The 42,447-nt window shown below is 69.3% G+C and carries 38 protein-coding genes and 1 pseudogene; 14 read left to right on the top strand and 25 right to left on the bottom strand.

What is annotated here, in order from left to right; genetic code table 11:
* On the bottom strand, positions 1-671 hold a 671-nt coding region (locus Q7P21_RS02960), incomplete at its 3' end, for a flagellin (RefSeq protein WP_304175661.1).
* A 382-nt stretch (positions 672-1,053) separates the two neighbouring features.
* On the opposite strand from Q7P21_RS02960, the gene Q7P21_RS02955 reads away from it, so the two are divergent.
* A complete protein-coding gene (locus Q7P21_RS02955; RefSeq protein ID WP_304165999.1) occupies positions 1,054-1,611 on the top strand; it encodes a hypothetical protein in 558 nt (185 codons plus the stop codon).
* Here the strand turns inward: Q7P21_RS02955 and Q7P21_RS02950 are convergent.
* The 11 genes from Q7P21_RS02950 to Q7P21_RS02900 all read right to left on the bottom strand — a co-directional run bounded on the left by Q7P21_RS02950 (position 1,608) and on the right by Q7P21_RS02900 (position 14,733).
* On the bottom strand, positions 1,608-2,189 hold the full coding sequence (locus Q7P21_RS02950; protein WP_304165996.1) for a methylated-DNA--[protein]-cysteine S-methyltransferase: 582 nt from the start codon (positions 2,187-2,189) through the stop codon (positions 1,608-1,610). The two genes, Q7P21_RS02955 and Q7P21_RS02950, sit on opposite strands and share 4 nt — an antisense overlap.
* A gap of 11 nt (positions 2,190-2,200) precedes the next feature.
* Entirely contained in the window at positions 2,201-2,719 is a 519-nt protein-coding gene (locus Q7P21_RS02945) for an FKBP-type peptidyl-prolyl cis-trans isomerase (RefSeq protein ID WP_304165993.1), read from the bottom strand.
* 9 nt (positions 2,720-2,728) lie between these two features.
* The gene (locus Q7P21_RS02940) at positions 2,729-3,937 is read right to left on the bottom strand and encodes a threonine ammonia-lyase (protein ID WP_304165990.1); all 1,209 of its coding nucleotides are present in this window, start codon (positions 3,935-3,937) and stop codon (positions 2,729-2,731) included.
* 87 nt (positions 3,938-4,024) lie between these two features.
* Positions 4,025-4,282 carry a hypothetical protein gene (locus Q7P21_RS02935; protein ID WP_304165987.1) on the bottom strand — a complete coding sequence of 86 codons (258 nt, stop codon included), beginning with the start codon at positions 4,280-4,282 and terminating at the stop codon, positions 4,025-4,027.
* Between the two features lie 12 nt (positions 4,283-4,294).
* Positions 4,295-4,588, bottom strand: a complete 294-nt coding sequence (locus Q7P21_RS02930) for a helix-turn-helix domain-containing protein (protein WP_304175659.1) — start codon at positions 4,586-4,588, stop codon at positions 4,295-4,297.
* A gap of 106 nt (positions 4,589-4,694) precedes the next feature.
* Positions 4,695-5,681 (bottom strand): c-type cytochrome, encoded by a 987-nt coding sequence (locus tag Q7P21_RS02925; RefSeq protein ID WP_304165983.1) that lies wholly within the window; start codon positions 5,679-5,681, stop codon positions 4,695-4,697.
* Between the two features lie 66 nt (positions 5,682-5,747).
* Positions 5,748-8,873 (bottom strand): efflux RND transporter permease subunit, encoded by a 3,126-nt coding sequence (locus Q7P21_RS02920; protein ID WP_304175657.1) that lies wholly within the window; start codon positions 8,871-8,873, stop codon positions 5,748-5,750.
* Entirely contained in the window at positions 8,870-10,021 is a 1,152-nt protein-coding gene (locus tag Q7P21_RS02915; protein ID WP_304165978.1) for an efflux RND transporter periplasmic adaptor subunit, read from the bottom strand. The genes Q7P21_RS02920 and Q7P21_RS02915 overlap by 4 nt, the downstream gene beginning before the upstream one ends.
* A complete protein-coding gene (locus tag Q7P21_RS02910) occupies positions 10,011-11,510 on the bottom strand; it encodes an efflux transporter outer membrane subunit (RefSeq protein WP_304175655.1) in 1,500 nt (499 codons plus the stop codon). Before Q7P21_RS02910 ends, Q7P21_RS02915 begins: the two co-directional genes overlap by 11 nt.
* Before the next feature lie 186 nt (positions 11,511-11,696).
* On the bottom strand, positions 11,697-12,779 hold the full coding sequence (locus Q7P21_RS02905; RefSeq protein WP_304165972.1) for a GNAT family N-acetyltransferase: 1,083 nt from the start codon (positions 12,777-12,779) through the stop codon (positions 11,697-11,699).
* A 133-nt stretch (positions 12,780-12,912) separates the two neighbouring features.
* Positions 12,913-14,733 (bottom strand): dipeptide ABC transporter ATP-binding protein, encoded by a 1,821-nt coding sequence (locus Q7P21_RS02900; RefSeq protein ID WP_304165970.1) that lies wholly within the window; start codon positions 14,731-14,733, stop codon positions 12,913-12,915.
* A gap of 133 nt (positions 14,734-14,866) precedes the next feature.
* Between Q7P21_RS02900 and Q7P21_RS02895 the strand changes: the two genes are divergently transcribed.
* Genes Q7P21_RS02895 through Q7P21_RS02885 form a run of 3 tightly spaced genes read left to right on the top strand, consistent with a single transcriptional unit; the run spans position 14,867 to position 17,639 of the window.
* Positions 14,867-15,385 (top strand): HAD family hydrolase, encoded by a 519-nt coding sequence (locus Q7P21_RS02895; RefSeq protein ID WP_304165967.1) that lies wholly within the window; start codon positions 14,867-14,869, stop codon positions 15,383-15,385.
* Positions 15,382-16,305, top strand: a complete 924-nt coding sequence (locus Q7P21_RS02890) for an ABC transporter ATP-binding protein (protein WP_304175653.1) — start codon at positions 15,382-15,384, stop codon at positions 16,303-16,305. The genes Q7P21_RS02895 and Q7P21_RS02890 overlap by 4 nt, the downstream gene beginning before the upstream one ends.
* Positions 16,302-17,639, top strand: coding sequence for a hypothetical protein (locus Q7P21_RS02885; RefSeq protein WP_304175651.1), 1,338 nt, complete (start codon positions 16,302-16,304; stop codon positions 17,637-17,639). The genes Q7P21_RS02890 and Q7P21_RS02885 overlap by 4 nt, the downstream gene beginning before the upstream one ends.
* Here Q7P21_RS02885 and Q7P21_RS02880 read toward each other — a convergent pair whose 3' ends face one another.
* The 3 genes from Q7P21_RS02880 to Q7P21_RS02870 are packed head-to-tail and all read right to left on the bottom strand — an operon-like array spanning position 17,640 to position 20,985.
* A complete protein-coding gene (locus tag Q7P21_RS02880) occupies positions 17,640-19,250 on the bottom strand; it encodes a cisplatin damage response ATP-dependent DNA ligase (RefSeq protein ID WP_304175663.1) in 1,611 nt (536 codons plus the stop codon).
* Positions 19,247-19,972 carry a hypothetical protein gene (locus tag Q7P21_RS02875; RefSeq protein ID WP_304175649.1) on the bottom strand — a complete coding sequence of 242 codons (726 nt, stop codon included), beginning with the start codon at positions 19,970-19,972 and terminating at the stop codon, positions 19,247-19,249. Before Q7P21_RS02875 ends, Q7P21_RS02880 begins: the two co-directional genes overlap by 4 nt.
* A complete protein-coding gene (locus tag Q7P21_RS02870; protein ID WP_304175647.1) occupies positions 19,972-20,985 on the bottom strand; it encodes a ligase-associated DNA damage response exonuclease in 1,014 nt (337 codons plus the stop codon). Before Q7P21_RS02870 ends, Q7P21_RS02875 begins: the two co-directional genes overlap by 1 nt.
* 143 nt (positions 20,986-21,128) lie before the next feature.
* Here Q7P21_RS02870 and Q7P21_RS02865 point away from each other — a divergent pair, with 143 nt between their 5' ends.
* The 3 genes from Q7P21_RS02865 to Q7P21_RS02855 all read left to right on the top strand — a co-directional run bounded on the left by Q7P21_RS02865 (position 21,129) and on the right by Q7P21_RS02855 (position 22,187).
* On the top strand, positions 21,129-21,257 hold the full coding sequence (locus Q7P21_RS02865) for a hypothetical protein (protein ID WP_304165955.1): 129 nt from the start codon (positions 21,129-21,131) through the stop codon (positions 21,255-21,257).
* 67 nt (positions 21,258-21,324) lie between these two features.
* Positions 21,325-21,777 carry a PaaI family thioesterase gene (locus Q7P21_RS02860; protein WP_304165952.1) on the top strand — a complete coding sequence of 151 codons (453 nt, stop codon included), beginning with the start codon at positions 21,325-21,327 and terminating at the stop codon, positions 21,775-21,777.
* Positions 21,774-22,187: a PaaI family thioesterase gene (locus Q7P21_RS02855; protein ID WP_304165950.1), complete on the top strand. Its 414-nt coding sequence runs from the start codon at positions 21,774-21,776 to the stop codon at positions 22,185-22,187. Before Q7P21_RS02860 ends, Q7P21_RS02855 begins: the two co-directional genes overlap by 4 nt.
* Here Q7P21_RS02855 and phnD read toward each other — a convergent pair.
* Complete coding sequence (phnD, locus tag Q7P21_RS02850) at positions 22,184-23,188, bottom strand: phosphate/phosphite/phosphonate ABC transporter substrate-binding protein (RefSeq protein WP_304165949.1); 1,005 nt, start codon at positions 23,186-23,188, stop codon at positions 22,184-22,186. The two genes, Q7P21_RS02855 and phnD, sit on opposite strands and share 4 nt — an antisense overlap.
* A 114-nt stretch (positions 23,189-23,302) precedes the next feature.
* On the opposite strand from phnD, the gene Q7P21_RS02845 reads away from it, so the two are divergent.
* The 5 genes from Q7P21_RS02845 (at position 23,303) to Q7P21_RS02825 (ending at position 29,903) form a co-directional block, all read left to right on the top strand.
* The gene (locus Q7P21_RS02845) at positions 23,303-24,985 is read left to right on the top strand and encodes a lysine--tRNA ligase (protein WP_304175645.1); all 1,683 of its coding nucleotides are present in this window, start codon (positions 23,303-23,305) and stop codon (positions 24,983-24,985) included.
* Between the two features lie 163 nt (positions 24,986-25,148).
* The gene (locus tag Q7P21_RS02840) at positions 25,149-25,622 is read left to right on the top strand and encodes a MerR family DNA-binding transcriptional regulator (protein WP_304165943.1); all 474 of its coding nucleotides are present in this window, start codon (positions 25,149-25,151) and stop codon (positions 25,620-25,622) included.
* Between the two features lie 142 nt (positions 25,623-25,764).
* Positions 25,765-27,552: an acyl-CoA dehydrogenase C-terminal domain-containing protein gene (locus tag Q7P21_RS02835; RefSeq protein WP_304175644.1), complete on the top strand. Its 1,788-nt coding sequence runs from the start codon at positions 25,765-25,767 to the stop codon at positions 27,550-27,552.
* A 2-nt stretch (positions 27,553-27,554) separates the two neighbouring features.
* Positions 27,555-28,019, top strand: coding sequence for an OsmC family protein (locus Q7P21_RS02830; protein ID WP_304169485.1), 465 nt, complete (start codon positions 27,555-27,557; stop codon positions 28,017-28,019).
* A gap of 156 nt (positions 28,020-28,175) precedes the next feature.
* On the top strand, positions 28,176-29,903 hold the full coding sequence (locus Q7P21_RS02825) for an ATP-binding protein (protein ID WP_304175641.1): 1,728 nt from the start codon (positions 28,176-28,178) through the stop codon (positions 29,901-29,903).
* On the opposite strand, the gene Q7P21_RS02820 is transcribed toward Q7P21_RS02825, so the two are convergent.
* The 5 genes from Q7P21_RS02820 to Q7P21_RS02800 all read right to left on the bottom strand — a co-directional run bounded on the left by Q7P21_RS02820 (position 29,900) and on the right by Q7P21_RS02800 (position 33,959).
* Positions 29,900-30,304: a very short patch repair endonuclease gene (locus Q7P21_RS02820; protein WP_304175639.1), complete on the bottom strand. Its 405-nt coding sequence runs from the start codon at positions 30,302-30,304 to the stop codon at positions 29,900-29,902. The two genes, Q7P21_RS02825 and Q7P21_RS02820, sit on opposite strands and share 4 nt — an antisense overlap.
* Entirely contained in the window at positions 30,301-31,494 is a 1,194-nt protein-coding gene (locus tag Q7P21_RS02815) for an NAD(P)/FAD-dependent oxidoreductase (RefSeq protein WP_304175637.1), read from the bottom strand. Before Q7P21_RS02815 ends, Q7P21_RS02820 begins: the two co-directional genes overlap by 4 nt.
* Before the next feature lie 12 nt (positions 31,495-31,506).
* Positions 31,507-32,496 (bottom strand): cysteine synthase A, encoded by a 990-nt coding sequence (gene cysK / locus Q7P21_RS02810; RefSeq protein WP_304169473.1) that lies wholly within the window; start codon positions 32,494-32,496, stop codon positions 31,507-31,509.
* Between the two features lie 106 nt (positions 32,497-32,602).
* Positions 32,603-33,745, bottom strand: coding sequence for a DNA cytosine methyltransferase (locus tag Q7P21_RS02805; RefSeq protein WP_304175635.1), 1,143 nt, complete (start codon positions 33,743-33,745; stop codon positions 32,603-32,605).
* A gap of 82 nt (positions 33,746-33,827) precedes the next feature.
* Positions 33,828-33,959 (bottom strand): hypothetical protein, encoded by a 132-nt coding sequence (locus Q7P21_RS02800; protein WP_304169467.1) that lies wholly within the window; start codon positions 33,957-33,959, stop codon positions 33,828-33,830.
* Between the two features lie 182 nt (positions 33,960-34,141).
* Between Q7P21_RS02800 and recQ the strand changes: the two genes are divergently transcribed.
* On the top strand, positions 34,142-35,956 hold the full coding sequence (gene recQ / locus Q7P21_RS02795; protein ID WP_304169463.1) for a DNA helicase RecQ: 1,815 nt from the start codon (positions 34,142-34,144) through the stop codon (positions 35,954-35,956).
* Positions 35,957-35,958: 2 nt separating this feature from the next.
* On the opposite strand, the gene Q7P21_RS02790 is transcribed toward recQ, so the two are convergent.
* The 3 genes from Q7P21_RS02790 to recF form a co-directional block, all read right to left on the bottom strand.
* Positions 35,959-37,038 (bottom strand): methyl-accepting chemotaxis protein, encoded by a 1,080-nt coding sequence (locus tag Q7P21_RS02790; RefSeq protein ID WP_304169460.1) that lies wholly within the window; start codon positions 37,036-37,038, stop codon positions 35,959-35,961.
* Positions 37,039-37,258: 220 nt separating this feature from the next.
* Entirely contained in the window at positions 37,259-39,676 is a 2,418-nt protein-coding gene (gene gyrB, locus Q7P21_RS02785) for a DNA topoisomerase (ATP-hydrolyzing) subunit B (protein WP_304175634.1), read from the bottom strand.
* Positions 39,673-40,815 carry a DNA replication/repair protein RecF gene (gene recF, locus Q7P21_RS02780; RefSeq protein ID WP_304175632.1) on the bottom strand — a complete coding sequence of 381 codons (1,143 nt, stop codon included), beginning with the start codon at positions 40,813-40,815 and terminating at the stop codon, positions 39,673-39,675. The genes gyrB and recF overlap by 4 nt, the downstream gene beginning before the upstream one ends.
* A gap of 205 nt (positions 40,816-41,020) precedes the next feature.
* On the opposite strand from recF, the gene Q7P21_RS02775 reads away from it, so the two are divergent.
* Positions 41,021-42,211 carry a TonB family protein gene (locus tag Q7P21_RS02775; protein ID WP_304175630.1) on the top strand — a complete coding sequence of 397 codons (1,191 nt, stop codon included), beginning with the start codon at positions 41,021-41,023 and terminating at the stop codon, positions 42,209-42,211.
* On the opposite strand, the pseudogene Q7P21_RS02770 reads toward Q7P21_RS02775, so the two are convergent.
* Positions 42,208-42,447 (bottom strand): annotated as a pseudogene (locus tag Q7P21_RS02770) (DNA polymerase III subunit beta); the annotation flags it as partial. The gene Q7P21_RS02775 and the pseudogene Q7P21_RS02770 overlap by 4 nt on opposite strands.

Genomic DNA, 42,447 nt, shown 5'->3' with positions numbered 1-42,447 from the left:
TGCAGCTTGCCGACGAAGGTCAGGTGCGAGGACAGCGACTTGGAGCCCGTACCGAGCTTGGAGAGCGCGGTCGAGACGTTGCCGATCGAGGTGGCGACGGTGGCGATCATGTTCGCCGCCGTGGTCTGGGTGCCGATCGAGTCGGTCGCCGCCACGGTGACGTTGCCGCCGCCGAGGGACAGGTCCTGGGCGTTGACAGTCAGCTTGGAGGTGCCGTCCGCGTCGGCCAGGGCGGCGATGGTCGTGCCGCCCGACTTGATCATGTTGACGCCGTTGAAGGTGGCGTTGGTCACGGCCTTGCCGATCTGATCGCGCAGGGCCTTGAAGTCTTCGTTCAGCGCGGTGCGCGAGGAGGCGTCGAGGCTGGAGTCGGAAGCGGCGAGGGCCTTTTCCTTCATCTGCAGCAGCAGGTCCGACACGGCTTCACCGCCGGCGATGGCGACGTCCACGGTCGATTGGCTGCGTTGCACCGAGTCCTTGACGGCGTTCAGCGAGCCGGAGGTCGAACGTTGGTTCTGGGCGATGGCCCAGATGGCGCCGTTGTCCTTGGCCGAGGCCACCTTCTTGCCGGTGTTGATGCGGTTTTGAACCTGCATCAGGTCGGACTGGGTGGAGTTGAGGTTTTGCAGGGCAACCATGGCCCCGACGTTGGTATTGACGCTATTCGGCATCAAGTCGTCCTTTTCTCAGGTGTCCGGCCGTCATTTTGGCAGCCGCAGGCGTTTTGCCCGCTACAGCGAATAGCACCGGCTTAATTAGCGCCCGGTGAATCGCAGGAGGAAAGTTCGGCGATGAAGTGAATTTCCGATCGTATACAGTAAATAGAATATTCTATCGGTGTTTAAGTTTGATTCACTCTCGCCTGTGGCCGGGGATGCCGGGGCCACAGCGCGATGGGCCGTTAATCTTCGTAAACAGCACTTCCTAAGTCTTAACGCGAGCCGCGCAGCGTCGCACCAAGCCTCATTGTGGGTTCCCCACCCCGATGCGGGGAGTTGGGGTGTTGCCAGTCCTGGCCAGGGGCGGGCCCCATGCCGGCCCGGAGGAACACCCATGAAAACGTCGCTCGCCGCGCTCACCGCCACCGCGCTTTGCGCCCTGGCAGGCGCCGCCCATGCCCAGACCGCCGGCGCCGCGCCGGTCGCCCAGGCCACCCTCACCGCGCTCAAGGCCTGCGCCGCCAACGCCCAGGGCGCCCTGGCCTTCAACCCGCCCTCACCCGGCCTCGACGCCGCCGGGGTGATCCTGGCCGATTCCGGCTATGCGCCCGACCTCGCCGCCTTCAAGGACATCAGCCCCAGCGAACGCTTCGCGGCCGCGGTCAATTCCGCCCAGGGCCAGATCATCCTGATGAGCGACACCACCCGCCAGATCTGCCGCCTGGCGGTCGAGGATATCACCCCGGCCCAGGTGGCCCTGGTGCAGGCCGCCGTGCGCGGCATGGCCGGCGACTGGGTCCCGCAGTCCAACACCGGCGGCGCCACCACCTATTCCGGCACGGTCGCCGGCTCGTCCCAGCTGATGTTCGAGGTCCGGGTCCCGGCGCCTAAGACCGGCTATGGCACGGCCAACTTCATTCTGACGGTGATGAACCCGGCAGGTCCGGGCTAAGTCCCGGGCCGCACGCCGATCGGCAGGCCGCCGAGATCGTCGAACAGGCCAGGTGCATCGCTCAGCCGGGCCTGTTCGATCGAGAGCAACTTGAGCTTGGTGTCGGTTCCGCCCGGCGCCGAGAAGCCGACCAGCTTGCCGCCGGCCCCCATCACCCGATGGCAAGGCACGACGATGGGCCAGGGATTGCGGCCCATGGCCTGGCCGACGGCGCGGGCCTCGCGGGGGGCGCCGGCCGCCGCAGCGATCTCACCATAGGTCCGGGTCTGGCCCGGCGGCACGGCGCGGGCGGCGGCATAGACCCGGACCAGGAACTCGGACATCCCGGCCATGTCCAGCACGACCCCGGTAAGGTCGGTGCGGCCGTCGGCCATCAGGGATGTGATCGCCGCGATCGCAAAGGCGGCTTCAGGCGAGGGCGCGGACTCCACCGCCGCGGGCCAGCGCCGCGCGATCCGGGCGTGGGCGGCGGACGCCTCGCCCTCCGGCAACAGGGTTCCGATCAGGCCGACCTCGTTCCAGATCACCCCGCACAGGCCGATCGCCGTCTCGAAGAGCGCGAAGCCTGGCCGGGTCATGGAAGCTGGCCTCAGCCGGCGCCGATCCGCCCGACGCCCGGCAGGACGCCCAGCAGTTCGATGCGGAAGATCAGCACGCTATTGGCCGGAATGTCGCCGCCGCCGGCCCCTTGCTCGCCATAGCCCAGCTCCGGCGGCACATAGAGGATCCATTCGTCCCCCGGGCGCATCAGGGCCAGGGCCTCGATCCAGGCCGGGATCAGGCCGTTGAGCGGGAAGGAGGCCGGAACGCCGCGATCATAGGAGGAATCGAACACCTTGCCGGCCAGGGGTTGGCCGGGAGGGCCGAGCAGCTTGCCCTCATAGTGGACCTTGACCTCGTCCTGCTTCTGCGGCCGCAGGCCGTCGGCCGGACCGGTCCGGACCACCTTGAACTGCAGGCCGTCGGGCAGGACATGGACCGCCGGGTCCTTGGCGTTGGTCGCCAGGAAGGCCTTGGCCGCGGTCAGGTTCTCGGCCGCCGCCTTCTTGTCCGGACCGCAGCCGGCCAGGGCCATCGCGCAGGCCAGGACGACGAAAAGACGCTTCATCTGCAACTCCTAGATCGTGCGCGGAGGATAGCCGGCCACCCGCAGCGCATCCATGATCTCCTGGGTGTGCTGGGCGTCGCGGGTTTCCATGGTGACGTCGAACTCGGCGCCCTTGGCCGGCACGTCCAAGGACAGGCGGTTGTGGGCGACCTCGATGATATTGGCCCCCATATTGCCGATGATCGCCGAGACATTGGCCAGCAAGCCCGGCCGGTCGTCGCCGATGATGCGGATCGAGACCAGCCGCTGGTCGCGGATCAGCTCGCGGGTCAGGACCGAGGCCAGGAGGCGGGTGTCGATATTGCCGCCCGTGATGATCAGCCCGACCTTCTTGCCGGCGAAATGGCTGGGATAGGCCAGCAGGGCGGCGAGCGACGCGGCGCCCGCGCCTTCGACCACGGTCTTCTCCACATTGCAGTAGAGGGCGACGGCGCGCTCGAAATGCGGCTCCTCGATCAGCAGCACCTCGTCGATCAGCGGCCGGGCGATGGAATAGGAGAGCTCCCCCACCGACTTGACGGCGATGCCCTCGGCGATGGTCGCCCCGCCGGCGCCCGGCGTGCCGTTCACCCCGCGCATCTTGGCGGTGAAGGAGGGGTACATGGCCGGCTCCACCCCCACCACCTGGATATTGGCGTTGAGCGACTTGGCCACGGTGGCGCAGCCGGCGATCAGACCGCCGCCGCCGATCGGGATCGGCAGCACCTCGAGATCCGGCTGGTCCTCAAGCATCTCCAGCGCCACGGTGCCCTGGCCGGCCATGACCTGCAGGTCGTTGAACGGGTGGATGAAATTGAGGTCGCGCTCCGCACAGAGCCGGTAGGCGACGGCAGAGGCCTCGTCATAGTTCTCGCCCTCCAGCACCACATTGGCCCCATGGGCCCGGGTCTGCTGCACCTTCACGAAGGGGGTGTTGCGCGGCATGACGATGGTGACCGGTATGCCCAGCCGGGCGGCGTGATAGGCCAGGCCCTGGCTGTGATTGCCGGCCGAGGCGGCGATCACCCCGCGCTTGGCGACATTGTCTCCCAGCTGCAGCAGGGTGTTGAGCGCGCCGCGCTCCTTATAGGCGGCGGTGAATTGCAGGTTCTCGAACTTCACCCACACCTCGGCCCCGGTGATCTCCGACAGGGTGCGGCTATGGCGCAGCGGCGTGCGCTCAATATGCCCCTTCAGCCGGTCAGCGGCCGCGCGGACGTCGTCGAGGGAAAGGGTCATGGAGACAAAAGCCGGGGTGGAAGCGGGGGGCCACCTCTAATGGCGCAAGGCGTGGGGGGCAATGGGCCGGGATCGGATGAACGCCCCCTACTCCACCTGCTTCAGGATCTTCTCCACGGCGGCCAGGCGGGCGGGGACGTCGGCCAGGACGGACTGGAGACCGGCCAGGGCGGCGGCGGTCTCGGACTGGCCGGCCACGGCCTTCTCGGCGATCTGGCGATAGGCCTCCTCCGCGCCCAGGCGGGCCTTGGCCTGCTGGATGGCGGCATAGGCCCGCAGGCCGAACACCACGATCACGGTGCCGAGGATGAGGCTGAGGGTGGTGAAGAAGACGGGGGCGGACATGGGGGTTCCTTCTCAGGTCTCGGATTTCGTGGTGAGGGTGGCGACCAGGGCGGTGATGGCGGCGGGGGTCAGGTCGAGGACGAAGGGCGCGACCTCGAAATAGTTGAGCGCCTTGCCGTCGGCGCCGAGCTCCAGCTGGCTGGTGACCAGGCCGGCCTCCTCCAGCTTCTGAAGATGCAGGTGCAACAGGGGGCGGCTGATGCCGATCTCGCGGGCCAGCTGGCTGACATAGTTGCGGCCGCCGGCGGTGAGGGCGGCGATGATCCGCAGGCGATGCGGACTGGCGAGCGCCGACAGCCTGGCCAATAGCTGGTCTCCCGCGCTAGGCAATTGGACGCTCCCTTTCATATGTAAGAAATAACTGACGCATATGGAAAGTCAAGCCTGCCGATCGGGGGCGCCCCTCCACGGATCAGGGCGCCTTGGAGGCCAGATAGGCGGTGATGTCGGTGATCTGGGCGTCGGACAGGCCCGAGGCGGGGACCAGCATCTGAGCCACCGCAGGCCCGGACCGGGCGCCGGAGCGGATATCCCAGAGCATGCGGGCCAGATAGGCCGGCGCCCGGCCGGCCAGGGGCGGAGCGCCGTCCCGGCCCTTGAGATCGCCGCCATGGCAGCTGGCGCAGGGCTGGCCGCCCGGGCCGCCGGAGCGGACCAGGGCCTCGCCCCGGGCGATCGAACCCCGGGGGACATAGTCGACGATGCCGGCATGGGGATCGTGCAGCGCCATGCGCGGCCAGGACTCCGCCACCTCCACGATCGCGCCGTTCAGCGGTTGGGCCGGGGCGCCCTCCACCAGGTCCATCCAGCCCCAGGGACTGGGCTTCACGGCCGGCGCCGTATCGGCCTCGACCACCCGCACGAAGGGCCGGCGCGGCAGGGACGCATAATAGGCTGCGGCCTGGGCCAGTTCGGCGTCGGTCACGGCCTTGGCGACGGCGATCATCTCCTCGGTGTCGGCCCGCCGGGGCTGCTGGGCGGAAACCCGACGGCCGGCGCGGAACTCACCGACCTGCTGGACGATATAGGCGGCGGGCAGGCCATTGAGGTCGGCGGCGCCGACAAACCCCGTCCCGCTATAGAGATGACACTCCGCGCAGGGGAGCGGGCCACCCGGCCTTCGGCTGGTGACGGACTGCGGCGCCGGCGGATGGTCCTGCGGCGACCAGTCGACCACATGGCTGTCGTCGCTGAGCTCGGCCTGGGTGAAGGTCCGCGACGACCCGGGAAGCGTCTGTGGGCCCGGCGGCGCAGGCGGGATCGGCGCCTCAGGGCCATCGGGATAGGCCCAGGCCAGGCCGGGACCCGGCGCGGCCGGCGGCTTGGCGAGGGGGGCGGGCGCCGGCCCGCAGGCGGTGAGCGCGCCCAGGACGCAGAGCAGCGGAAAGAGGGCGCGCATAGGGCTCCTTGGACACCAGGACCCAACCCTATCCAGGCGGTCCGGAGCCGGCAACCGCCGGCGGCGTCAGACCTCCAGGCGATCGTCCGGCCGGGCCACCAGCATGTAGAGGGCGGGCATCAGGAAGACGCTGATCAGCAGGCGCGAGAACAGGCCGCTGACGATCACCAGGGCGAAGGGCCGCTGGGAATCGGTGCCGACCCCGGTGGCGAGCGCCGCTGGCAAGAGGCCGAGCGCCGCCACCAGGGCGGTCATCATGATCGGCCGCAGGCGCAGGATCGCCCCTTCCCGCACCGCCTGCTCTAGCGGCACGCCGTCGCGACGCAGCTCGTTGACATAGGAGATGAACACCACGGCGGTCTGCACCGAGACCCCGAACAGGGCCAGGAACCCGACCCCGGACGAGACAGAGAACGGAGTGCCCGTCACCCACAAAGCGATCAGGCCACCGACCGGCGCCGACAGCAGCACCCCCAGCACGGTGATGAAGGGGAACTTGAAATTGGCGTAGAGCATGAACAGCAGGAAGAAGATGATCGCCACGGTCAGAGGCAGGATCACGCTGAGCTGGGCTCGCGAGGCGGTGTATTCAGAATATTCCCCGCCCCAGTCGGCGCGATAGCCGCGCGGCAGGTCGACCTTGGCCTTGACCTGGGAGATCGCCTCGCCGACCGCGCCCGCCAGGTCGCGGCCCTCGACCGAGAACTGCACGCCGATATAGCGGGAATTGTCCTGGCGATAGACGAAGGCCGCGCCATTGGTGACGGCGATGTCGGCGAAGGTCTTCAGCGGGATCTGCTGGCCGCCGGGGGTCGCGACCAGGATGTCGCCGATGGCTTGCGGATTGTCGCGGTACTTCTCGTCCAGCCGCACGACCAGGTCGAACTGCTTTTCCTGCTGCACCACCTGGGTGGCGACATCGCCGCCGATGGCGGTCTGGATGACCGCATTGATGTCGGAGACGTTGAGGCCGTAGCGGGAGATGGCGTCGCGGTTGACCTTGAGGGTCAGGCTGGGCTGGCCAAGCTCCTGCACCAGGGTGACGTTGTGGATGCCGCGCACATGCTCCAGCACCCGTTTGATCGCCTTGCCCTTCTGTTGAAGGGTGACGAGGTCGGTTCCGAACACCTTGACCGCCAGGGCGCTCTTCAGGCCGGTCTCGGCCTCGTCGACCGCGTCCTCGGCCGGCTGGGTGTAGTTGAAGGTGATGCCCGGAAAGGCCTGGAGCTTCTGGTTGATCGCCTTGATCAGCCCGGCCTTGTTCCGATAGGGCCCGGTCCACTGGGAATAGGGCTTCAGGCCCACGAAGAACTCGGCGTTGAAGAAGCCGGTGGGGTCGGTGCCGTCATCCGGCCGCCCCAGCTCGGAGGAGACCATGGTCACGTCCGGGAAGGATCGCAGGATGTCGCGGATCTGGGGCGCGATCCTGGCCGATTCATCGAAGGAGATCGTGTAGGGCATGGTCGCCCGCACCCAGAGCGTGCCTTCGTCCAGCTGCGGCATGAACTCGCCGCCGATGAAGGGCAGCAGGAGCAGGGAGGCCGCCAGCACCACGCCGGTCGCCGCCGTGGTGCGCCAGGGATGGGCCAGACAGGCGTCCAGCCCCTTGATATAGGCGGCCTTGACCGCCTCGAAGGCGCGGTTGCGCCGCTCCTTCACGCCGGCCCGCATGAACCAGGCGCAGAGCACCGGCAGCAGGGCCAAGGTGACGGCCAGCGAGCCGATCAGGGCGAAGACCATGGTGTCGGCCATGGGCTTGAACAGGATGCCCGAGGGACCCGACAGCACATAGATCGGCAGGAAGCTGACCACGATCACCGCCACGGCGAAGAACAGCGGCCGGTCCACCTCGGCGGCGGCGTCACGGACCACTTCGCGGACGTTCATCGGCGCGCCTTCGCGCAGCGCGATCTGGCGGAAGATGTTCTCGACCATCACCACCGCGCCATCGACCAATATGCCGAAGTCGATCGCCCCGATGGACAAGAGGTTGGCCGACGCCCCCTGGATGTCCAGGCAGACGAAGGCGAACAAAAGCGCCAGCGGAATGGTGGTGGCGACGATCAGGCCGGCGCGGACGTCGTAGAGGAAGAAGATCAGCACTACGACCACCAGGACCATGCCGCGCAGCAGGTTCTCCATGACGATGTCGGTGGTCAGGTGGATCAGCTGGGTGCGGTCATAGAAGGGGACGATCTTGACGTCCTTGGGCAGGACCTGGTCGTTCAGCTCCCGGGTCTTGGCCTGGACGCCCTTGAGCACGTCCTGGGTCTTTTCCCCGGTGCGCAGCATGACCACGCCCTCGACCGCGTCATCCTGGGTCTGGTAGCCGAACTGGCCCAGCCGGGGCGCTATGCCGATGCCGACCTTGCCGACGTCCTTGAGCAGGACCGGGACCCCGTCATGCACGGCCAGGACGATCTTGCCGATGTCCTCGACGGTCTCCAGCCGGCCCTCGCCGCGCACATAGTAGAACTGGCCGCCCTGGGAATAGAAGCCGCCGCCGGCATTGGCGTTGTTGGCGGCGATGGCCGATTCCACCTGGGCGGCGGACAGGCCGAAGCCGGCGATCTTCGCCTGGTCCAGCATCACCTGGTACTGCATCGAGCCGCCGCCGAAGCCGGAATCATCGGCGACGCCCGGCACGGCGCGATAGGCCGGCTCGACGGTCCACTCCTCCAGGGTCTTCAGCTCCATGGGCGAGCGGTCGGGGCTTTGCAGCACGTAGCGATAGATCAGGCCGGACGGCGAGGTGAGCGGCGAGACCGAGGGCGCGACCCCGTCCGGCAGGCTGAGGTCGCCCAGCCGGTTGAACACCTCCTGGCGGGCGAAATTGTTGTCTGTCCCATCCTTGAAGTTCAGCACCACGTCGCTGAGGCCATAGAGCGAGACCGAGCGGGAGGTGGTGGTCTGGGGCACGCCGTTCAGGCCGCGCTCGATCGGCACGGTGATCAGCCGCTCGACCTCCTCGGCGGCGTGGCCGGGCCATTGGGTGATCAGCTCGACGCTGGGCGGCGACAGGTCGGGATAGGCGTCGACCGGCAGGCGGGTCAGGGAGCGCACGCCCATGCCGACCAGCAGCAGGGCGATGATGAGGATCAGCAGCGGCTGCGCCAGGGCGAAGGCGACCAGGCGGTTCATCACCGAGGGGGAGCGCGGCGCGGCCTCGATCTCGGGCGGCGCGTCGCTCATTGGCTTTCCATGAACTGCAGGAACAGGGCGCCATCGACCACGATCCGGTCGCCGGATTTCAGGCCGTCGGCGATCTCGTACTGATCGCCAGTGCGATCGCCCAGGGTCACGTGGCGCCGCGCGAAAGCGCCGTCGGCCAGGGCCACATAGACGAAGGCCAGGTTCTCATCATCACGCAGCACGGCGGAGGTCGGGGCCAGCAAGCCGGCGCTGGGCGCCCGCGCATGGATCCGCACCCGCACATACATCTGCTTTTTCAAGAGGTCGCCGGGATTGGCCACCACCACCCGGGCCAGCACGGCGCGGGTGTCGGGGTTCACCACGGCGGAGAGGTTGTCGACCGTGCCCGAGACGCCGCGCGCGGCGGCCCCGTTCTGGACCTCGGCCGTGTCGCCCACATGGACGGAGGCCAGGTCGGCGTCGGGGATCTGGGCCATCACCCAGACCCGCGACAGGTCAGCGACGGTGAAGGCCGGGGTCGCCCCGGCCTGCAGCAGCTGGCCCGGGGTGATCAGCTTCTCGGCCACGGTTCCGGCGATCGGCGCGCGGATCACCCCCTCCACATGGGCGACCGGCCGGCCGGCCTGCAGATCGCGCAGGGTCGCCGGATCGACGTCCAGCGAGGCCAGGGCCTGCAGCGCCGCGTCGCGGTCGGCGGCGGCGTTGGCGGCGTCGGTGTCGGCCTGCAGGGCCTCGCGCTGGGAGATGCCGTTGTGGGCCAGGAGATCGCGGTCGGCCTCGGCCAGTTTCTGGGTGGTCTGGGCGGTGGCCACGGCCTTGCGATAGCCGGCGACGGCGGCGGCGAAGTCGGGCGACTCGACCATGGCCAGGGGCTGGCCCTTGCGCACGAGGTCGCCGGGCTGGACCAGCAGCCGGGTCACCGGGCCGGAGAAGGGCGCCAGGACGCTGGTCGCCTGGTCATTGTCGAAGTCGACGACGCCGGTGGCCTCCACCGTCCGGCTGAACGCCCCGGAACTGACGGCATAGAGCCGGATGTGCTCGCGCTGGGCGGCGGTCAGGGTCAGGTTGCGGGCGACCGGCGCCGGCGGCTCGGCCTTGGGCGTGCAGCCGCCCAGCCCCATGGCGGCGAACGCCGCCAGCATCAGGGCGCGGGCGCGCCACGGCCCCCGGAGCGGTTCAGTGTCCATCTTGATTCCCGGAAAACTCCGCGCGGCGCCACCAGCCCCCGCCCAGCGCCTGGTACAGAGCCGTGGTGTCGGCATAGCGGGCGGCCTGCGCCTGGATCAGGCCGATCCGCGCCTGCTGATAGCCCTGCTCGGCGCTCAGCAGCGCCAGATAGCTGGCGTAGCCGGCGCGCCATTGGCGCTCCGACAGGTCCAAGGTGAGCCTGGCGGCGTCGGCCGAGGCGGCCGCAGCCTTCAGGCCCTCGGCGTCATGCTCCAGGGCCGCCAGGGTGTCGGCGACATTCTGCAAAGCGGTCAGCACGGTCGAGCGATACTGTTCGGAGGCCTGGACATAGCTGGCCCGGGCGGCGCGTTCCTGGTGCAGCAGCGAGCCACCCTGGAAGACCGGCGCGGTCACGGCGGCGCTGAGATCCCAGAAGCCGCCGCCAGGTCCGAAGGCGTGGCTGAAGGCCAGCGCCGTCGCGCCGGCGTCACCGGTGATCTGCAGGCTGGGCAGGCGGTTGGCGACCGCGATCCCGATCTGGGCGCTGGCGGCGTGCAGATTGGCCTCAGCCTGCAGCACGTCCGGCCGCTGGGCCACCAGGTCCGAGGGCAGGCTGAGCGGCAGGTCCTGGGGCAGGGTCAGGCTGGCGAGGTCCAGGTCCTCCGGCGGCGCCTGGCTGGGGAAGCGTCCGGTCAGGGCGGCCAGCAGGTCATGTTGCTGGGCCAGCTGGGTCAGCAGCGGCGGCAGGGTGGCGGCGGTCTGGGCCAGCTGGGCGCGCTGGGCGGCGACATCCAGCGGGCTCGCATAGCCCTTGTTCGCCTGGTAGCTGACCGCCTCCAGGGCCTTGGTGTTGAGCGCGATCAGCTCATGGGTCGCGTCGATCTGGGCGCGCAGCGAGGCGTCCTGGATCGCGGCGTTGGCGACATTGGCGGTCAGGGTCAGATAGGCGGCCAGCATCTGGTCGCGGGCCGCCTGTTCCTGGGCTTGCAGCGATTCATGGGTGCGGCGGTTGAGACCGAACACATCCGGCGCATAGGCGATGCTGACCTGGGGCGTGAACAGCCTGGACCGGACGACATTGGGCGTCGAGGTCGGCGCCGGGTCCGAGGTCCGGCTTCGCGCGCCGGTCAGGCCCGCCGAGACGCCGGGCAGGAAGGCGCCCCTCTGGGCCAGGGTGTTCTCCCGCGCCACGGCCAGGGCCGCCTGGGCCGCCTTCAGATCGGGATTGGCCTTGAGCGAGCGGTCGACCAGGGCGGTGAGCGCCGGGGAATGGAACAGGGTCCACCAGTCGCCGGAGATGTCGGTCGTGGACCTCAGGCTCTGGGCCGCGCCGCCGGCCACGTCCGGCGTGGCGACCGTGGTCGCGGGGGTTTCGGCGGCGTAGCTGTTCACCACCGGCGGGGCGGGGCGCTTGAAGTCCGGACCGACCGCGCAGCCGGCGACCGCCAGGCAGGCCAGGATCGCGAGACAGGACGGAACGCGCCTAGGCGACGGACTCGTGGGCGACAACTCGGCAGCTCGCTTTGCACTTGACCGGCAAAGCCTCGGCGCGACGCGCCATCAGCTCCCGACCCCCTCAGCCATAACTGTATAACATAGCAGGGCGGGACCCATGGCTAGTCCCGGCCGCGCGAAATCTCCGCGCGGGATCAAAACGAGCCGTATGAGGCGCGAATATGGCGGCAAGGCCGCCGGTCAGCGCAGACCGCGAATGACGTCCAGCCGGCGCATCGCCTTGCCCGGCAATTCGGACACCTTGCCCAAAGGCAGGGCTTCGGCGGCGGCGCGCACCCCATAGGCGGCGCTGCGGATCAGGCTGGAGGGCGAGGGCCGGCCGACGAAGCCGAAGCCGACGCCCTGGCCGCGATTGGCCAGCTCGCGCTTGAACCGGTAGTCGCCCGGGCCGAGGTCGAGCCGCGAATAGGGTGTGTGGTCCATCCAGCGCAGGATGTCCTGGAACAGCAGGAGGCCGGGGGAATAGCGCTCGAACTGGGGATCGTGGGCGATCAGCCAGCCATGGATGGTGCGCCGGCCGCGCAGATGCAGATGCACCGCCGCCAGCTGCTCGCCGAAATGCAGGGTGAACAGGACGGCGCCGAAGTCGGGATCGCGGCTGGCGAACAGGTCGCGCAGCAGCCGCATGGTCCAATGGGCGGCGAAGATGTCGGTCTGGCCGGTGGCCGCCAGCTGGGCGCGCTTCCAGTCGATCAGGGTGTCGAGGTCGGAGCGGGCGCGGGAAAAGGCGGTGAAGCGCACCGGGCCGATCTCACGCTCGACCTTGCGGCGCTTCTTGTCGCAATCCTTGAGCACCGAGGTCCCGGCCTCGCGCCGGCCATGGGCGTAGACCTCGTAGCCGCCGGTGGTGTCGACCACGTGGCTGACCAGGTGGCCGCGGGCGAAGGGGGCGAAGACCGGGTCCTCGTCCAGCATGTGGCAGAAGTCAAAGCGCTGGACGCCCAGGGCCGCCACCAGCTGGCGCGGATCGAGGTCGAGATCGGGCTCGGCGACCAGGCCCTGATAGTCGCACATGGGCGCGCCGGCCGGCATGGCGGTGACCTGGCCGGTGCGGGCGGCGAAATAGCCGACGTCGCGGTCGTCCTGGCGCATGACGGCGATGCGGATCGGACGGGTGGAATCGCCCTGGGCGCGCTCGACGGCGCGGGCCCAGTTGGGCGACAGGAACGGGCTGTCCAGCGCGATGTCGGAGGCCTGCAGCTCCGCCCACCGCGCCAGGCGCGCGGCGGAGAGATCCTGGGGACGAAGGACTTCGATTTCCACGGCGGGCGTTCCGGATGCGCGAGACTGTCGGGTCTTGTACGCCGCCAGTCCTTTCCGGGGGGTTGAAGAGTCCGATTCAGAAATCTGGAGCCTTTCTGAATCCGAAGAGTGCGTCACACTTTTCGGGAAAGGCTCACGCCGCGTCGGCGTCGAACTCGCTGACCCAGTGCCCCGGCGCCACCTCCAGCAGCTTGGGCGAATAGGGCGGCTCGTCGCCCAGGCGCGAGGGCAGGAACCGCAGGGCCGCCTTGGGATCGAGCGGGCTGGGCGGCTCCCCCGACAGCCTCAACCGCTTGCGGCTGCGCTCCACCGCCGGATCGGGAATCGGGGCCGCGGACAAGAGCGCCCGGGTATAGGGGTGGCGCGGATCGGCATAGAGGCGGTCGCGGTCGGCCTGTTCCATCACCCGGCCGAGATAGAGCACCATCACCCGGTGGCTGATCTCGCGCACCACGGCCAGGTCGTGGCTGATGAAGATCATCGCCAGGCCCATCTCCCGCTGCAGGGCGATCAACAGGTCGATGATCTGGGCGCGGATCGAGACGTCGAGGGCCGAGACCGCCTCGTCGCAGATCACCAGCTTGGGCCGCAGGATCATGGCCCGGGCGATGCCGACCCTCTGGTTCTGACCACCGCTGAGTTCATGCGGATAGCGGTTGATCAGGGCCGGATCGAGCCCGACCTTCTGCATCATCGCCACCACCTCGGCCTCGCGCAGGCGGCGGTTGAGGTCGGGGCGGAAGACCACCAGCGGCTCGGCGATGGATTCGCCGATGGCGGCGCGGGGGTCGAGACTGGCCAGCGGGTCCTGGAATACGATCTGCAGGTCGCGCCGGGCCGAGCGCATGGCCTCGCGCTCGGCATGGGTGATGTCGGCGCCCATCAGGGTGACCGCGCCCGAGGTGGCCGGCAGCAGGTTGAGCACGGCCCGCGACAGGGTGGACTTGCCGCAACCGGACTCGCCCACCACGCCCAGGGTCTCGCCCTCGCGCACCTGGAAGCTGACCCCATCGACGGCGCGCAGGTTCCGGGGCTTGCCGAACAGGCCCCGCTGCACCGGGAACCAGACCTTGATGTCCTTGCCCTCGACCACCACCGGCGCCTTGGCCGGGACCGGCATGGGGGTCGGGCGGCCGCCCCGGTCGCCGCGGTCCAGGCGCGGAATCGCCGCCAGCAGGGCGCGGGTGTAGTCCGTGCGCGGGGCAGAGAAGATCGCCTCGGCGGTCCCCTCCTCCACATAGGCGCCGTCCTTCATCACACAGACCCGGTCGGCCAGCCGGGCGATGACCCCCATGTCGTGGGTGATCAGCACCATGGCCGCGCCGGTGTCGCGGGCCAGTTCGGCCATCAGGTCGAGAATCTCGGCCTGGACCGTGACGTCGAGCGCCGTGGTCGGCTCGTCGGCGATCAGCAGTTCGGGGCGGCAGGACATGGCCTGGGCGATCATCACCCGCTGGCGCATGCCGCCGGAGAGCTCGTGCGGATAGGCGTTCATGCGGTCGCCGGCGTCAGGAATGCGCACCCGCTGCAGCCACTCCAGGGCCTGGACCTTGGCGTCGCGATCCGAGAGGCCGAGATGCAGGCGCAGGGGCTCGGCGATCTGCTCGCCGATCCGCACATGGGGGGTGAGTGCGGTCAGGGGGTCCTGGAAGATCATGGTCATCTTCGAGCCGCGCACCTTGTTCAGGGCGGCGGGCTTCAGCCCCAGGAGCTCCTGGCCCCGGAATTTCGCCGAGCCCGTAGCCCGGCCGTTGCGCGCCAAGAGGCCCATGATCGCCATGAAGGTCTGGCTCTTGCCCGACCCGCTCTCGCCGACCACCCCCAGGGTCTCGCCCCGCCCGACAGTCAGGGACACGCCGCGCACCGCGCGCACCGCCCCGTCATGGGTGTCGAAATCGACCTTGAGATCCTCGAGACTGAGCACCGGCACAGGGGGGGTAAGCGGCTCGGGCAAGAAGACCTCGGAAGCTGGCGGTTGCGAACATGACCATAGACCCGCCGCATCGTTCCGCGAAAGGATGCAGGCGCGGCCCCGGTCACGCTATAAGTCTCCGTCCACGACCCCGCGCGATTTCCGAGCAGCCTCGATGCGTCCCGATCCCCGTCCCGCCCTGTTCCTCGACCGCGACGGGGTGCTGAACGAAGATCCCGGCTATGTGCACCGCTGGGAGGACTTCCGCTGGATCCCTGGGGCGCGGGAGGCGGTGGCCGCCTTCAACGCCGCCGGCTGGTGGGTGTTCGTGGTCACCAACCAGTCCGGGGTGGGGCGCGGCTACTATACCGAGGCCGACGTCCGGGCCCTGCATGACCAGATGGGGCGGTCGCTGGCCGAGGTCGGCGGCCGGATCGACGCCTTCTACTACTGCCCCGATCACCCCGACGCGGCGGAGGAGGCCTATCGCCATCCCGACCCGCCGGACCGCAAGCCCAATCCCGGCATGCTCTTGAAGGCCATGGCCGACTGGCCGGTGGACGCCGCCCGCTCCCTGATGGTCGGCGACAAGCCGGGCGACGTGGAGGCCGGCGAACGGGCCGGGGTGCGGGCCCTGAAATTCGAGGGCGGTGACCTGATGGCCTTCCTGGCCGAGGAGCTGGAGCGCGCATGACCGCTGTCATTGAGGTCGAGGAGGTCAGCTATGACTATCCCGCCGCCCGGGCCCTGTTCGGGGTGTCCTTCACCGTCGAGGCCGGGGTGGTCCTGGCCCTGGTCGGACCCAATGGGGCCGGCAAGTCGACCCTGATGCGCTGCATCGCCGCCCTGGACGCCCCCACCGAGGGCCGGGTCCGGGTGGCGGGCCTGGATGTCGCCGAGGACCCGCGCGGGGTGCACCGGGTGATCGGCTATCTGCCCGACTTCTTCGGCCTCTATGAAGAGCTGACCGTGCGCCGGGCCCTGACCTACGCCGCCCGGTCGCGGGGCGTGGCCCCGGCGGCGACCGCGCAGGCCGTGGCCCGGGCCGCCGGCCGGGTGGACCTGACCGACCGGCTGGACCAGCGGGCGGGAGAACTGTCGCGAGGCCTGCGCCAGCGCCTGGCCATCGCCCAGACCATCGTCCACGACCCCAAGGTGCTGATCCTCGACGAGCCGGCGGCGGGGCTCGACCCGGCGGCGCGGCGCAGCCTGTCCCAGCTGATCCTGGCGCTCGCCGCCGAGGGCATGACCATCATGGTCTCCTCCCACATCCTGGCCGAGCTGGAGGACTATTCGACCAGCATGCTGATGATCCAGGACGGTCGGGTGGCCGGCGGCGGGGTGGTCGCGGCCGGGGGCGGAACCCGCGACGGAACCCGGGTGGCGGTGGTGTTCGCCGAGACGCCCGCCGATCTGGACGGGCGGCTCGCGGCCCTGGACGTCACGATCGAGCGGCGCGACGGCGAGACCGTGGTGCTGGCCTGCGACGGCGAGGATGACGCCCTGCTGGCCCGACTGATCGGCGCGGGCCTGAAGGTGAAGAGCTTCTCGCCTGCGCGGCGCACCCTGGAAGACGCCTATCTCTCCGAAGTCCGACCGGGAGCCCGCTCATGAACCCGGAATTCCAACGCAATCTGTGGCTCGAGGCCGCTCCACGTCGGGCCGCCTGGGCGATCCTGACCCTGGGGCTGATCTATCTGGCGGTGGGCATGCTGGCCCATGGCGACACCGACCGCATGATCAGCGCTCTGGGGACGGCCGGCGGGGCGGTGTTCTTCCTTTGCGCCCTGGTCTGGGGATCGCGGGCGGCGGGCCAGTCGGTGCTGACCGAGATCGCGGAGCGGACCTGGGACTTCCAGCGGCTCTCGGCCCTCAGCCCCTGGGCCATGACCTGGGGCAAGCTGGCCGGCGCGACCAGCCTGGCCTGGATCTGCGGCCTGACCGGCCTGGTCTTCGTTGGCCTCAGGGCCCTGACCCAGGACGGCGATCCCTGGGCCATGCTGTTCCTGCCGGCTGCGGCCCTGTTCTTCCAGACCCTGTCGCTGAGCCTGGCCCTGATCGGGGTGCGCAAGGCCCGCGCCGAGGGCCGGGCGGCCCGGGCGGGCGGGGTGCTGGGCGGCCTGGCCTTGGCCATTGTGCTGCTGCTGGGCGTCGCCTCCTCCTCCGGCTTCCAGCGCGGGGCCGGGCTGGGCGGCCTGGGCGCCCTGATCGGCGCGCGCGGCGAGGTGCTGTGGTGGGGCCAGGCCTATGCGGCCGGGCCGTTCCGCGCGCTGGCCACCCTGGCCTTTGCAGCCTGGGCCCTGATCTGCGCCTGGCGGCTGATGCGGCTGGAGCTGCAGATGCGCAACACGCCGCTCATCTGGCCGCTGTTCCTGGTCTTCGTGGCGACCTTCATGGGCGGCTTCGCCTTCCTGCAGGGCGGTTGGGCGCTCAGCCTGGTGACCGGGGCCCTGGCCGTGGCGCTCTGCGCCTATGCCGCCGCCTTCTCCGAACCCGCCGACCGGGTGCGGCTGCGCCAGTTCGCCGCGGCCGCGATCCGGCTGGACCTGGTCCGCGCCGGGCCCCTGACGCCGGCGACCCTGGCCCCGACCCTGCTGGCCGCCGTCCTGGTCGCCGCCAGCTTCGCGGCCGGCGGCGACAACCTGTTCGGTCGCGCGCCCCAGGCCGCCGCCCTGATCGCCTTCCTGCTGAGGGACCTGGGGATCATCGCCCTGTTCCGCTTCGGTCCCCGACCCCAGCGCGGCGACTTCGGGGCCATCGTGGCGCTCGCCGTGCTCTATGCGGTGGGCGGCAGCCTGGGCGCGGCCTTCGCCCAGGGCTTGGGCGCGGCCCTCTTCGCCCCCTTGCCCAATGCCCCCTGGACCAGCTTCGCCTCCGGCCTCGGCCAGGCCCTGATCGCCTGGGCCCTGGCGATCCGCCGGATCGGGGCGCCGGAGAAGACGGGGTAGTCAGTCCAGCAGCCGCTGCAGGGTCGCGAGGTCGTCCGCCTCGCCCGGCGGCTTGTCCCAGCGCAGGCGGTGGATGCGGGGGAAGCGCATGGCGACGCCGGACTTGTGGCGCGTCGAGCGTTGCAGGCCCTCGAAGGCCACCTCCAGCACCAGGCCGAACCCGGGCTCGGCCCGCACCGCGCGAACCGGGCCGAAGCGTTCGACGGTGTTGTCGCGCACGAATTTGTCGATCTCTTTCAGCTCATCGTCGGTGAAGCCGAAATAGGCCTTGCCCACCGGGGTCAGGGTGCGTTGGCCCAGGGCGTCGGTGGTCCAGACCCCGAAGGTGTAGTCGGAATAGAAGCTGGAGCGCTTGCCGTGGCCGCGCTGAGCGTACATCAGCACCGCGTCGATCAGGTGCGGGTCGCGCTTCCACTTGAACCAGGGCCCCTTGGGCCGACCGGCTTCGTAGATCGAATCCGCCCGCTTCAGCATCACCCCCTCGGCCAGCTGGGCGTCACCCTCCGGCGGGGCCAGGCGCAGGGCGGCCAGCGCCGCCCAGGTCGCGAAGGGCTGGAGCGGCGACAGGTCGATGCGGCCGGGCCCCAACCGCGCGACAAAGGCCTCCAGCCGCGCGCGGCGGGCCACGAAGGGCAGGGTCCGCAGGTCCTCCGCCCCCTCGGCCAGGAGGTCATAGGCGCGGATGGCGGCCGGATGGGATTGCAGCAGCCGGGCGTCGACGCTCTTGCGGTTCAACCGCTGCTGCAGGTCGCCGAAACTGGCCAGGGCGCCGTCGCGGACCACCAGCAGTTCGCCGTCGATCACGCCCTCGAAGTCCAGGGCCTGCACCACATCGGGAAAGCTCCTGGAGATGTCGTCGCCGGTGCGGGAATAGAGCCGGCGCACCCCGCCCTCGCTGACCGCCTGGATGCGGATGCCGTCCCACTTCCATTCGGCGAGATAGGCCGCCGGATCGAGGCGGGGGAAATCGACCGCCTCATCGATCGCCTGGGCCAGCATCACCGGGCGGAAGCGGCCTGGCGAGGCAGCCGAGGGGCGGTCGGAGCGCCCCTCCAGCCACGCGAACAGGTCTTCATAGGGCGCATGCAGCCCATGCCAGACCTCCTCGATCTCGCCGACCTCGACCCCGCCCATCTGAGCCAGAGCCTGCTTGGCCAGGCGGGCCGAGACGCCGACCCGCAAGGCGCCGGTCATCAGCTTGAGCAGGGCCCAGCGACCGGTGGGATCCAGGGCGTCGAGCCAGGTCTCGATCAGGGCCTGGACCTCGCTGCGGCTGGCGGAGGTCAGGGCGTCGATCACTTCGGAAAGCTGGGGCTGGCGATTGGCCCCGGGCCGGGCCTCCCAGACCAGGGCCACGGTTTCGGCCAGGTCGCCGACATAGTCATAGGACCAGCGGAACAGCACCGGGTCCATCCGCGCCTCGGCCGCCTTGCGGATGAAGCCGGGCTTGGCGGCGTCGAAGCTGAGCGCGCCGGTCAGGGCGGCCAGCGCCCAGCCCCGGTCGGGATCGGGGGTTTCCGCCAGATAGCCGGCCATCAGGGCGAGCTTGGTGTTGCGCGAGGCGGTGAGCGACAGCCGGTCGAGCAGGTCGGCGAAGGCGCGCATGCTCAGGCCTCCAGGCCCTCTTCGCCCTTCAGCTCGGCCAATATGGTGATCTTCTGCCAGATCTTGCGATTGAGGTCGGAGCAGAGGTTCTCCACGTCGCCGGCCGCGGCGATCACCAGGTGGTCCGGGCTGACCCCGGCATAGATGGCGGTCAGCTTGCCGGTCAGGGCCAGAATCTCGGCGCAATAGTCGAGATAGCGGGTCAGTTCGAAGGCGCCCATGCCGCGATCCGGCGAGGAGGTGGTGCGCGGTCCGCCCTTGGCGGTGGGGTCCTTGGTCAGCTGGTGCATGTCGACCACATGGGCGAAGGCCCGCAGTTCATTGAGCCAGGTCTGGAGGCGCAGCCGCTTCCACCGCGCCTCCAAGGTCAGCAGGAACCAGGCGCCGGCGGCGGTCATCAGGAACAGGTTGAAGGCGGAGTCCACGCCCTGGGCGAGGTCCAGGGGATTGGCGTCGGGGTCGAGGATCCCCCAGCCGAAGCGGTCGAACAACACCGCCTCGGCCGCGAGCCCCGCAGCGATCACCAGGGCGACCAGCAGGCGCAGACCGTAATAGGGCCGGGCCACCGTGCGGGCCCGGGCCGCAGTCTGGCGGGTCAGCACCACCAGCTCGGCGGCGACGGCGGCCAGGCCCGCGCCTGGAAACCGCTCGGTCACCCGGTCGGCGAGCTTCACCGCCGTGAGCTCGACCCGGTCGGCCTCGATCCGGCGATAGGGCTCCCGCGCCATCAATCGTCTCCTGCGTCGTCGTCATAGCCTACCAGAGCCAGGGCCCGGGCGGCGACGCCGTGCGACTGCGACCAGCGGGCCAGGGCCTCCTCCCGGCCGTGGGTGATCCAAAGTTCGCCGGGCCGCAGCTCGTCGACCGTGGCGGTCAGCTCATCCCAGTCCGCATGGTCGGAGAGGATCAAGGGCAGCTCCGTCCCGCGCTGGCGGGCCCGGGCGCGAATCCGCATCCAGCCGGAGGCGAAGGCGGTGACCGGATCGGCGAAGCGCCGCGACCAGCGGTCCTGCAGGGCCGAAGGCGGGGCGATGACGATCTCGCCGGCGAAGTCGCCCTTGGTCGTGGAGGTCGCTGGCGCCAGCGGCCCGAGGTCGACGCCATGGGCCTGATAGAGCCGGTTCAGCCGCTCCAGGGCCCCGTGGACATAGATGGTCCGGTCCCAGCCCGCCTCACGCAGCAGGGCGATCACCCTTTGCGCCTTGCCCAGCGCATAGGCGCCGACCAGGTGGGTGCGTTCCGGGAACTGGGCCACGGAGCGCAGCAGCCGGGCGATCTCCTGCTCGGCCGGCGGATGGCGGAACACCGGCAGGCCGAAGGTCGCCTCGCTGATGAAGACCTCGCAGGGGACCGGCTCGAAGCCCGGACAGGTCGGATCGCGCCGGCGCTTGTAGTCGCCGGAGACCACGCAGGTCAGGCCCTTCCAACGCACCACCGCCTGGGCCGAACCCAGCACATGACCGGCCGGGACCAGGGTGACCTCGACGTCGTCGCGGGCGACGGCCTCGCCATAGGCGCCGGCCTGGGTGGCGCCGGCGAAGTCCGCCCCATAGCGCTCGGCCATGATCGCCAGGGTCTGGGGCGTGGCCAGCACGGCGCCGTGGCCGGCGCGGGCGTGATCGGCGTGGCCATGGGTGATCACCGCGCGGGCCACCGGGCGGACCGGATCGACATAGAAGTCGCCCGGCGGGCAGTAGAGGCCGGCCGGGGTCGGATGCAGCAGGGCCTCGGGCCGGATCACAACCTCGACCTTACGGGAAATTTAGATTGTGAATTCAAGCTCATGACCAAGACTTAACGGGTGTTTCGAAGGGGCCGGACCTATACCCCGCGGCAAGACGAACGGGCCTCCCCGCCCATCGCTCAAACCGAAAGAACAAAGCCATGTCCAACCTGTCCCATGTGTCGCCCCGCTTCAACGCCAGCCGTCTCGGCGGCCTCGCCTCGCTGTTGATGGCCGCCCTGCCGATGGTGGCGCTGGCCATGATCGCCTTCGCCGGCGGCCTGGCCTGAACCCGGAACCGATCTTGACCCCTCGTCAAGATTGACCGGACCGGTCCCCTGGATCAAACCGGGGGACATGATCTCTCCGGAAGAAGCTCTCAAAGCCGCCGCCCAGATGGCGACCAGCGTGCCCCACGCCGCCGCCCTGGGCTTTGAACTGGTCTCCATCGGCGAGAGCCGGGGCGCCATTCGCACCCCCTGGCGGGAAGAACTGGTCGGCGATCCGGCCACCGGGGTGATCGCGTCCGGCGTGGTCACCGCCCTGCTCGACCATTGCTGCGGCCTGGCCATCACCGCCGGACGGCGCGACTCCTTCTCCACCGCCACCCTGGACCTGCGCATCGACTATATGCGCCCCGCCGCCCCGCGCATGGGCATCGTCGCCTCGGCCCATTGCTACAAGCTGACCCGGACGATCGCCTTCGTCCGCGCCCAGGCCTGGGACGCCGATCCCAACGACCCGATCGCCACGGCCCAGGCGGCCTTCATCCTCAACGGCCCCGCGCCCGCGCCGGGGGCTGCGTCGTGACCACTCCCGCCGAGCAGCTCAAGACCTTCCTGCAGTCGGTCCCCTATATCCGCTTCCTCGGCATGACCGCCGAGCTGGCCGGGGACGAGATGACCGCCATCCTGCCCTTCGCTCCGCACCTGATCGGCAACACCTTCCTGCCGGCCCTGCACGGCGGGGTGATCGGGGCCTTCATGGAGATGACGGCGCTCGCCCAGCTGTCCGTGGTCCAGGACACGCCCAAGGTTCACAAGACCATCGACGTCACCATCGAGTACCTGCGGCCTGGCCGGTCCATGACCACCTATGCCCGGGCCGACCTGCGCAAGGTCGGCCGCCGCATCGCCAATGTGACGGTCGAGGCCTGGCAGGAGGCCAAGGAGTCGCCGATCGCGGCCCTGCGTGGCCATTTCCTGCTCAGCGGCGACTAGCCGGCCGGGGTCAGCGCCTTCTGCTCGGCGCGGACATCGTCCAGCAGCTTCTGGGCGGCCGCGATGGCCGGGGCGTCCTTCTTGTTCTTGGCCTCGATCAGCAGTTCGGTCGCCTCCATCTCGCGCACGGGCAGCAGATGGCTGGCGTTGGCCGGCTTGAAGGGACCGACCTGGATGACCTTGAGCACGGCGCGCTGGCGCTCGGCCTCGGGGCCCGTCCCGACGCCATAGCTGAACATGAACTTGGCGATCTTGGCCTTCAGGGCCGGGTCGAGGTCGGAGCGCCAGATCATCGGGTCCTCAGGGATGGTCGGCGAGGTCCAGATCACCTTGATCCCATGCACCGTCTTCTGGGCCAGGGGGTCGGGCTTGGAAGCCAGGCGCTCGATCGACTGGGTGTTGTTGGTCGCCGCGTCCAGCACGCCGGAGCCGACGCTGAACAGATTGGCCTCGTGATTGGCTGAGCGCACCGTCTTGAAGCAGTCGGCCGGATCAATGCCGCGCGGGGCGAACAGATAGGTCATGGGGGCCAGGGTGCCGGAGGTCGACTTGGCGTCGCCGATCCCGAAGTTCAGGGTCTTGTCGCACTTGAGCAGCCCCTCGAGGGTGAGCGTGCTGGCCTTGGGCACGATGATCACCGACTGGTAGCCGTCGGGCTTGTTGTCCGGCTTGGAGGTCCTGGCGAACACCTCGCCGCCCGAACGGCGCACGGCCTCCAGGCCGGACTGGTTGGTGAACCAGCCCAGGTCGGTCTGCTTGAAGCGCAGGGCCTCGACCACGGCGGAATAGTTGGCCCCGAAGAACGGCTTCACCTTCATGCCGGTGGCCTTTTCCATGTCGGCCAGGAAGGGCCCCCACTGGGCGGCCTGGGACGTGGCGTTCTCGGTGGAGACGATCGAGAAGATGATCTCGGTCTTGGGCGCGGGCTTTTCGGCCGGCCGGGAGCAGGCGCCGAGCGCGAGGACGGCGCAGAGCGCCGCGAGCTGGAAACCGGACTTCATCGAACATTCCCCAAAGGTTCACCGGTCCTATGCTGCATTTCCGTGACGCTTCTTCGAACGTCTGCGCGGAAATGGTTCTTGAGGCCGGGCGCTTACGGCGGTAACGCGCGGACCATGTCCCTGCAAGGTCTCTCCCATCAAGCCCGTGACGCCAAGAGCTGGCCCTTCGAACAGGCCCGTCTCCTGCTGGATCGGATCCTGCGCCTGCGGCTCTCCGACGCCGAGCGTGATCTCGCCATGACCCTGATCCTGGCCGGCAAGGCCGACGAGGCGGTCAAGACCTTCGAGGCCCTGCAAAAGCCGGTGGTGTTCGAGACCGGCTATGGCCCCTCGGGCCTGCCGCACCTGGGCACCTTCGGCGAAGTGGCCCGCACCACCATGGTCCGCATGGCCTTTCGCGGCCTGACCGAGGACGCCATCGCCACCCGGCTGATCGCCTTCAGCGACGACATGGACGGCCTGCGCAAGATCCCGCCCGGCCTGCCCAACAGCGACCGGCTGACCGAGGACCTGGACAAGCCGCTGACCGTGGTCCGCGACCCCTATGAGACCCATGACAGTTTCGGGGCGCACAACAACGCCCGGCTGCGGGCCTTCCTCGACAGCTTCGGCTTCGACTACGAGTTCGCCTCCGCCACCGACTGCTATCGCGGCGGCCGGTTCGACGCGACCCTGCTCACCGCCCTGGAACGCTTCGACGCCATCCAGAAGATCATGCTGCCCTCGCTGGGCGAGGAACGGCGCGCCACCTATTCGCCCTTCATCCCGATCAGCCCCACGACGGGCCGGGTGCTCTATGTGCCGACCCTGGAACGCCACCTGGACCGGGGAACCATCAGTTTCCGCGACGAGGACGGCTCCGTGGCCGAGGTCCCGGTGACCGGCGGCCATGTGAAGCTGCAGTGGCGTCCCGACTGGGCCCTGCGCTGGACGGCGCTGGAGGTCGACTATGAGATGAGCGGCAAGGACCTGATCGACAGCGTCCGGCTGTCCAACCAGGTCTGCAAGGTGCTGGGCGGGACCCCGCCGGCCGGGTTCCACTACGAGCTCTTCATGGACGAGAACAACCAGAAGATCTCCAAGACCAAGGGCAATGGCCTGACCATGGACGAGTGGCTGCGCTATGGGGCGCCCGAGAGCCTGGCCTATTACATGTACCAGTCGCCCAAGTCGGCGAAGCGGCTCTATTTCGATGTCATCCCCAAGGCGACGGACGAATATCTGCAACAGCTGAACGCCTTCAACCGGCTGCGCGCCGAGAGCAATGCACCCGCCCTCGATAATCCGGCCTGGCACGTCCATCGCGGCGGCCCGCCCGAACAGGGCTCGCCGGTCTCGTTCTCCCTGCTGCTGAACCTGGTCTCGGCCGCCGACGCCTCGACCAAGGACATCCTGTGGGGCTTCATCGCCCGCTACATCCCGGGCGCGAGCGCCGAGACCCAGCCGCTGCTGGACCGGCTGAGCGACTACGCGATCAACTATTACGAGGACTTCGTGAAGCCCTCGAAGACCTTCCGGGTCGCCGATGACCGGGAGCGGGCGGCGATGCAGGACCTGGTCGCGCGCTTCAAGGCCCTGCCCGCCGGCTGCCAGGACGCCGAGCTGATCCAGAACGAGGTCTATGAGGCCGGCAAGGCCGCCGGCTTCGAGCCCCTGCGCCTGTGGTTCACCGGTCTCTATGAGGTGCTGCTGGGCCAGAGCCAGGGCCCGCGCTTCGGCTCCTTCGCCGCCATCTTCGGCCTGGAGCGCACCGTGGCCCTGATCGAGCGCGCCCTGGCCGGCGCCTTCGTGGCCTAGCTTCGCCCGTCCCTCTCCCCGCAAAGCGGGGCGAGGGAGAGCCATCACGCATCTGTGATCACCTCTCGTTGCGGTAAGTGATCGGTGATCATGTTGACGCGCGCGGAAACCTGCCTTACGCATTGGTCAACTAAGAACGACTGTCCAACAAGGGAGGACGACCATGCCCATGGAACTGCGCCGACCGGCGCGAACCTTTACGATCCGCCAGCTTTGCCAGGAATTTAAGTGCACGCCGCGCGCGCTGCGCTTCTACGAGGACAAGGGTCTCTTGACCCCGGCCCGCGACGGCATGAATCGGGTCTATTCCTACAAGGACCGCGCCCGCCTGCAGCTGATCCTCAACGGCAAGCGGGTCGGCCTGGCCCTGGCCGAGATCGGCGAGATCCTCGACCTCTATGAGGTCGGCGACAATTGCGCGGCCCAGAACGTCAAGTCGCTCACCAAATTCCGCGAGCGGATCGTGGCCCTGGAAGCCCAGCGCCGCGACATCGACAACGCCATCGAGGAACTGGTCCGCGCCAGTGACCGGCTGGAAAAGCACCTGGCCACCACCCGGCCCGACCTGCTGCCCCGCGCCGCCGACTATGACCAGGTGCTGCGCGCCCGCCTCGGCGATCTCGAGCACGCCCGCTAACACCGGGCCGAACTGCGAGCCTTTTTGGTCCGGGCGATTACGCTTCGGCCAAAAAGGCTCTAGATCGGACCCCTAGAGCGTGACGGTCGCCGAAACCGGCGGCCATTTTCGGTTGTCACGCGCTCGGGAGCCCGGACCGAAGATGAGCTATCAACCCCCCGTTCGCGACCACGCCTTCCTCCTGCGCGACGTGCTCGAGATCGAGAAGTACGCGAACCTGCCGGGGTTCGAGGACGCGGCCATCGATGTGGTCGACCAGATCATCCAGGAAGCCGGCCGCTTCACCGCCGAGGTGCTCGCGCCCCTGAACGCCGTGGGCGACAAGCAGGGCTGCACCTGGAACCCCGACCACACGGTCACCACGCCCAAGGGCTTCAAGGAGGCCTACGCCCAACTGGTCGCCGGCGGCTGGCCGGCCCTGGGCGCCGACACCGCCTATGGCGGCCAGGGCTTGCCGCACGTCGTCAACCTGTCCTTCTCCGAGATGAGCTCCTCGGCGAACATGGCCTTCTCCATGTATCCGGGCCTGACCCACGGCGCCTATTCGGCGATCCTGAACGGCGGCTCCCAGGCCCAGAAGGACCTCTACCTGCCCCATCTCGCCTCGGGAAACTGGGGTGGGACCATGAACCTGACCGAGCCCCATTGCGGCACAGACCTGGGCCTGCTGCGCACCAAGGCGGTCGCCCAGGCCGATGGGAGCTATCGGATTTCCGGGACCAAGATCTGGATCTCGGGCGGCGAGCACGACATGGCCGAGAACATCGTCCACCTGGTCCTGGCCCGGATCGAGGGCGCGCCGGAGGGCGTGCGCGGCATCAGCCTGTTCATCGTGCCGAAGTTCCTGCCTGACGCCGACGGCAAGCCGGGCGCGCGGAACCCGGTGTTCTGCGATGGCCTGGAAGAGAAGATGGGCATCCACGGCAACGCCACCTGCGTGATCCGTCACGAGGAGTCGACCGGCTGGCTGGTCGGCGAGGAGAACCGCGGCCTGGCCCTGATGTTCGTGATGATGAACGAGGCGCGGATCGGGGTCGGCCTGCAGGGCATAGCCCAGGCCGAGGCCGCCTATCAGGCCGCCGCCGCCTTCGCCAAGGAGCGCCTGCAGGGCCGATCCCTGACCGGCCCCAAGAACCCCGACGGCCCCGCCGACCCGATCATCGTGCACCCGGATGTGCGCCGCATGCTGATGGACAGCCGCGCCGTCATCGAAGCCGGCCGCGCCTTCCTGTTCTGGACCGCCCTGCAGGGCGACCTGGCGCATGCCAGCCCTGACGAGGCCGTGCGCCAGAAGGGTAATGATTACATGGCCCTGATGACCCCGGTGGTGAAGGGCTTTCTGACCGACAAGGGGCTGAAGGTCTGTTCCGACGCTCTGCAGATCCATGGCGGTTCCGGCTTCACCGAGCATTTCCCGGCCAGCCAGTACATGCGCGATGTCCGCATCGCCCTGATCTATGAGGGCACCAACGGCGTCCAGGCCCTGGACCTGGTGGGCCGCAAGCTGGCGGCCAATGGCGGTCGCGCGGTGATGGGGTTCTTCGCCGAACTCGACGCCTTCGTGGCGGCCAACCAGGACGACCCGGCGCTGAAGCCCTTCACCGAGGGCCTGGCCGACGCCAAGGCCAAGCTGCAGGAGGGCACCATGTGGCTGATGCAGAACGGGTTGATGAACCCCGACAACGCCGGGGCCGCCTCGACCGACTACATGCACCTCTTCGGCCTGACGGCTCTGGCCTATATGTGGGCCCTGATCGCCAAGACCTGCCAGGCCAAGATCGCCGCCGGCGACACCGACCCCTTCTACGCGACCAAGCTGACTATCGGCCGCTACTACATGCAGCGCGTCCTGCCCGACACCACCGGCCACCTGGCCAAGCTGACCAGCGGCTCGGAACTGATGATGGCCCTGCCGGCCGAGGCCTTCTGAGCATGGCGAAATATACGGCCGATATCGCCTGGGCCCTGCGCGACGGCGAGGACTTCGCCAAGGGCCGCTATAGCCGCGGCCATGTGATCAGCTTCGACGGCGGGCTGATCGTCCCGGCCTCGGCCTCGCCCCACGTGGTCGGCAAGTGGGCGGTCCCGGAGGCGGTCGATCCGGAAGAGATGTTCGTCGCGGCCCTGTCCAACTGCCACATGCTGACCTTCCTGCATAAGGCCAGGCTCGCCGGCTTCGTGGCCACGGCCTATGCCGACAAGGCCGAGGGGGTCATGGAAGAGATCGCGCCCGGCCGCATGGCGGTGACCCGGGTCTGGCTGCGCCCCGCCATCACCTGGGACGGGCCGGCGCCCAGCGGCGACCAGCTCGCCGAGCTGCACCACGCGGCGCATGAGGAGTGCTTCATCGCCAATTCGGTGAAGACCGAGGTGCTGATCGAGGCCCCACTCGCCTGAGGACAGTCTTCGCGGCCCCGCTGCGACACGACATCTGACGCCAGGCCAGAAGCAACACCCAATTTGGGCACAACTTTACGTTTGATTCAAAGCCCGGGCCCATGCTCGCGCCTCGAACCTGCACGACTGCAGCCAGACGCGCGCCGGGACGGCCCTATGGACATCCCCGACACACCCGACCTCGCCCGCACGCTTTCGGCGCGCCGCGAAAGCCTGCGGCCCAATCTGATCTTCACCCTGGTCTACGCCCTGTGCTTCACCCCCGTGGTCGGCTGGGGCGCGAGCGGGGCCTGGCTGGTCGCCTATGGCCTGTTGCAGGGGGCCGAGCACCTGCTGTTCGGGGCTGAGCGCGCAGTGTCTCGCCCATCTGGCCGCCGGGTCGCCCTGCTGCTGCTGGCCCTCAACTCGACGGTGTTCGGGTCGCTGGCCATAGCCGCCATTCTGGCGCGAGGCCCCTGGGGCCTGGTCTGCGGCGGGCTGTTCCTGGGCGTCGGCGTGCTGAAGACCGTGGTCACCAGCCAGAAATCCCGGGCCGCCTACGCCGCCTCCATGGCGCCCTATGGGGTCTATCTCCTGGCCACGGCGATCTTCGCCTGGCGGCTGTCGGGCGCCTCGTTCTTCGGGGTGGCGATCGGCATGATCAGCGTGCTCCTGGTGTTCTCATCCACCCTGCTGTGGCGCTCCGCCGCCGACGCGCTGGAGGCCCAGCGCGAGGCGCGGGAAGAAGCCGAGGAAGGCCGCCGCGTCGCCGAGGCCGCCGTCGACGCCAAGTCCGCCTTCATCGCCATGGTCAGCCACGAGTTGCGCACCCCAATCAGCGCCATATTGGCCGGCGCCGAGGCCATAGGTCGGCGACCCGGCGCCGAAGCCGCCCTGCGCAGCGAGGCCGAATTGATCGGCCAGTCGGGCCGGATGATGCGCAGCCTGCTCAACGACCTGCTGGACCTGGCCAAGATGGAGGCCGGGGCGATGCGGATCGAGACCGTCGCCTTCGACCCCACCGCCCTGATCAATGACACCTGCGCCTTCTGGCGCGCCGAGGCCGCCCGCAAGGGCCTGACCCTGAGCGTCGAGGGGCTGGAGCATGTCGCGGCGTGGCGGCGCGGCGACCCGACCCGCCTGCGCCAGGTGCTCAACAACCTGTTCTCCAACGCGCTCAAGTTCACCGAAGCCGGCGGCGTGATCCTGGCCCTCGACCGCGACGGCGACCATTTCGCCTTCTGCGTCGCCGATTCCGGCCCTGGCCTGACCCCGGCCCAGCTGGAGCGGCTGTTCACACCCTTCGAGCAAGGGTCGGCCTCCACCGCCCGCACTCATGGGGGCACCGGCCTGGGCCTGTCGATCAGCCGCCATCTGGCCCAGCTAATGGGCGGCGACCTGACCGCCGACGGCGCTCCTGGCCAGGGGGCGATCTTCACCCTGACCGTGCCGCTGGAGCTGGCCGAACCGGCGGAGGCGTCGGCCCAGGAAGCCCTGGAACTCACCGCCGCCATCCGGGTGCTGGTGGTCGATGACCATGAGATCAACCGCCGGGCCGTGGCCCTGATGCTGGAGCCTTTCGGCATTGAGCTGACCGAGGCGGCGTCGGGGGACGAGGCCCTGGCCCTGGCCGCGACGGCGGCCTTCGACGTGATCCTGATGGATGTCTATATGCCGGGGCTCGACGGTCGCGAGACCTGCCGCCGCCTGCGCGCCGGAGCCGGCCCCAATCGCGCCACGCCGGTGATCGCCTGTACGGCCAGCGGCAATGACCGCGACCTGGCGGAGTGTTGGGAAGCCGGCATGACCGGCCAGGCCGCCAAGCCCTTCGACCCCCGCGACCTGGTCGCCGCAGTGTCCCAGGCGCTCGAACCGGCCGACGAAACCCAGGCGGCGGTCGCCTAGAGCCATCCCTCCAGCCGCGCCTTCAGGGCGGCGGGGTCCTTCAGGTCGCACTCCCAGACGCTTTCCACCCGCCAACCCCGCACACCGAGATCGTCGCGATTGCGGATGTCCCGGGCGCGGTTGCGCGCCACCTTGGCCACCCAGTAGTCACGATTGGCCTGAGGGACCCGGGCGCCGCGCGCACAGTCGTGGCCGTGCCAGAAGCAGCCATGGACGAAGATCACCAGCCGGCGACCCGGCAGGACGATGTCCGGCTTGCCGGGGAGGTCCTTGCGATGCAGCCGATAGCGGGCGCCCAGGCCGGTCAGGAGCTTGCGCACCGCCAGCTCAGGCGAGGTGTTCTTGCCCTTCACGCGGGCCATCACCGCCGAGCGCTTGGCGGGGGGATAGACGTCGGTCATGGACGCAGGTTCGGCGGCGTCCGCCCCAGACGCAACATGCCGGTCAGAACCGTGGCCGAGATCCGCCTCAGGCCGGGGACTTTGGACAGGGGCGCGAACAGCTGGTCCCGAACCCAGGGGCCCAGCCGGCCGGAGGACTGAAACAACGGCGTCAGGGCCCGCGACGCCAGCTGATATGGCTCCGTCTGTCGCCGGCGCCCCGCCTGGAACCGGGTGAGGGACACCGCGATCGATCGATTGGGGGTCAGGCGCTCGGCCAGTTCCACCGCATCGATCAAGGCGAGGTTCGCGCCCTGGCCCAGCTGCGGGCTGGTTCCGTGGGCTGCGTCGCCGATCAGGGTCAGGCCGCCACGCGACCAGCGGCCCACCGTCACGTCGCGATAGCTGGCGCGGGAGAAGGCGGCGGGGCTGGCGAAGCCCTCCAGCAGGGGGGCGGTCTCCGGCCAGACTTCGCGGGCCCGCGCCTTCCAGCCATCCAGGTCACCCGCGAAGAAACCCTCCATCTCAGCCAGCGGCAGGGACCAGAACAGGCTGACCTGGTTCCCGGCCCCGTCGGGGCCGCGCCCCACGGGCAGGACCCCCATCATGGTGGAGGCCGCGTCATAGCGCTGATGCAGGGCGTCGGCGAACCGGCCCTCCGGATCCCGGGCGTTGGCCCAGACCGCCCCCCAGGGATAGAGCGCCGCCCTGGCCTTGGGCCGCACCTGGCCCCGCAGCCGCGAGGCGGAACCATCGGCGATCACCGCGAGATCGAAGGGGCCGTGAACCTCGCCCCGGGCGTCGACCAGGCGGGGACGGGCCGAATCCTCGATCCGGTCGATCTCCTGCCCGGTGCGCAGATCGATTCCGGCGGGGGCGAGCGCGCCATGCAGCACCTGGAACAGCGACCCGCGATGGATGCCGAGCCCGAAGGCGCCTGGCCGCCAGTCGGCATAGGCCATGTCGAGGATCCGTCGCCCAGAGAGGTCGCGACCCTCCAGCCGCTCGACCCGGGCGCCCAGAGCCAGCACGGCCTCGGCGAGGCCCAGGACCCTCAGGGCCGCCAGGCCCGAGGGCTGCAGCAGCAGGCCCGAGCCCAGGGGCTGGGGCCGATCGAACGCCTCGAAAAGCGTGACCACGTGGCCCCGGCGCGCGAGCGACAGGGCCGCCGCCATGCCCGCGACACCGCATCCGACGACGGCGGCGCGCACGCCGCGATCGCCCTACAGCCCGTCGAACAGGGCGGTCGACAGATAGCGTTCGGCGAAACTGGGGATGATGGCCACCACCAGCTTGCCGGCCATATCTTCGCGGCTGGCGACGTCGAAGGCGGCGGTGAGCGCCGCGCCCGACGAGATGCCGACCGGAATGCCCTCCTCGGCCGCCACCCGGCGGGCCATGGCGAAGCTGTCCTCATTGGACACCTGGATGATCTCGTCGATCACCCCGCGATCGAGGATCGAGGGCACGAAGCCCGCGCCAATGCCCTGGATCTTGTGCGGGGCGGGAGCGCCGCCGGACAGCACGGGCGAAGACTGCGGCTCGACGGCGATCATCTTCAGCGACGGCTTGCGCGGCTTCAGGACCTGGCCAATGCCGGTGATGGTGCCGCCGGTGCCGACCCCGGAGATGATGGCGTCGACGCGACCCTCGGTGTCGTTCCAGATTTCCTCGGCGGTCGAGACCTTGTGGATCAGCGGATTGGCGGCGTTCTCGAACTGCTGGGGCATGACCGCCCCGGGGATGGCCTCGACCAGTTCGCGGGCGCGGGCGACGGCGCCGGCCATGCCGCGCTCAGGCGGGGTCAGCTCGAGCTTGGCGCCCAGCAGCAGCAGCATCTTGCGGCGCTCGATCGACATGCTCTCGGGCATGCAGAGGATCAGCTTGTAGCCCTTGGAGGCCGCGACGAAGGCCAGGGCGATGCCGGTGTTGCCGCTGGTCGGTTCGACGATGGTGGCGCCGGCCTTCAGGTGGCCCGAGGCCTCCAGGGACTCGATCAGCGAGACGCCGATGCGGTCCTTGACCGAGCCGATCGGGTTGAAGAACTCCAGCTTGGCCACGACCTGGCCCTTGGGCTTCAACGCCTTGGTCAGGTTGGGCAGGGCCACCAGCGGGGTGTCGCCGATGGTGTCGATGATGGAGTCATAGATCTTGCCGCGCCCGGCCCGCTTGTAGCGGGCGGCGTCATAAGTCGAGGTGCCGGCGTCGGCCATGGGAATTTGTCCTGTTCGAACCTGGTTGGAACTTAGGCCGCCCGACAGGATTTGGAAGGGCGCTTATGCCCCCCGGCGCCATAGGTTTTCTATCATGGCCCGCCCGCTACTCGGCGGCGATGGCCGGCGCCTGGGCGGCCAGCAACGGCTCCAGCAGATGGGCGGCCAGCCAGCGGACCACCGGGACCGCGACCCCGTCGCCGACCACATGCAGGGCCGAGGTCGCCGCGCGGGGCAGGCGATAGCTGTCGGGCAGGCCCATCAGCCGGGCGCCCTCGCGGCCGCTGATCAGCCGGCTGCGCACCTTTGCGCCCTCGGCGACCACCAGGGTCTGGCGCGAGGAGCCGCCGCGCGGGGTGCGCAGGCAACCGGCCAGGCCGTCGAACCGCGCCTCGGCGCGCTGGACCTTGATCCCCTGCTCGACCCGCATCCGTCGGAACAGGCCCCCCACGGCGCGGCCGCCCTCGGCCTGGACCTTTGCGATCCGGGCCCTGTGCAGGGGCGCCATCAGGGCCAGCAGGGACTGGGTCTTGTCGTCGCCATGCCATTTGACCGCCCCGTCCGGCTCCAGCAGGTCGGCGAGCTCGGTGTTGCGGCGGCCGGGCGCCTCGCCCCGCCACCAGATCCAGCGGGCGGCGAGATCGGCGGGAAGGCGGGCCTGGGCCTCGCGCACCGCCCGGGTCTGGAACGGACTGTCGCCGATCAGGCCGGCCGGAACCGGCGCACGGGTGGCGACCACGAACACCCGGGGCCGCGACTGGGGCAGGAAGGCCGCCGCGTCGATCTCCAGGGCCCCGAAGCGATAGCCGGCGGCGGCGAGCGCCGCGCAGAGCGCCGTGAAATCCGCGCCGCCATGGGACGTCAGCAGTCCCGAGACATTCTCGATCACCACATTGCGCGGCGCGCGGCCCTCGGCGGCCAGGGCCTGGACGAGGCGCCAGAAGCCGAAGAAGGTCGAGGATCGGCCCCCCGCCAAGCCTGCGCGACCGCCGGCCAGGCTGAAGTCCTGACAGGGTGACGACGCCCAGGCGAGATCGGCCTGGCCCGGCAGGTCGCGGGCCTCCAGGGCCCAGACGTCGCCCTCGTGGAAGTGATCGGCGGCGTCCGGGAAATTGTCGCGATAGGTCGCCGCCTTGACCGGATCGAAGTCGTTGGCGAAGGCGCAGGTCCAGGCCGCGCCCAGACCGAGCCGCGCCATGCCGCCACCGGCGAAGAACTCGTAGAAGGTCAGGGGGTCGGGGCGACTCATCGCGCCGGAGTCTAGCCTAAGCCGGCGCGATCGGAAAAATCGGCGCGCCGACCCGAACCAGGACCGCCTGGAGGCTCGGGCTTCAGCCCGCGCCGAGTTCCATGGTGGCGATCTGCGACTTGGCGGCCGCGCGCTGACCCGTCGGAACCGGCAGCATCAGGCCGACCATGACGGCCGCCAGGGCGACCAGGGACATAAACGCTTTAAGCGCCATGACAGGGTCCTCCTGAACCCTTGGTGAGGCCTTCAACCTAGACCTTCGCGGTTAAGACTTCGGCCCATGGGCGGCGAATTTCTTCGCGTCCGGCGGAAACGGGGGCTTAGGCGCTCATCGGTGTTGGCCTGAGCGGGCGCCGGGCCTGGACCCGGGCCGGCGACGCGGGCCATAAGCCGCCCATGACCGCATCCTTGGACCAGGCCCGGGAGATCCTGCGCCGCACCTTTGGCCACGCCGAGTTCCGAGGTCGTCAGGCCGAGGTGATCACCGAGATCCTGGAGGGGCGCAGCGCCATGGCGGTGCTGCCGACCGGCGGCGGCAAGTCGCTGTGCTACCAGATCCCCAGCCTGATGCGGCCGGGCCTGGGCCTGGTGGTCTCGCCGCTGATCGCCCTGATGACCGACCAGGTGGCCGGGCTCGTGCAGTCGGGCGTCTCCGCCGCGCGGCTGGATTCCAACATCGAGCCCCGCGAGCGAACCGAGACCTGGGCGCGGATCGAGGCCGGCACGCTGGACCTGCTCTATGTCTCGCCGGAGGGCCTGATGCAGCCCTCCATGCTGGAGCGGCTGTCGCGCACGCCTCTGGCCCTGATCGCCATCGACGAGGCCCACTGCGTCAGCCAGTGGGGTCACGACTTCCGCCCGGAATACCGGATGCTGGGCCGGATGGCCGAGCTGTTCCCCACCGTGCCGCGCCTGGCGGTGACCGCCACGGCGGACGCCAGGACCCGGGAGGACATCCGCACCGAACTGCGCCTGAAGGACGCCGCCGAGTTCGTCGCCAGCTTCGCGCGGCCCGAGCTGGCCCTGCAGGCGGAGCGCAAGCGCGGCGCCGGCCACAAGCGGGTGCTGGAGCTGGTGGAAGCCCGGCCCGACCGGTCAGGGGTGATCTATGCCGGCTCCCGCGACGGGGTCGACAAGCTGGCCGAGGCTCTGCGCGGCTTCGGGGTTCCGGCCCTGGCCTATCATGCCGGCCTCGACAAGACCGTCCGCGCCGAGCGGCTGGAGAAGTTCCTGGAGGCCGACGCCGCCGTGATGGTGGCGACCATCGCCTTCGGCATGGGGGTCGACAAGCCCGACGTCCGCTATGTGATTCACGCCGATCCGCCGGCCTCCATCGAGGCCTATTGGCAGGAGATCGGCCGGGCCGGGCGCGATGGCGAGCCGGCCGAGGGCATCACCCTCTATGGCGCCGCCGACATGGCCTGGGCCTTCCGCCGGCTCGACGGCCGCGACGTCGACGAGGAGGTCAAGGCGGTCCAGGGCCGCAAGGTGCGCCAGCTCTACGCCATGCTGGACGGCACCACCTGTCGGGCCGGCGCCGTGCGCCGTTATTTCGGCGAGGAGGGGGTCGCCCCCTGCGGCCAGTGCGACATCTGCCTGGGGGTCATCGCCACGGTGGACGCCACCCAGTCGGCCCAGAAGGCCCTGTCGGCCGTGCATCGCCTGGGCGGCCGGTTCGGGCGCGGCCGGCTGATCGAACACCTGCTCGGCAAGACCAAGGAGCCGTCGAGCTTCGAGGCCGGGCTGTCGACCTTCGGCGTCGGCCAGGAGCTGAGCGCGGCGGGCTGGCGCGACCTGGTCGACCAGCTGCTGTTCGACGGCCTCCTGAAGGAAGACCCCAATGACGGCCGCCCGCTGATCGGCCTGGGCGAGGCGGCCGAGGTGCGGCTGGTCTATCGCGGCGAGCGCAAGGTCTCCCTGCGCCAGGGGCTGGAAGAGAAGGAAGCCAGGAAGCCCCGGCGCAAGGTTCGCGAGGACCAGATCATGGCCGCCCAGGACCAGCCGGTGTTCGAGGCCCTGCGCGCCTGGCGCCGCGACGAGGCCGCCCGCCAGCACCTGCCGCCCTATGTGATCTTCCACGACCGGACGCTGGCCGAGATCGCCGTCAAGCGCCCCTCGGGCCTGGGGGACCTGGCGGCCATCTCAGGCGTCGGCGAAGGCAAGCTCGCCCGCTATGGCGAGGCGGTGATGGACGTGCTGCGCGGCCAGTAGGATCAGGCGGCCCGCGTCGACTGGGCCGCCGACGACTTCGGCGGTTCGCGCTGCAGGATGCAGCCGTACCAGCCCAGCCCCTGATAAGTCTCATAGCCCGGCGTCAGAGCATATCCGACCGTGGCGCCCTCCAGCGGATAACTACCCATGGCCACGGCGGCCGGGGGCAGGCGGAAGACCTCCTCCAGCTCGCCCCTCTTGTCTGACGACGCCAGGACCCGGCCCTTGTGGTCGAGCAGCATGACCCGCGAGCGGCCGGCCTCCTCCTCGGTCATCCGCACGCCGTCGACCACGGCCTGGGCCTGGGGCTTCCAGTCGAAATGGATGCCCAGCACCCCGATCACCTTGCCATGGGTCTGGCCGCCCTCGCGGATCGCGGTGGCGTAGGTGGCGACGGGCGCGTTGCCGAGCGGGGCGGCGCGTTCGATGTCGCAGGCCACGAACTCGTCGCCGGAGGCGGTGCGCATCGACTGCTGGAACCAGGCGGCGTTGGCGACGGAAATATCCTTGGCGCCCGGGTAGCGGTCGGGTCGACCGGTGGCGACCACCTTGCCCCGCGCGTCGCAGATCCACAGGTCGAGATAGACCGTATAGGCGTCGAGGATCACCTTCAGCCGGCTGGAGGCGAAGCGCGAGGCCTGGTCGGAGGGCTCGGCCACGCAGCTGACCACGGCGGAATCGGTCGCCCACCAGCGGACGTCGCAGGTCCGCTCATAGAGGTTGCGGTCGATGATCTCGATGGCGTTGAGCGCCAGGTCGGCCAGTCTCTGGCCGCGCAGGTGGCCGAGAATCGCCCCGCCTACCGCCGACAGCTCCCGCAGGTCGGCCCGGACCTGGGTCTCCATGCCCATGGCCACGTCATCGATCTCGCTGGCGATGCGCTTGAATTCCTCGGCCACAATGGCGAAGGCCTTGCCCGCCTCGCCGGCCCGGGCGGCGGTGATCAGGGCGTTGATGGCCAGCATCTTGGCTTCGCGATTGATCGACGAAATCTCGCCGATCTTGGCGCCGGCGACAGCCGACAGCCGCTCGGACAGTTCCAGGATCCGCTCTGGGACCAGACTCCCCTCGGGCTCGGCCACGCGTCGACACTCCAGCTCATACGCCGATCACACACGTTCGCGTTGCGAAGTGCGCGCCGATTCGGCAACCGAATCAAATTCTTGGGCCAGAGTATGAACAAGTGGCGAAACTGTAGCCGCCAATCGCCCTTCAACCGGGGGTCGCGGCGCCCAAAGTGGCCAGAGCCCGAAATTTCGGCGTCCATGGCCCACCCGGCATGCGCCCGGCGGGCCCCGGACCCTAGATATCGACCTCGGCGTCCAGGGCGTTGGCCTGGATGAACTCGCGACGCGGTTCAACCAGATCGCCCATGAGGCGAGTGAACATGTCGTCGGCGTCGTCGGCGTGATTGACCCGGACCTGCAGCAAGGTGCGGGCGTCGACGTCGAGCGTCGTCTCCCACAGCTGCTCGGGGTTCATCTCGCCCAGGCCCTTATAGCGCTGGATGGACAGGCCCCGTCGGCCGGCTTCCATGATCGCCGCGAACAGGTCCAGCGGACCGCGCACCGTGGTGGCCTTGTCCTTTCGGGTGAACAGGGCGGGCTTGTCGAAGGTCTCGGCCATGGCCGCGCTGCGCTCGGCCAGACGCCGGGCGTCGGCGGCGTGCAGCAGCAGGTCGTCCAGGACCACCCGCTCGGTGACGCCACGACGGATGCGGGAGAAGGCGTAGCCGCCGGCCGGGGCGGGCTCGCCGCTCCAGGGACCGTCGCCCTCCTCGGCGTAGAGATTGAGCCGGGCGGCCGCCTTGTCGACGTCGCCGCCTTCGGCCAGCAGGCCGGCCAGCGCCGCCTGCTCGATGGCGAAGATCGGGGCGCGAGACGACAGCCGGTCGATATTGGCCTTGGCGCCCCGGGCCTGCTGCACCAGGGCCAGCAGGTCCTGGCCGGTCAGGCGTTCGCCGGAAGAGAGGTCGAGGGTCGCCCCCTCGATGCCCTCGTCGATCAGATAGATCTCCAGCTCGGCGTCGTCCTTGAGATAGCGCGAGGACTTGCCCTTGGACGCCTTATAGAGCGGCGGCTGGGCGATATAGAGATAGCCGCGCTCAATCACCTGCGGCATCTGCCGGTAGAAGAAGGTGAGCAGCAGGGTGCGGATGTGGGCGCCGTCCACGTCGGCGTCGGTCATGATGACGATCTTGTGGTAGCGGATCTTCTCGATGTCGAAGTCGTCGCGACCGATGCCGGCGCCCAGGGCGGTGATCAGGGTGCCGATCTGGTCCGAGCCCAGCATCTTGTCGAACCGGGCCCGCTCGACGTTCAGGATCTTGCCGCGCAGGGGCAGGACCGCCTGGTTCTCGCGGTTGCGGGCCTGTTTGGCGGAGCCGCCGGCGGAATCGCCTTCGACCAGGAAGACTTCCGAGCGCGCCGGATCCTTTTCCGAACAGTCGGCCAGCTTGCCGGGCAGGGAGGAGATGTCGAGGGCGGTCTTGCGTCGGGTCAGCTCGCGCGCCTTGCGGGCGGCTTCGCGGGCGGCGGCGGCCTCGGCGATCTTCTGGACGATCTGGCGGGCCTCGACCGGGTGTTCCTCGAACCAGCTCGCCAGCCCCTCGCCGACCAGGCCCTCGACGGCCGGGCGGACTTCGGAGGAGACCAGCTTGTCCTTGGTCTGGGAGGAGAACTTGGGGTCCGGCACCTTGACCGAGAGCACGCAGGTCAGGCCCTCGCGGGCGTCTTCGCCGGAGACCGAGACCTTCTCACGCTTGGCCGCGCCGGAGCTTTCCGCATAGCCAGAGATCACCCGGGTCAGGGCCGAGCGGAACGCCGCCAGGTGGGTGCCGCCATCCCGCTGGGGGATGTTGTTGGTGAAGCACAGGACGTTCTCGTGATAGCCGTCGTTCCACCAGAGCGACAGATCGACCTCGACGTTCTCGCGCTTGCCGCGGATCACGATCGGCGCCTTGAGCAGCGGGGTCTTGGCCTTGTCGAGGTGGCGCACGAAGGCTTCGATGCCGCCCTCATAGTGCATGACCTCGACGAAGGGCTCGGCCTCGCGGTTGTCCTTCAGCCAGATGGTCACCCCGGAGTTCAGGAAGGCCAGCTCGCGCAGCCGGTGCTCCAGGGTCTTGCGGTCGAAATCGATGAAGGCGAAGGTCTCCAGCGACGGCAGGAAGGTGACCTCGGTGCCCGACAGGGCCTCGCCGCTCTCGCGGCGCGGCGCCGGGCCGGTGATCACCAGGGGCGAGACCGCGTCGCCACGGCGGAACTCCATCTCGTGGGTGAAGCCGTTGCGGTGGACCTTGAGCTTCAGCCAGTCGGACAGGGCGTTGACGACCGAGACGCCGACCCCGTGCAAGCCGCCGGAGACCTTGTAGCTGTTCTGGTCGAATTTCCCGCCGGCGTGCAGCTGGGTCATGATGACCTCGGCCGCTGAGACGCCTTCGCCCTCATGGATGTCGGTGGGGATGCCGCGACCGTCGTCGGTGACCGTGCAGGAGCCGTCGGCGTTGAGGATCACCTCGACCCGCGTCGCCCAGCCGGCCAGGGTCTCGTCGATGGCGTTGTCGACCACCTCATAGACCATGTGGTGCAGGCCGGAGCCGTCGTCGGTGTCGCCGATGTACATGCCCGGGCGTTTGCGCACCGCGTCGAGGCCCTTCAGGACCTTGATGGAGTCCGCGCCGTACTCGGCCGCGCCCTGGGTCTCGTTATCTTCGCTCATGCGCCGTCCAGAATGGCCAAAGCCTGGCCATCCACACGGACGCCTTGGGCTCGGTCGGTCAGATCTTCAAACAGGTGCTCGTCGGTTCCGGTCAGGAAGGCCTGGAGCCCGAGCGCCTCGATTTCGTCGAACAGCGCGGCCCGCCTGCGGCGATCCAGATGTGCTGCGACTTCATCCAGCAGCAATATAGGGTTTGGCGCTGATTCTGCACGCGAAAGACGCGCGGCCTGGGCCAAAACCAGGTTGAGAATCAGGGCTTTCTGCTCGCCGGTGGAGCATTCGGCGGCGGGCCGGTCCTTTTCGGCGTGAATGACCGCCAGATCGCCCCGGTGGGGCCCGGTCAAAGCCCGTCCGGCGGCGGCGTCGCGGTCACGCGCGCCGGCCAGGGCCCGGGCCAGGCGACCCTCGATCTCGGCCAATTCGACTCCTTCGGCGGCCATCCGCTCCCAGTCGCCGGTCAGGGTCATCCGCGCGCCGGGGAAGGGCCGGTCGCCGCGCCCATCGATCTCCTCCTGCAGGGCCGCCAGGGTCCGGGCGCGGGCGGAGGCCATCAGGGCGCCGGCCTCGGCCAGCCGCGCTTCCAGAGCCGTCAGCCAGGTTGGATCGGCGGGGCCGTCGGTCAGCAGCCGCATGCGCTCGCGCTGGGATTTCTCATAGGCCGAGGCGTGGGCGGCGTGGGCGGGCTCGGCGGCGAACACCAGCCGGTCGAAGAACCTGCGGCGATCCCCCGCCCCTTCCAGGAACAGCCGGTCCTGGGCCGGAGTCAGCCAGACCTGGCGCTGCAGATCGGCCAGGCGGCCAGGCGGGACGGTCTCGCCCTCCAGCCGAACCGTGCGCCGCGCCGCGCCGGCCGCCTCCACGCCGGTCCCGACCCGCACCGGCTCGCCGTCCTGCTCGATGACGGCGGCCACGGCCCAGGCCCGCCCGGCCCGCTCGCCGGGCAGCCTGCGCCCCAGTTCGACCTGGGCCGCGCCGCGCAAGCCCCGCCCGGGCGTCAGCAGGCTGACTGCCTCCAGCAGATTGGTCTTACCGGCCCCGTTCGGCCCTACCAGCCATACCGGCCGTCCATCGAGAGCGATCTCGGCCCGCTCATAGGAACGGAAGTCGGTCAGGGTCAGATGGGTGAGGGCCGTGCGCACGGGCGGTGTTTAGCGGGTTTCGCGGCGGGGGGCGAACGCCCGGCTTGAGCTTGGGCGAAGGAGCTATAGGCTGCATTCAGGAGTTGTTTTTGGGGGTCTCATGTTAACGCTGGCGATAATGGCCGCAGCTGCGAGCGTCGCAGCGAGTCCACCAGGCTCAACCGTCACCAACCCAGACTGGCTAATGCGCCCTAGCGGCGGCGACTTGGCTCATGCCTATCCGATGATCGCCGCGATGTTTCAGATCGAAGGCCATGCGACCATCGACTGCCTCGTTGATGCTGGTGGTGCGCTCACGAACTGCGCGGCGATTGACGAGGCCCCTAAAAGCTTGGGCTTCGGAGCAGCCGCAGTCTCAATGGCAAGCGCGTTCCACATGCGCCCGAAGACAGTGGACGGCGTCTCCGTCGCCGGGGGTGACGTGCGGATTCCAATTCGATTTGCCCTGCCCATTGGGAGCGCCCCGGAAAGCCCGCCGGCGTTGCAGGACCCCCCACCTCCGTCTCAGCAGGCAATTGATCTGGCGCGAAGAGTCCTCGTGGCCGGTGATTTCACGGGCTATATTCGGCAGAAATACAAGCGGCTAGCGGAAATTGTGACCAGTTCTGGATCACCGGGCGTGACCCTTGAGACTAGGCAGCGAGGCGCCGCAGCCTTTCAGGACGCGGCAACGGCGATCACCACCAAGGAATTCGAGGCCGCGGCCAGTCTCTTGGCCGGTTACGAGCCCGAGGATGCGCTAACAGCAGATGCCGCCTTTTTTGAGTCAACGGTCGGCCAAAACTATCGGGCCAAGAGAGGCAAAATCAGCGCCGCCGCGGCCAAGCGCCTCAAGCCTAACCAGGATCGCTTTCATCAGGCCATGCGATGTGGGTGGTCCCCCGACAAAAACTGTCTCGAAGCTCCGCCCGCACTCACCCAACAACCTGCGGCCTCGGCAAATCCAGAGCAACTCTCCCTTGCCCAGGCGATTGCAACGGCCGACACGACGGCGATGATGGGTATCGTTGGGTCCTACGAAAAAATGATAGCGGCGGTCCCTGAAACAAGGCGCGCGGCGCTCAAAGAAGCGGTGGACGCCTTTGTACTGGCGGCTCGCGTAGCGGAGGCTGATGCCTACGCCGACGAGTTCACGGCGCCGGAGCTTCAGGCGATCCTGGCTTACAAGAAGGGACCTGGTGGCAGGTTCGAATTCGAGGGCGCCACGAAGCTCAATATGGCCTTCCGCCGCCTTGAGCTAAGGTTTGATCAAATGGTCATGGCTGACGCGAAGCGCCAGTTCTGTCCAGGCGACACTTGTAGCGCACGCCTGGCAGCACCTGTTGCATCGACGACAGAGAAGGAAATCGATGTGCCCGCGAGATCCAACCTCATTCCGCCGTTCAACAGCCGCTAAACCCTAAGCGGCATCAGCACGTAGCGCACATCCGGGTCGGTCGGGTCCAGCACCAGGGCCGGGTCGTTGGGGCCGCCGAAGCGGAACTCGGCCTGTTCGGCGCCGATCTGGTCGGTGACGTCGAGGAGGTAGCGGGCGTTGAAGCTGAGTTCGAAGCTCTCGCCGTTATAGTCGACCTCGATCTCTTCCACCGCCTGGCCGGCTTCCATGTTGCGGACGGTCAGGATCACCTTGCC

Source organism: Phenylobacterium aquaticum (genome assembly GCF_947378715.1).
GTDB lineage: Bacteria > Pseudomonadota > Alphaproteobacteria > Caulobacterales > Caulobacteraceae > Phenylobacterium > Phenylobacterium aquaticum_A.
Note: the sequence above shows the minus strand (reverse complement) of the source record. Positions and strands in the feature narration are given on the sequence as shown.

Bases quoted from the DNA above. Each gene is read 5' to 3' on its own strand.
- Q7P21_RS02955 (WP_304165999.1), top strand. From the start codon at position 1,054: ATGAAAACGTCGCTCGCCGCGCTCACCGCCACCGCGCTTTGCGCCCTG.
- Q7P21_RS02950 (WP_304165996.1), bottom strand. From the start codon at position 2,189: ATGACCCGGCCAGGCTTCGCGCTCTTCGAGACGGCGATCGGCCTGTGC.
- Q7P21_RS02945 (WP_304165993.1), bottom strand. From the start codon at position 2,719: ATGAAGCGTCTTTTCGTCGTCCTGGCCTGCGCGATGGCCCTGGCCGGC.
- Q7P21_RS02940 (WP_304165990.1), bottom strand. From the start codon at position 3,937: ATGACCCTTTCCCTCGACGACGTCCGCGCGGCCGCTGACCGGCTGAAG.
- Q7P21_RS02935 (WP_304165987.1), bottom strand. From the start codon at position 4,282: ATGTCCGCCCCCGTCTTCTTCACCACCCTCAGCCTCATCCTCGGCACC.
- Q7P21_RS02925 (WP_304165983.1), bottom strand. From the start codon at position 5,681: ATGCGCGCCCTCTTTCCGCTGCTCTGCGTCCTGGGCGCGCTCACCGCC.
- Q7P21_RS02920 (WP_304175657.1), bottom strand. From the start codon at position 8,873: ATGAGCGACGCGCCGCCCGAGATCGAGGCCGCGCCGCGCTCCCCCTCG.
- Q7P21_RS02915 (WP_304165978.1), bottom strand. From the start codon at position 10,021: ATGGACACTGAACCGCTCCGGGGGCCGTGGCGCGCCCGCGCCCTGATG.
- Q7P21_RS02895 (WP_304165967.1), top strand. From the start codon at position 14,867: ATGCGTCCCGATCCCCGTCCCGCCCTGTTCCTCGACCGCGACGGGGTG.
- Q7P21_RS02890 (WP_304175653.1), top strand. From the start codon at position 15,382: ATGACCGCTGTCATTGAGGTCGAGGAGGTCAGCTATGACTATCCCGCC.
- Q7P21_RS02885 (WP_304175651.1), top strand. From the start codon at position 16,302: ATGAACCCGGAATTCCAACGCAATCTGTGGCTCGAGGCCGCTCCACGT.
- Q7P21_RS02875 (WP_304175649.1), bottom strand. From the start codon at position 19,972: ATGGCGCGGGAGCCCTATCGCCGGATCGAGGCCGACCGGGTCGAGCTC.
- Q7P21_RS02865 (WP_304165955.1), top strand. From the start codon at position 21,129: ATGTCCAACCTGTCCCATGTGTCGCCCCGCTTCAACGCCAGCCGTCTC.
- Q7P21_RS02860 (WP_304165952.1), top strand. From the start codon at position 21,325: ATGATCTCTCCGGAAGAAGCTCTCAAAGCCGCCGCCCAGATGGCGACC.
- phnD (WP_304165949.1), bottom strand. From the start codon at position 23,188: ATGAAGTCCGGTTTCCAGCTCGCGGCGCTCTGCGCCGTCCTCGCGCTC.
- Q7P21_RS02845 (WP_304175645.1), top strand. From the start codon at position 23,303: ATGTCCCTGCAAGGTCTCTCCCATCAAGCCCGTGACGCCAAGAGCTGG.
- Q7P21_RS02840 (WP_304165943.1), top strand. From the start codon at position 25,149: ATGCCCATGGAACTGCGCCGACCGGCGCGAACCTTTACGATCCGCCAG.
- Q7P21_RS02835 (WP_304175644.1), top strand. From the start codon at position 25,765: ATGAGCTATCAACCCCCCGTTCGCGACCACGCCTTCCTCCTGCGCGAC.
- Q7P21_RS02830 (WP_304169485.1), top strand. From the start codon at position 27,555: ATGGCGAAATATACGGCCGATATCGCCTGGGCCCTGCGCGACGGCGAG.
- Q7P21_RS02825 (WP_304175641.1), top strand. From the start codon at position 28,176: ATGGACATCCCCGACACACCCGACCTCGCCCGCACGCTTTCGGCGCGC.
- Q7P21_RS02820 (WP_304175639.1), bottom strand. From the start codon at position 30,304: ATGACCGACGTCTATCCCCCCGCCAAGCGCTCGGCGGTGATGGCCCGC.
- cysK (WP_304169473.1), bottom strand. From the start codon at position 32,496: ATGGCCGACGCCGGCACCTCGACTTATGACGCCGCCCGCTACAAGCGG.
- Q7P21_RS02805 (WP_304175635.1), bottom strand. From the start codon at position 33,745: ATGAGTCGCCCCGACCCCCTGACCTTCTACGAGTTCTTCGCCGGTGGC.
- Q7P21_RS02800 (WP_304169467.1), bottom strand. From the start codon at position 33,959: ATGGCGCTTAAAGCGTTTATGTCCCTGGTCGCCCTGGCGGCCGTCATG.
- recQ (WP_304169463.1), top strand. From the start codon at position 34,142: ATGACCGCATCCTTGGACCAGGCCCGGGAGATCCTGCGCCGCACCTTT.
- gyrB (WP_304175634.1), bottom strand. From the start codon at position 39,676: ATGAGCGAAGATAACGAGACCCAGGGCGCGGCCGAGTACGGCGCGGAC.